The organism is Pseudomonas fluorescens NCIMB 11764, assembly GCF_000293885.2.
GTDB classification, from domain to species: Bacteria; Pseudomonadota; Gammaproteobacteria; order Pseudomonadales; family Pseudomonadaceae; genus Aquipseudomonas; species Aquipseudomonas fluorescens_B.
In genome coordinates, this window is sequence record NZ_CP010945.1 from 3,322,162 (window position 1) to 3,378,922 (window position 56,761).

The window sequence follows — 56,761 nt, forward strand, 5'->3', positions numbered from 1 at the left end:
CCGACAACCGGTCCGGTTGCAGGTTGATCACTTCTTCGACGGTGCGGGCGAAATTGTCGGGGGTCTGTCTGGGCAGGCCATAGATCAGGTCAATGTTGATCGAACGGAATTGCAGGGTCCGTGCGGCATCGATCACCGCCCGTGTTTCTTCCAGGCTTTGCAGACGATTCACCGCTCGTTGCACGGCCGGGTCGAGATCCTGCAAACCGATGCTGACGCGATTGAAACCCAGTTCACGGAGCAGGCCCATGGTCGACCAGTCGGCTTCGCGCGGGTCAATCTCGATGCCGTAGTCGCCGGTGTCGTCGTCCAGCAGATTGAAGCTTTTGCGCAACTGGGCCATCAGCTGGCGCAATTCGTCATGGCTGAGAAAGGTCGGCGTGCCGCCGCCGAAGTGCAGTTGTTCGACCTTTTGCGCCGGGTCGAGGTGGCAGGCGATCAGCTGGATTTCCTGCTCCAGGCGTTGCAGGTAGGGCAGGGCTCGGCCGCGATCCTTGGTGATGACTTTGTTGCAGGCGCAGTAGTAACAAATGTTCGCGCAGAACGGCACGTGCACATACAGCGACAACGGGCGCAGGGCCTTGCGGCTTTCCCGCAACGCATGGAGCAGGTCGAAGGAGCCGATATGACCATCGAACTGCGCGGCGGTCGGGTAGGAGGTGTAGCGCGGTCCCGCCAGGTCATAGCGGCGGATCAGATCGGTATCCCAACGAATGGCGTCGAGCATCATGCGGGCATTCCCCCGGATAGGCTGGCAGTGTCGGCAAGTCTATGGGAGGCGGCGTTGGGGCATCTTGATTTGCATCAACGGCGATGGGGGGCGGTGGTTGGTTTTTGTGGCGAGGGAGCTTGCTCCCGCTGGACTGCGCAGCAGTCCTTTTTTTTTGGGGCCGCTTCGCGCCCCAGCGGGAGCAAGCTCCCTCGCCACGGTTCAGTGCCCCATGAGCCAATGTTGATGCGGCCCAGGCAAGGTCCAGATGCCGAACAGCATGACCAGCAGTCCTCCGGTCATGCGCACGCTGCGTTTGCGCAACAGCGCCGTAACGCGCTCGGCCGCCAGCCCCGTCGCGAGCAACACCGGCCAGGTGCCAAGGCCGAACGCGAGCATCAGCAATGCACTGTCCAGCGCATTACCCTGGCTCGCTGACCACAGCAACGTACTGTAAACCAGCCCGCAGGGCAGCCAGCCCCAGAGCGCGCCGAGCAACAAGGCGCGGGGCACGCTCGACACCGGCAGTAGTTTGTTCGCGACAGGCTGGATATGCCGCCACAGACCGCGCCCGAGGCTTTCGATGCGGGTCAGTCCGCTCCACCAGCCGGCAAGATAAAGCCCCATCGCAATCAGCAGCAATCCGGCGAGGATGCGCATGAACATCGCTGCCGGGCTGTTCGCCACCGCCCAACCCGCCAGGCCGATCAGCAGGCCGGCAGTGGCGTAGCTGAGAATTCGCCCGAGGTTGTAGGCCAGCAGCAATCGAAAGCGTCGGCTGCGTTGTTCCTTGGGAATCGCCAGGGTCAACGCGCCCATCAAGCCGCCGCACATACCCAGGCAATGGCCGCCGCCGAGCAGGCCGAGGATCACCGCAGACACCAGCAGTGGCGCCAACTCAAACATGCGGGGGCGCCTTGTCGTCCGGTTTGACCGGGTGGCCGCTGGCCTCATCGACCGCCGCGGTGTGATTCGGGTCCTGGTCGTCGAACAGGATGCTGTGGGCGGGGCCGTCGAGGTCATCGTACTGACCGCTGTCGACCGCCCAGAAGAAAATGTAGACCGCGATGGCCACGATCAGCAGCGCGGCCGGGATCATCACGTAGAGAGCTGGCATGGGAAGGCTCCATGCCCGCGCGGCTCAGGCCGGCAGCGGGCGGGTTTCTGGCGTGGCGCTGGCGGCCGGCGTGCTCGGCAGGCGAGTCAGGCGCAGGGCGTTCAGCACCACGGTCAACGAACTGATCGACATGCCGACCGCGGCCCACACCGGCGTGATCCAGCCGAGGGCGGCGAACGGCAACATGAGGCCATTGTACAGGCCGGCCCACAGCAGGTTCTCGATGATAACCCGACGGGTACGCCGGGCGAGGCTGAAGGCCTGCACCAGCGCGTCGAGGCGGTTGGACAACAGCACGGCGTCGGCACTGGTTTTCGCCAGATCGGTGGCCGAACCCATGGCGACGCTGATGTCGGCGGCGGCCAGTACCGGCACATCGTTGACCCCGTCACCGAGCATCAACACCTTGCGACCTTCCTTGTGCAGCTGCTGCAGGACCTGCAATTTGTCGTCCGGGCGCAAACCGCCGCGGGCCTCGTCGATGCCCAGTTCCGCGGCGACGCTGGCGACCATGGGCGAGGTGTCGCCCGACAGCAGCAGTGTCCGCCAGCCGCGCGCCTTGCAGGCGTCCAGTAACGCCGGCGCATCGGCGCGCAAACGGTCATCGAGGACGAACCACGCCAGTGGTCCCTGACCGTCGCCGAGCAGCAGCCACTGACCGGCCTCATCGGGCATCAGCGGTACGGCGGCGTTGCTGAGTGCACAGACAAAACCCGGTTGGCCGATGCGCAGGCGCTGCTCGCCGACCACGCCTTCCAGGCCCAGCCCCGGTGTGCTGTGGACTTCCTCGGCGGCCAGCGGCGCGCGGCCGAATGCCCGGGCGATCGGGTGCTCGGATCGGTTCTCGAGGGCGGCGGCCAGGCTCAGGCATCGATCGCTGTCGAGTGCACCGAGGGGGCGGATCGAACGCAGCGTCAGGCGCCCTTCGGTGAGTGTGCCGGTCTTGTCGAAAATCACCGTGTCGATCTGGTTCAGGCCTTCGAGCACATGGCCGCGCGTCAACAAAAGCCCCAGCTTGTGCAGCGTGCCGGTGGCGGCGGTGAGGGCGGTCGGCGTGGCGAGGGACAAGGCGCACGGGCAGGTCGCGACGAGCATCGCCAGGACAATCCAGAAGGCTCGCGAGGAATCCAGTTCCCACCAAAGCAGGCCAATGCAGGCAGATGCGATGAGCGTCAGCAGCAGGAACCATTGCGCGGCGCGGTCGGCGATCTCTGCCAGGCGAGGTTTCTCGGCCTGAGCGCGGTCCAGCAGGCGGACGATGGCGGACAGCCGGGTGTCCTGGCCAAGGGCGAGGACTTCTACGGTCAGCGCGCCTTCGACGTTCAGGGTGCCAGCGGTAACGGCATCGCCGAGGGTTCTCGGTTGCGGCAGGTATTCGCCGGTCAACAGCGACTCGTCGATGCTTGACTGGCCGTCGAGGATCTTGCCGTCGGCCGGGAGGATCGCCCCGGGATGCACCAGCACGTGGTCGCCGACATGCAGTTCGCTGAGCAGGATGCGCTCGCTCTGGCCGTCGGCACTTAGCCGCAGGCATGAGGCGGGCAGCAGATTGACGAGTTGTGCCGTGGCGGCGGCGGTGCGCTCCCGGGCGCGCCGCTCCAGATAACGCCCGGCGAGCAGGAACAGCGCAAACATGCCGACGGCATCGAAATACAGCTCGCCGACCCCGGTGATCGACGTCCAGATCCCGGCGACATAGGCGCTGCCAATCGCCAGCGACACCGAGACGTCCATGGTCAGGTGGCGGGTGCGTAAATCGCGCATCGCGCCTTTGAAGAACGGCGCACAGCTGTAGAACACGATCGGCGTGGTGAGGAACAGTGCGACCCAGCGCAGGATCGTGTGCAGCTCGGGGCTGAGGTCGATGTTGAATTCCGGCCAGGTGGCCATGGTCGCCATCATCGCCTGGAACCACAGCAGCCCGGCGACCCCGAGTTGGCGCAGGGCCAGACGGTTTTCGCTGGCCAGTTGTTCGCTGGCGCGGTCGGCCTGATAGGGGTGTGCGGCGTAGCCGATGTGCCGCAGTTCGCTGAGCACCTGGCTCAGGGGCAATTGCGCATCGGCCCAGCGCACGTGCAGGCGATGGTTGGACAGGTTCAGCCGCGCTTCCGCCACCGCCGGCAAGCCGCGCAGGTGCTTCTCGATCAGCCAGCCGCATGCCGCGCAGCTGATGCCTTCCATCAACAGGGTGGTTTCGGCGAGCTCGCCGTCGTGGCGCACGAACGGCTTTTGCACGTCGGCGCGGTCGTACAGCGCCAGCTCGTCCACCAACTGTACCGGCAACGCTTCGGGGTTGGCCGAGGCTTCGCTGCGATGCTGGTAATAGCTTTCCAGCCCACCCGCGACAATCGCTTCGGCCACGGCCTGGCAACCCGGGCAGCAGAATTCGCGGGTTTCTCCGAGGACGACAGCGGTGAAGCGGCTGCCGGCCGGGACGGGCAGGGCGCAGTGGTAGCAGGGGAGTGGCGTGGTCATGTGTGTTGCCATGAAAACCATTGTGGCGAGGGAGCTTGCTCCCGCTCGGCTGCGTAGCAGTCGCAAGTCGGCGCACTCGCTAAGACTGAAAGGACCGGTTTGCAGGTTTTGGGGGCGCTTCGCCCCCCAGCGGGAGCAAGCTCCCTCGCCACATTTGATCGCATTCGCACATTTATTTCTTCAGGTCTTCAGCGCCTTGCAGCGGTTCGTCGCCCAGCAGCAGTTCCTTGTCATGGCTGACCAGTTCTTCTTCGAACATACGCCAGATGTGGTCGTCCTGAGTGCCCAGCAGTTCCACGAAGCGGCGGCCATCGACCTTGTCGCTCAACTGGCCGATGTAGCGGCCCTGTCCGGTTTCACTGCGGGTGAGGGTGATCTTGCGATCCTTCTCCGGCTGGGTCGGCGAGATCAGGTTCAGCTCCAGGGTTTTCGGCTGGCTGTTGCCGCTCAGGCGCAGATCGACTTCGCCGGTCACGTCATCCAGGTGCACGCTCGCGCGCAGGAGCAGGGTCTGTGCCAGCAGCTCGCGGTCGAGGGAGCGGTTGATGCCTTTGCCGGCCTCGTAGTAGTTGTCGTTGACCAGGTTGTCCGGGTTGTTCACCGCGATCGTTACCATGGACAAGGTCAGCGTCACCGAACAGGCGAGGATGGCGATGATGATCCACGGCCAAAGGTGCTTGTACCAGGGACTTGCGGCGTTTGCTGCGGGCATGATCACTTCTCTCAACGAATTTGTGGGCCGATGAAACGGCTCTTGGCTTCAACGTGGATACTTTCGTCATCGGCGTCCTTGAGGATGAATTTCACCTCGTTGGTACTCGATGGCAGTTTTTCCGGGGCAATGGACAGTTCGACCGGCTGGCTGAAAATCTCGCCGGCGGCGACCTTGATCTCGCGTTTGCCTTGCAGCTTCAGGTCCGGCAGGCCGGCGGCTTCCAGCACGTAAGTGTGGTCGCGCTGATCCTTGTTCATGATTTTCAGGCTGTAGACGTTTTCGATCCGTCCTTCGGCGTTCTCGCGGTACAGCACGCGGTCTTTGCTGACGTCGAAACCCACCAGCGAACGCATGAAAAACGCGCCCGCCAGCAATCCCATCATGGCCAGCAACACCAGGGCATAGCCGATCAGGCGCGGGCGCAGTTTATGGGTTTTCTGTCCGGACAGGTTGTGCTCGGTGGTGTAGCTGATCAGGCCGCGCGGGTAATCCATCTTGTCCATGATGCTGTCGCAGGCATCGATGCACGCCGCACAGCCGATGCATTCGATTTGCAGGCCGTCACGGATGTCGATGCCGGTCGGGCAGACCTGGACGCACATGGTGCAATCGATGCAGTCACCCAGGCCCAGGGCCTTGTAGTCGACACCTTTCTTGCGCGGGCCACGGGCTTCACCGCGACGCGGATCGTAGGAGACGATCAGCGTGTCCTTGTCGAACATCACGCTCTGGAAGCGCGCATACGGGCACATGTAGATGCACACCTGCTCGCGCAACCAGCCGGCGTTACCGTAAGTGGCGAGGGTGAAGAAACCGACCCAGAAATATGACCAGCCATCGGCCGCGCCGGTGAAAAAGTCGATGGTCAGCTCGCGGATCGGCGAGAAATAACCGACGAAGGTCATGCCGGTGGCGAAGCCGATCAAAAGCCACATCGAGTGTTTGCTGAGTTTGCGCAGGAACTTGTTGGCGCTCATCGGCGCCTTGTCGAGCTTGATGCGCTGGTTGCGGTCGCCTTCGGTGACCTTTTCGCACCACATGAAAATCCACGTCCACACGCTCTGCGGGCAGGTATAGCCGCACCAGACGCGACCGGCGTACACGGTAATGAAAAACAGGCCGAAGGCGCTGACGATCAGAATGCCCGAGAGCAGGATGAAGTCCTGGGGCCAGAAAGTGGCGCCAAAAATAAAGAATTTGCGTTCTGGCAGGTTCCACCAGACGGCTTGATGGCCGCCCCAGTTCAACCACACCGTGCCGAAATACAACAGAAACAAAAAGGCTCCGCCCATCATCCGCAGGTTGCGGAACAGGCCGGTGAAGGCTCGGGTGTAGATCTTTTCTCGAGAGGCGTAGAGGTCGACGCTGTTGTTCGCGTTTTTGGCAGGCGGGGTAACGTCGTGTACCGGAATCTGATTGCTCATCGGTTGCATCCCACGGCAGTGGAAAAATGCCCCGGTCAGTGCATGCCGACCGCGGTCAAAAAGAGGTGTTGCAGTGGCGCAATGATACGCCTGTCGCTCTAGCTCAAGGGTGCGACCTTTGGTCGCGTTGGGGAAAATTTACGAATGGTGTAGCAAATGTAACAAAGCATGATGCAGGTCAATTGACTATAGACGAATCGTACTCTGCCTCGGTGAACACTACACACCCTGATGGATTGCAGCGCCGGCGCTGCAATCCATCAGCAAAACTCAGTCCTCTTCTAAAAGGAGATTGCCGCCCCCCAGCTTGTCCAGCCCGGTTCCGTGGGTTTTGGTCGATCAGCGCTGTTCGCGGTGTCTGCCGACCTTGCACGGCGCTTCAGTACAGTTGTTTCGCTAACAACTTCAGTCAGTGGCGGATCTTCACTCGGTCCGGCAGGGTTAACATTGCAGGAGTTTTGGGTGGTTGTTTTAGTGTTCATGTAATGACTTCCTTGTGTTGAATTAACTATAGCGTTTGCTCGTGTTGGTGTTTAAGCCAATCATCAAGTTGCAAGAAATTTATACTCTATTGAAGGGTGTTTTCCATTAAGTAAAGAATTCAAGATATAAGCGTGTCGTGGGTGGCGAGTTTTGTTGTGGGAAATGCTTTGTGTTTGTTTTGGTAGTTGCTTTTGTTTTGTATTTGATCGAAATTTTATGTGCTTTATTTAAATTCAATAGTGTTTAAGTGGAAATGGAATTCTATGAACATAAAAAAGTGTGCAAGATTACTTGCGTGCATGTGGACCCTGTCGCTGGCATCGCTCGCGCATTCATTTGAAGGTGCGCCGCGTCATATGGTCTTCGCTTCTGATCCACAGTATCCGTGGACGGATAAAACGGACAGAGGTGAAGCCGAATCAGCTACAGCGTTGGAGCAGCGCGCGAAATGGCTGGTGGAAACACAGTACGACAGTATTGCCGAGTTCAGGCGGCACGAGGGCGGGAGCACGGCGGTGCCCGTGATGATCAATGGCGATATGACCGCCTTCGGTCATGCAGGTGAGCGTTCCTATGTCCAGCAGACGCTGGATACCAAACTTCAAGGGGCTTATGACTACGGGCTGGGTAATCATGATTATCAAAATAACGTCAATGATTGTTTTCTGAATAATTGCGCCGCTGGAAGCATTGAGGATCTGAAGAAGCGCTATTGGGGAAAGGCCGGAAGTATGGATCTGGCGGCACGGGCTTCATGGCCGAGCACTATTTATTACGGCAGCCTTGCGTACTCCAAGGATTATGGCGATGTGCACCTGGTGCAGTTACATAACGAGCCGACGTACTCGGTGAAATTCTCTTCAGGCACTTTTGTCCGCCCGACGGTTTTTGAAATTACCCCGGCACTTGATTGGCTTGAGCGCGACCTTCAGCAGGCACGCGCGCAGGGGAAAATCATTCTCCTGAACATGCATAAACCCAATGATTTCATGGGCGACTGGAGTCAAGAAAAACGGTTCAGGGAGATGATCGATAAATATGAAGTGACTGCAATGTTCGCCGGTCATCTTCATGGGAGTGGCGGCTCCATGTGGTACACGGGCAGTGTGCCGGGTTTCATCAGCGGCAGTGCATCCCAGCAGACTTATCTGATCGCCAGTTTTTCCGGGGATCGTAAAAACCTGCACGTCTATGCGGTCGACAACAACCAGTGGCAGAAACGTGAGCTGATAGCGACAGTGCCGGTGGCATCAACGTAGGCCAGTCGCCCATAAAAAAGGCCCCGCCAGATCACTGGCGGGGCCTTTTTTGCATCAGGCGTTTGCCTTACTGAGCATCTTCCGCCGGAGCTTTCTCACCGTGAGACAAGCTGTAGACGTAAGCGGCCAGCAGGTGAACCTTGTCATTGCCTTGCAGCTGTTCCTGCGCAGGCATCTGGCCCTGACGGCCGTAACGGATGGTCTGCTGCAGTTGAGCGAAGCTCGAACCGTAGATGAACGCCGCCGGGTGGGTCAGGTCAGGTGCGCCCATTGCTGGCGTACCTTTGCCGGCCGGACCGTGGCACGCCACGCAGTTGGCAGCGAACAGTTTCTGACCGGCAACCGGGTCGGCCTTGGTGCCTTCCGGCAGCTTGCGGCCATCGAGGTTGGTCAGGACGAACGCAGCAACGTCCGCCACGCCTTGCTCGCCGATCACTTCAGCCCACGCCGGCATGACCGCATGACGGCCACCCATGATGGTGGTCTTGATGGTTTCCGCTTCACCGCCCCAGCGCCAGTCGGCGTCGGTCAGGTTCGGGAAGCCGTAGGCGCCCTTGGCGTCGGAGCCGTGGCAGACCGAGCAGTTGGAGGCGAACAAACGGCCACCCATCTTCAGGGCTTGCGGGTCCTTGGCGACTTCCTCGATTGGCATGGAAGCGAATTTGGCGAAGATCGGACCGAACTTGGCGTCCGACTTGGCCATTTCCTTTTCCCACTCGTGAACGCCGGTCCAGCCGGTCTGGCCATTGGCGAACGCGGTCTGCTTCTCGTTATCGAGGTAGTTGTAACCTGGCAGCAGGCCTTTCCAGTTGCCCAGGCCCGGGTACAGCACCAGGTAGCCCAGGGCGAAAATGATGGTGCCCACGAACAGCATGAACCACCATTTCGGCAGCGGGTTGTCGTACTCCTCGATCCCGTCGAAGGAGTGGCCAACCGTTTCTTCTGTTTGCTCGGCGCGCTGGCCCTTGCGGGTGGACAGCAGCAGCCAGGTCAAGGCGAAGATGGTGCCGAGACTGAGGACTGTGACGTACAGACTCCAGAACGTAGTCATTCTTTGTTACTCCTAGAAGCTTGCTCGACGTGCTTGATGGCTTCGGGATCATCCGCGAAAGGCAGCAAGGTCGCGTCTTCAAACTCCGACTTGCGCTTGGGGCTGAACACCCACAACGCCAGACCGATGAAGGCCACCATCACGACAACGGTGCCCAGGCCACGAATCATCCCGATATCCATCTAAATCACCGTTTGCTTTTGATGATGGTGCCCAGGCCTTGCAGATAGGCCACCAGCGCGTCCATTTCGGTTTTGCCCTTCACAGCATCCTGAGCGCCGGCGATGTCTTCGTCGGTGTAAGGGACGCCGAGCGTGCGCAAGACTTCCATTTTCTTGGCGGTGTCTTTGCCGTCGAGCTTGTTTTCCACGAGGAACGGGTAGGCCGGCATTTTCGACTCAGGCACCACGTTGCGCGGGTTATACAAATGCGCACGCTGCCAGTCGTCGGAGTAACGACCGCCGACACGGGCCAGGTCCGGACCGGTACGTTTGGAACCCCACAGGAACGGGTGGTCCCAGACGCTTTCACCGGCGACGGAGTAATGGCCGTAACGTTCGGTTTCAGCACGGAACGGGCGGATCATCTGCGAGTGGCAGCCGACACAACCGTTGGCGATGTAGATGTCGCGGCCTTCCAGCTCAAGGGCGGTACGGGGCTTCATGCCTTCGACCGGCTTGTTGGTGACGTCCTGGAAAAACAGCGGAACGATCTGGGTCAGGCCGCCGATGCTGACGGCGATAACCATGAAGAAGGCCAGCAGGCCAATGTTCTTCTCGACTGCTTCATGCTTCATCAGTGAGCTCCAACTACAGCAATCTGAGCGGCGGCTTCGGCTTCAGCCGGGTTCGAGGCACGTACGGTACGCCATACGTTGTAGGCCATGAACAGCATGCCGCTGGCAAAGAACGCACCGCCCAGGGCGCGAACGATGAAACCGGGGTGGCTGGCTTGCAGCGCTTCAACGAACGAGTAGGTGAGGGTGCCGTCGTCGTTGATTGCACGCCACATCAGACCCTGGGTGATGCCGTTGACCCACATCGAAGCGATGTACAGGACGGTACCGATGGTCGCGAGCCAGAAGTGCGCGTTGATCAGGCCGACGCTGTGCATCTGCGCACGACCGAACAGTTTCGGGATCATGTGGTAGATCGCGCCGATCGAGATCATCGCTACCCAGCCCAAGGCACCGGCGTGTACGTGGCCGATGGTCCAGTCGGTGTAGTGCGAGAGCGAGTTGACGGTCTTGATGGCCATCATCGGGCCTTCGAAGGTCGACATCCCGTAGAACGCGAGGGACACGACCAGGAAGCGCAGGATCGGGTCGGTGCGCAGCTTATGCCAGGCGCCCGACAGGGTCATCATGCCGTTGATCATGCCGCCCCAGCTCGGAGCCAGCAGGATGATCGACATCGCCATGCCCAGGGACTGCGCCCAGTCTGGCAGTGCGGTGTAGTGCAAGTGGTGCGGACCGGCCCAGATGTACAGGGTGATCAGCGCCCAGAAGTGCACGATCGACAGGCGATAGGAGTAGATCGGACGCTCGGCCTGCTTCGGAACGAAGTAGTACATCATCCCCAGGAAGCCGGTGGTCAGGAAGAAGCCCACCGCGTTGTGCCCGTACCACCACTGGATCATCGCATCCGTCGCACCGGCGTAGGCCGAGTAGGACTTGAAGAAGCTGACCGGCAGGGACGCGTGGTTGACGATGTGCAGCATCGCCGTCACGACGATGAAGGCACCGTAGAACCAGTTACCCACATAAATGTGCTTGGTCTTGCGCTTGGTGATGGTGCCGAAGAACACCAGACCGTAGGTGACCCAGACGATGGCCAGCAGAATAGCCAAAGGCCATTCCAGCTCAGCGTATTCCTTGGTGGTGGTGTAACCCAGCGGCAAGGTAACGATGGCGCCGACGATCACCGCTTGCCAACCCCAGAAGGTGAAGGCAGCGAGGCTGTCGGAAATCAGTCGCGTTTGGCAGGTTCGCTGCACGACGTAATAAGAAGTGGCAAACAGTGCACAACCACCGAAGGCGAAAATCACCAGGTTGGTGTGCAGCGGGCGTAAGCGTCCAAAAGTCGTCCACGGCAGACCGAAGTTCAATTCCGGCCATACAAGCTGTGAGGCGATGAAGACACCGAGCCCCATGCCAAGGATCCCCCAGACCACCGTCATGATGGCGAACTGGCGGACTACCTTATAGTTATAAGCAGTCGGACTGATTGCTGTGCTCATTCTAAGGTTCCACGGTTTGGGTGTTTTATTAGGAGTAAAAATCGGCCGCAAGTATGGAGAAAGCAGGGGGTCATTGCAACGCGCCATGACCTGGGTCAATGCTTTCAAAAGCTGATTCTGCGGCCTTTCCATGCGCCGCGTAAGGACAAAATCGCCCTCGGACAAAATGTCGCAGCGAACGAAAGTGGTGAGGGGGTCAGGTCAGTTGTAACGGGGTGTGTTCAAACACAACGATCGAGTGACCGACGGCAATTGGCACGACAGCCGGTATCTACCAGCCTTTGCGGCCTGTCATCGAGCAGATTCGTCGAACACATCGGGTTGGGTCGACCTGGAACCGGCTCATGCCAGTCCGCATCGGGGGAAGCTTAGACCCGATTCCGGTGAACCGAAAGGAGGACTAACGGAGGGTGCGACAATGGGTCGCAAAGGGGCAGGGAACTGCCGCATCCGGGGAGAATGCGGCAGTAGAGCTGTGAAGAATTATTCGCTTTTGCCTTCGGCCTGCAAACGCTCTGTATTCAGACCGTGGGACAGGCTGTACACATAAGCGGCCAGCAGTTGCACCTTATCGTTGCCGAGCAGTTCGTTCTGCGCCGGCATATGGCCCTGACGGCCATGGCGAATGGTTTGTTGCAGTTGCGCCAGGCTTGTCCCGTAGATGAACCCGGCCGGTTGCGTCAGATTCGGCGCGCCCATGGCTTCAGTGCCTTTGCCGTTTGCACCATGACAGGCTACGCACATCGTGCTGAACGCTTGCTGTCCGGCCTGCAGATCGGCGCCGCTGTCAGCCGGCAATGGCAGGGCGGCCAGGTCATGACGTACATAGGCAGCAACGTTTTTCACGCCGGCATCCCCAAGGATTTCACCCCAGGCCGGCATCGCGGCCATGCGCCCACCCATGATCGTGGTCTTGATCATCTCGGCGTTGCCGCCCCAGCGCCAATTGCTGTCGGTCAGGTTCGGGAAGCCAAAAGCGCCCTTGGCATCCGAGCCGTGGCACACCGAGCAGTTCGACGCAAACAGGCGGCCGCCCATTTTCAGCGCTTGCGGGTCCTTGGCCACTTCTTCCACCGGCATGGCGGCGAATTTGGCGAAGATCGGTCCGAACTTCGCATCGGCCTTGTTCATCTCCTTTTCCCATTCGTGGACGCCGGTCCAGCCGTCCTCGTAACCCGGCAGGACGCCTTTCCAGTTGCCCAGGCCCGGATACAAGACCAGATAACCTACGGCGAACACCAGCGTGCCGGCGAACAGCATGAACCACCACTGCGGCAGCGGGTTGTCGTACTCCTCGATGCCGTCGAAGCTGTGGCCCATGGTCTGGTCGACGCTGCCCTTGGTTTCGCCCTTGCGGGTGCCGATCAGCAGCCAGGTCAGGCCGATCAGGCTGCCGATGGTCAGTACGCAGATCCACGTACTCCAGAAAGTGGTCATGACCGGGTACTCCTTGTTTCAGGTTCTTGGGTGGCGTCGTCGGCCAGGGGTTCATCGGCGAACGGCAGCAAACGCGCTTCGGCGAATTCCGGGTTGCGCTTGCTGTTGAACACCCACAGCGTCAGGCCGACGAAGGCCACGAACACCACGACCGTGCCCAGGCCGCGGATCATTCCACTGCTCATTTCAAAGATCATGGGGCTCACCTCTTGCTCTTGATGGCAGTGCCGAGCACTTGCAGGTAGGCGACCAATGCGTCCATTTCGGTCTTGCCCTTGAGCGATTCGACGCTACCGGCGATGTCGTCGTCGGTGTACGGCACGCCAAGGGTGCGCATTGCCTTGATCTTGGTTTCGGTGTGGCTGCTGTCGAGCTGATTGGCCACCAGCCATGGATAGGCAGGCATCTTCGATTCCGGCACCACGTTGCGCGGGTTGTACAAATGCGCGCGGTGCCAGTCTTCGGAGTAGCGGCCGCCGACACGGGCCAGGTCCGGACCGGTACGCTTGGAGCCCCACAGGAACGGGTGATCCCAGACGCTTTCGCCGGCGACCGAGTAGTGACCGTAGCGTTCAGTCTCGGCGCGGAACGGCCGGATCATCTGCGAGTGACAGCCGACGCAGCCTTCGCGGATGTAAATGTCGCGACCTTCCAGTTGCAACGCGGTGTAGGGCTTCATGCCTTCCACCGGTTTATTGGTCACGTCCTGGAAGAACAGCGGGACGATCTGGGTCAGGCCGCCGATGCTCACGGCGAACACCATCAGCAACATCAGCAGGCCGACGTTTTTCTCGATTGTTTCGTGTTTCATGGCGGACTCCTCAGGCGATCTGCGCGGCAGCGGCGGCTTCGGCAGGCTGCGAGGCCCGCACGGTGCGCCAGGTGTTGTAAGCCATCAGGAACATGCCACTGAGGAAGATCGCGCCGCCCACCAGTCGCACGACGAAGCCTGGGTGGCTGGCCACCAGGGTTTCGACGAAGGAGTAGGTCAGCGTGCCGTCTTCGTTGACGGCGCGCCACATGAGGCCCTGGGCGATGCCGTTGACCCACATCGATGCGATGTACAGAACGGTGCCGATGGTCGCGAGCCAGAAGTGCGCGTTGATCAGGCCGATGCTGTGCATCTGCGCGCGACCGAAGATTTTCGGGATCATGTGGTACAGCGCGCCGATGGAAATCATCGCCACCCAGCCAAGCGCACCGGCGTGAACGTGGCCGATGGTCCAGTCGGTGTAGTGGGAGAGGGCGTTGACGGTCTTGATCGCCATCATCGGACCTTCGAAGGTCGACATGCCGTAGAACGCCAGCGATACCACCAGGAAGCGCAGGATCGGGTCGCTGCGCAACTTATGCCAGGCGCCCGAGAGCGTCATCATCCCGTTGATCATCCCGCCCCAGCTCGGCGCCAGCAGGATCAGCGACATCACCATGCCCAGCGACTGTGCCCAGTCCGGCAGCGCGGTGTAGTGCAAGTGGTGCGGACCGGCCCAGATGTACAGGGTGATCAGCGCCCAGAAGTGCACGATGGACAAGCGATAGGAATACACCGGACGCTCGGCCTGTTTCGGCACGAAGTAGTACATCATTCCGAGAAAACCGGCGGTGAGGAAAAAGCCTACCGCGTTGTGCCCGTACCACCACTGCACCATGGCATCGGTCGCGCCGGCGTACACCGAGTAGGACTTGGTGAAACTCACTGGCAACTCAAGGTTGTTGACGATGTGCAGGATGGCGACGGTGATGATGAACGCACCGAAGAACCAGTTGCCGACGTAGATGTGCTTGGTTTTGCGCTGGGCCAGTGTGCCGAAGAACACGATGGCGTAGGCGACCCAGACGATGGTGATCAGGATATCGATCGGCCATTCCAGCTCGGCGTATTCCTTGGAGCTGGTGTAACCCAACGGCAGGCTGATGGCCGCCAGGAGAATCACAAGCTGCCAGCCCCAGAAGCAGAACGCAGCGATTTTCGGCGCAAACAGCTGTGTCTGGCAGGTGCGTTGCACCGAATAGAACGAACTGGCGAACAGGGCGCAACCGCCGAAGGCAAAGATCACCGCGTTGGTGTGCAGCGGGCGCAACCGGCCGAAACTGGTCCACGGCAAATTAAAGTTGAGTTCAGGCCAGACCAATTGAGCCGCGAGAAAAACCCCGAGCCCCATGCCGACGATGCCCCACACCACCGTCATAATGGCGAATTGGCGGACCACCTTGTAGTTGTAGGCGGTACTGATAGAAGTGTTCATGGTTCCCCATCCACGGTTCAGCCGAAGTGAAGGCCTGTCTTTGCGAGCAAGTCGCAAGGCAGACGCTTCCTTCGCCTGGAGTTATAGGCAGACTAAAAGCGAGGCAAGCATGGACAAAGAGCACAAGGCCAGTATTGACGGGGATCAATGGGCGCAGTGTGTAGCCGAACATGGCTGGCTGTGGAGCGCCGCCGCGGCGCCGTCATCGACGACGCTGATTCTCGCCCATGGCGCCGGTGCGCCCATGGACAGCGCCTGGATGAACGACATGGCTGCGCGCCTTGCTGCGCTTGGCGTCAACGTGCTGCGCTTTGAGTTTCCGTACATGGCGCAACGGCGTGTCGAGGGGGGTAAGCGCCCGCCGAACCCGGCGCCGAAACTGCTGGAATGCTGGCGAGAGGTATATGCGGTGGTGCGACGCCATGTCACTGGGCGTGTGGCGATTGGCGGCAAGTCCATGGGGGGGCGGATGGCGAGCCTGTTAGCCGATGAGCTTGAGGTGGATGCGTTGGTGTGCCTGGGGTATCCATTTTATGCGGTGGGTAAACCGGAGAAGCCTCGGGTCGAGCATTTGGCTGGGCTGAAGACGCCGGCATTGTTTGTTCAGGGTGAGCGGGATGCGTTGGGCAATCGCGAGGCGGTCGAGGCTTACACGTTGTCACCGAGTATCGAAGTGTTCTGGCTGGTAGCGGGGGATCATGATTTGAAACCGTTGAAGGCTTCGGGGTTTACCCATGAGCAGCATTTGGCGGCTGCGGCGGGCAAGGTTGCCGAATTCCTGCGGCGAGATGCATAACCCTGTGGGTGGGGTTTGTCCGCGATGAGGCCCAGACAGGCAACATCACTTTCAGAGTGACGATAAAAAACCCGGAAGCTTTCGCCGTCCGGGTTTTTGTCTTTCCAGCATCAATCAGCGGTTAAACCGCTCCACCAGCGAATACTGAGTATTCGCCGTCTTCGTCAGCTCTTCACTCAACAACGCCGAGTGCTGCGCCTGTTCCGACGTCTGGTCAGCCAGTTGCGAGATGTTGCTGATGTTGCGGCTGATTTCTTCGGCCACCGAGCTTTGCTCTTCGGTCGCGGCTGCGATCTGGGTGGTCATGTCGGTAATGTGCGCCACCGCTTCGCTGATCCCGACCAGCGCCTGATCCGCTTCCAGTACCCGCGCCACACCTTCTTCCGCCTGGCGATGCCCGGCTTCCATGGTTTGCACCGCTGAGCTCGCGGTTTGCTGGAGCTTGGCGATCAGGGCGTGAATCTGCCCGGTGGATTCGCTGGTGCGTTGCGCCAGTTGACGAACTTCGTCAGCCACCACCGCAAACCCACGGCCCATCTCACCGGCCCGGGCCGCTTCGATTGCCGCGTTCAACGCCAGCAGGTTGGTCTGGTCGGCGATGCCTTTGATCACGTCGACCACGCCGCCGATTTCATCGCTGTCCTTGGCCAGTTGGGTCACGGTCAGGCCGGTTTCGCCGACCACTTCCGACAGGCGCTGAATGGCTTCGCGGGTTTCCCCGGCGATGTCGCGGCCGCGACCGGTCAGGCGATTGGCTTCCTGAGTCGCGTCCGCGGTGCGTTGCACGTGGCTGGCGACTTCCTGCGTGGTGGCGGCCATCTGGTTGACGGCGGTGGCCACTTGTTCGGTTTCGACGCGCTGACGTTCCAGGCCGGTGGAGCTGCTGTGCGCCAGGGTGTCGGACTGTTTCGCCTGGTCGCTCAGGTGCTCGGCAGTGTCCTGCAGACGGGTCAGGCAGGTTTTCAGGCGCGCTTCCTGACTGAGGATCGACATCTCCAGGCGCGCCTGGGCGCCACGGCTGTCGGTGTACATCTGCGCGATCAGCGGGTCGGATGTAGTCTGTTCGGCCAGGCGCAGCAAGCGCTTGAGACCGCGCTGTTGCCAGCTCAAACCCAGCAGGCCCAACGGCACCGAAAGGCCCGCAGCCAGGGCGAAGCCCCACTGGGAGTTGAGTGTGGCGCCGATCATGAAGCTCAGCTGGCTGACCAGAATGAACGGCAGCCAGTCCTGAAGCACCGGCAGCCATTTATCGGTGGAAGGAATCGCTGACTTGCCCTGGTTGATGCGTTGGTAGAGCGCTTCGGCACGCTGGATCTGTTCGGCGGTGGGCTTGACCCGCACCGACTCGTAACCGATCACCTGGTTGCCTTCGAAAACCGGTGTGACGTAGGCGTTGACCCAATAGTGGTCGCCGGTCTTGCAGCGATTCTTGACAATGCCCATCCATGGCAAGCCTTGTTTCAACGTACCCCACATGTGCGCGAATACCGCAGACGGTACGTCGGGGTGACGAACCAGGTTATGCGGCGCACGGATCAGTTCCTCGCGGGAAAACCCACTGATTTCGACGAACGCGTCGTTGCAGTAGGTGATCACGCCCTTGGCATCGGTGGTGGAAATCAACCGTTGCTGAGCCGGGAAGGTCCGTTCGCGTTGTGTGATGGGCTGGTTGTTACGCATGGCTTTTTTCAATCCGCAAGGCTTTGAGAGGTTGTCGGCATGGTCAGGGGTTTATTGAATTTTTATTTCAATAATCAGCGGCGCGTCGCAAAACGACCGTTGCGTCAGCCGGCCAGCATCGGATAGGTGAACAGGCCGAAATGCAGCAGGTTCAAGCCGAAATGCGTGGCGATGGCTGCCGCCAATCCGCCGAAACGGTAGGCCAGACCATAGCCGACACCTGCCAGGGTCGCCAGTAACACCCATTGCCAGCCGGCAGCCAGATGCGCCAGACCAAACAACAGCGAGGCGAGCAGCAGTGCGAGATTTTCGCCATAAGGCAGGTGTTTGAGGTGTCGGCTCAGACCGCCCTGGATGTAGCCGCGAAACAGCGCTTCCTCTACCAGCGTGACCAGCAGCAGATTGTTGAACAGCCACAACCAAGCCTGATCGGGCCATTTGGGGGCCCAACTGATCACGCCCAGCAACAGCGCGCCGCCGAGCGCCAGCAGGGCACTCAGTGTCAGTCCCATCGCGGTGGCAAAAATGCCAAGCCGCAGCGAACGCTGGCCGACAATCCACGGGCAGACCAGCAACAGCCAGAAACCAATCAGCGGTTTGTCCAGGTTCAGGTACATGGAAAAACGCACAGCATCGTCGGTGAAGCGTTGCGGATTGATACCGCGGCCGTTGTAGAAACCGGGAAGCCAATGCATGGCCAGTGCCAGCGCCATGAAAATGAACAGCGCGTGGCCGAGGTAGCGGCCTATGCGCACGTGTTGTTGGCGTGCGGCGAAACCGGCGGTCAGCAATAGCGCAACGGAGATTCCGGCGAGCCAACCGAGGTGGCCATAAGTCAGGGCCAGGCCGTAGCCAAAGGAGAGCAGGGCCAGATGAATCCATGGCAGGGCGAGCATGTGAAGTCCTTAATGTGACGCAAAACAAATGTGGTGAGGGGATTTATCCCCGTTGGGGCGCGAAGCGGCCCTAAATCTGAGTGCATGGTATTTCAGGCACACCGCATCACAAAGTTTGCGACTGCTTCGCAGTCGAGCGGGGATAAATCCCCTCGCCACAGGGCAGGTGATGGTTTGAGGAGGGTGATTATATGGACGTACCCCAACAAACAAAAACACCGCCCGAAGGCGGTGTCTTTTGTCAGCAGGCAGTCAAGACGCAATCAACTGCCGCAACACGTAATGCAAAATTCCTCCCGCTTTGAAGTACTCCACTTCATTGAGCGTATCGATCCGGCACAGCACCTCGACTTTCTCGCGGCTGCCGTCCTCGCGGGTGATGATGAGCGTCAGGTTCATCCGCGGCGTCAACGCCACTCCCGTCAGACCAATGATATCCAGCGTTTCCTTGCCCGTGAGGTTCAGGCTCTTGCGGTTCTGATCCAGTTTGAACTGCAGCGGCAACACGCCCATGCCCACCAGGTTGGAACGGTGAATCCGCTCGAAGCTTTCGGCGATGACTGCTTTTACACCCAGCAGATTAGTGCCCTTGGCCGCCCAGTCCCGGCTTGACCCGGTGCCGTATTCTTGCCCAGCGATGACCACCAGCGGGGTGCCCGAGGCCTGATAACGCATGGCCGCATCGTAGATCGCCATTCGTTCCCCGGTGGGAATGTAAATCGTGTTGCCGCCTTCCTCTCCTCCGAGCATTTCGTTGCGTATGCGGATGTTGGCGAAGGTGCCGCGCATCATCACTTCATGGTTGCCGCGGCGGGAACCGTAGGAGTTGAAGTCCCGCGGTTCCACGCCTTTCTCGCGCAGGTAGTTGCCCGCCGGGCTGTCGGACTTGATGTTGCCGGCCGGGGAGATGTGGTCGGTGGTCACCGAATCGCCAAGCAGCGCGAGGATTCGGGCACCTGCGACGTCCTTGACCACGGGCGGCGGGCCACCGATATCGTCGAAGAACGGCGGGTGCTGGATGTAAGTCGAATCATCCTGCCAGACATACGTCGCCGCCTGCGGCACTTCAATTGCCTGCCATTGCTCATCGCCGGCAAACACCTCGGCGTATTCCTTGTGGAACATCGCGGTGTTGACCTGATTCACCGCGTCGGCGATTTCCTGGGTGCTTGGCCAGATGTCCCGCAGGTAAACAGGGTTGCCGTCCTTGTCGTTACCCAGCGGTTCGCTGCTGATATCAATGCGCACCGTTCCGGCCAATGCATAAGCGACCACCAGCGGTGGAGAGGCCAGCCAGTTGGTTTTCACCAGTGGATGTACCCGGCCTTCGAAGTTGCGGTTGCCCGAGAGCACCGAGGCGACGGTCAGGTCGGCTTTCTGGATGGCTTTTTCGATCGGCTCCGGCAACGGGCCCGAGTTGCCGATGCAGGTGGTGCAGCCATATCCGACAAGGTCGAAACCGAGTTGATCCAGATACTGAGTCAAACCGGCGGCCTTGTAGTAGTCGGTGACCACTTTCGAGCCTGGGGCCAGCGAACTCTTGACCCACGGTTTACGCGTGAGGCCTTTCTCCACGGCTTTTTTTGCCACCAGCCCTGCTGCCATCATCACGCTGGGGTTGGAGGTGTTGGTGCACGAGGTGATCGCGGCGATGACCACCGCGCCGTTTTTCAAGCGATAGGTCTGGCCGTCGTACTCATAGTCCGTTTCACCGACCAAATCCGCGTTACCTACCGCGACGCCGCCACCGCCCTCACTTTCCAGGCGGCCTTCTTCCTTGCTGGTGGGCTTGAACTGCAGACCGAGGAAATCACTGAACGCTTGCGCGACATTGGGCAGCGACACCCGGTCCTGTGGGCGTTTCGGCCCGGCGAGGCTGGCCTCGACGCTGCTCATGTCCAGCGCCAGGCTGTCGGTGAACACCGGCTCCTTGCCGGGCAGGCGCCACAGACCTTGTGCCTTGCTGTAAGCCTCGACCAGTTTCACGGTTTCCAGCGGCCGGCCGGACAGGCGCAGGTATTCCAGCGTCACGTCATCCACCGGGAAGAAACCGCAGGTGGCGCCATATTCCGGGGCCATGTTGGCGATGGTCGCTCGGTCGGCCAGCGGCAGGTCGGCAAGACCGTCGCCGTAGAACTCGACGAATTTGCCGACCACGCCTTTCTTGCGCAGCATCTGGGTGACGGTCAGCACCAGGTCGGTGGCGGTGATGCCTTCCTTTAACTTGCCCGTGAGTTTGAAACCGATCACCTCCGGAATCAGCATCGACACCGGTTGGCCGAGCATCGCGGCTTCCGCTTCGATCCCGCCGACGCCCCAGCCGAGCACGCCGAGGCCGTTGATCATGGTGGTGTGGGAGTCGGTGCCGACCAGCGTGTCGGGGAACGCATAGGTGCGACCGTCCTCATCCTTGGTCCAGACGGTGCGGCCGAGGTATTCGAGGTTGACCTGGTGGCAAATCCCCGTGCCGGGCGGCACCACGCTGAAGTTGTCGAAGGCGCTCTGGCCCCAGCGCAGAAAGGCATAACGCTCGCCGTTGCGCTGCATTTCGATGTCGACGTTCTGTCCGAAGGCGCTTGCGCTGCCGAACTTGTCGACCATCACCGAGTGATCGATCACCAGATCCACCGGCGACAGCGGATTGATGCGCTGCGGGTCACCGCCGGCCTTGGCCATGGCGGCGCGCATGGCGGCCAGGTCGACCACGGCGGGCACGCCAGTAAAGTCTTGCATCAATACCCGGGCAGGGCGGTACTGGATTTCGCGATCGGAGCGACGTTCCTTGAGCCAGGCGGCGATCGCCCGGAGGTCGGCGCCGGTGACGGTTTTTTCGTCTTCCCAGCGCAGCAGGTTTTCCAGCAACACTTTCAACGACATTGGCAGTTTGTCGAGATCACCGAGGCTCTTGGCTGCATCGGGCAGACTGAAGTAATGGTAGATCTTGTCGTCGACTTGCAGGGTTTTAAGGGTTTTCAGGCTATCGAGGGACGGCATTGAAATGACTCCTTTGGGTCCGCACGGCTACGGACTGACGGGACGAACAGAGCTTTAACCTAGCCCTGTTTAGGCGTTAAGGCTAATAACTGGACTCTATGGACAAGTCCGAGGTTCCGAACTCGGCTATCATGCGCCGGTTTTCGTGACAGGCTTTGCTTCAACGCAAGCCTGGGCATCGTGCAGTGGCTGAATTCTTCGCCAACTGCCCAGGAGTAAGAATGAACACCCTCTTTATGCATTGCCGGCCGGGCTTCGAAGGCGAAGTCTGTTCCGAGATTTCCGAACACGCTGCGCGGCTGAACGTCGCCGGTTATGCCAAGGCCAAGACCGCCAGCGCCTGCGCCGAATTCATTTGCACCGAAGAAGACGGCGCCGAGCGCCTGATGCGCGGTCAGCGTTTTGCCGATCTGATTTTTCCGCGCCAGTGGGCACGCGGGATTTTCATCGACCTGCCCGAAACCGACCGTATCAGCGTGATCCTCGCGCACATGGCAGACTTCCCGCTGTGCGGCAGCCTGTGGCTGGAAATGGTCGATACCAACGATGGCAAGGAGCTGTCGAACTTCTGCAAGAAGTTCGAAGTGCACCTGCGCAAGGCGCTGATGGCGGCCGGCAAACTGGTGGAAGATGCGAACAAGCCGCGCCTGCTGCTGACGTTCAAAAGCGGTCGCGAAGTGTTCATGGGGCTGGCCGAGTCGAACAACTCGGCGATGTGGCCGATGGGCATTCCGCGCCTGAAGTTTCCCCGCGAGGCACCGAGCCGCTCGACCTTGAAGCTGGAAGAGGCGTGGCACCACTTTATCCCGCGCGACCAGTGGGACGAGCGCCTGCACAGCGACATGACCGGCGTCGACCTCGGCGCAGCGCCGGGCGGCTGGACCTGGCAACTGGTCAACCGCGGCATGCTGGTGACCGCCATCGACAACGGCCCAATGGCGCAAAGCCTGATGGACACTGGTCTGGTGCAACATTTGATGGCCGACGGCTTCACCTACAAGCCCCGCCAGCCGGTGGACTGGATGGTCTGCGACATCGTCGAGAAACCGGCGCGCAACGCCGCAATGCTGGAGGAGTGGATCGGCGAGGGCCATTGCCGCGAAGCGGTGGTCAACCTCAAGTTACCGATGAAACAGCGTTACGCTGAAGTGAAACGCTTGCTGGAGCGCATCGCCGACGGGTTCAAGGAGCGCGGAATCCGGGTCGAAATTGGCTGCAAGCAGCTGTATCACGACCGGGAAGAAGTGACATGTCATTTGCGTCGGCTTGACGTGAAGAAACCCAAGTCCCGTTAAAAGGCTGTACGCGGTCCCTACACAGGTATGGCGTCATGCCACAGATGACCGAACACCCGGCAATGCGCGACAATGCCGGCCAGTTACAGGAGTGAATCATGAGTGAAATGCTTGATACGCCGGTAGACGGCACCCTCGACGCCACCGGCCTCAACTGCCCGGAGCCGGTGATGATGCTGCACCAGCACATCCGTGACCTCGCGCCCGGCGGCCTGCTCAAGGTGGTTGCCACCGATCCGTCGACCCGTCGTGACATTCCCAAGTTCTGTGTGTTCCTTGACCACGAACTGGTCGCGCAACACGAAGAGGCTGGCACCTACCTGTACTGGATCCGCAAGAAGTCTGATTGACCCACAAAAAACTACGGTGGGAGCCAGCCTGCTGGCGATGGCTGATTCAAACTCAACATCATTGTTGACTGAATCACCGCAATCGCCAGCAGGCTGGCTCCCACAGGGTCAACTCAGCCCTTAGCGGATCCGCTTGCGTGCACTGCGCGTCAGGCGGATCGACAGCATCAGCGCGGCGCAGCTCAGGCCGACGATCAAACCTTGCCACAGCCCGCTCGGGCCACTCGGTGTGCCGAACCAGTCGGTCAGCCCCAGCGCGTAACCCACCGGCAAACCAATGCCCCAGTACGCGAAGAGCGTCAGGATCATCGTCACCCGTGTGTCCTGATAGCCACGCAACGCACCGGCCGCCGTGACCTGGATCGCATCGGAAAACTGGAACAGCGCCGAGTAAACGATCAGCATCGCCGCCACGCGAATCACCGTTGGGTCAGCCGTGTAGATGGCCGCGATGTGCTCGCGCAGCAACAGCATTATGCTCGCCGAAATACACGCGTAAGCCAGCGCCGTGCCCATGCCGACACCGGCGGCGAAACGGGCTTCGCGCGGTTCCTGACGACCGAGCGCCTGACCCACTCGTACGGTCACGGCCATGCCGATCGAGTAGGGAATCATGAACACCAGCGAACTGAAGTTCAGCGCGATCTGATGCCCGGCGACTACGGTGGCGCCCAGGCTGCCGATCAGCAGGGCTATCACCGCGAAGATGCTCGATTCGGCGAACACCGCGATGCCGATCGGCAGGCCGATGCCCAGTAGGCGTTTGATCACTGACCACTGCGGCCAGTCGAAACGGCTGAACAACTGGCTCGATTGATACGCCGGCGCCCAGCGCTCCCAGCCGGCCATGCCCAGCGCCATCACCCACATCACAATCGCCGTAGCCCAGCCGCAACCGACGCCGCCCATGGCCGGCACACCGAAGTGGCCATAAATGAAGATGTAGTTCAGCGGAATGTTCAGCGCGAGCCCGCACAAACCCAGGACCATCGCCGGGCGCGTGCGTCCCAGGCCGTCACTGAAACAGCGCAGCACATGGTAGAACGCGACGGCGGGCAAACCGCTGGCGATGCCGTGCAGGTATTGCATGCACGGGCCGATCAGTTCGGGATCGACCTTCATCAGGTGCAAGATCGGTTCGGCGCTGAACAGCATGCCGGTCGCCATCAAGCCCACCACCAACGCCAGCCACAACGCCTGCCGCACGATCGGGCCGATCTCGCTGTGCGTGCCGGCGCCAAAGCGCTGGGCGACTTTAGGTGTGGTGGCCAGCAGAGTGCCGGTCATCAGCAGAAACACCGGGACCCAGATTGAGTTGCCCAGCGCCACCGCCGCCAGATCCCGCGGTCCGACGCGACCGGCCATCACCGCATCAACGAAGCCCATCGCGGTGGTGGCCAGCTGCGCGATCATGATCGGCAACGCCAGGCTCAGCAGATTCTTCAGCTCGAGGCGAACCCGGGCCGGGCGGTTTATGGAAATGGCGGCGGGGCGGTCAGTTACGGAATTCAAGGGCGAAACGTCCAGAGATATTGAGGCGCGAGCCGGCGCATTCTACGCCTTGACGCAATGGTCAGGAAAAGTCCTGTGTTAGCCATTTGTAATCATTTTTCGAACATTGCGACTCTCCCCCCTGTGGCGAGGGAGCTTGCTCCCGCTGGGCAGCGAAGCGGCCCCAAGTCAAACACCTCGGTTTCAACAGACTCACCACATAGGACTGCTTCGCAGTCCGGCGGGAGCAAGCTCCCTCGCCACAGGGGATTAATGCCTGCTGGCCCATCACGTCCTTCTCCGCCTACACTGCCGATCCGCCAAAGGAGCCTGCCATGCTGATTGTTGCCGACGAAAATATTCCGCTGCTCGATGCCTTCTTCGAAGGTTTCGGTGAAATCCGCCGGGTGCCGGGACGTTCAATCGACCGCACTACCGTCGAACAGGCCGATGTGTTGCTGGTGCGCTCGGTGACCAACGTCAATCGCGCGTTGCTCGAAGGCAGCAAGGTGCGCTTTGTCGGCACGTGCACCATCGGCACTGATCACCTCGACCTCGATTACTTCCAGCAGGCCGGCATCACCTGGTCCAGCGCCCCCGGCTGCAATGCCCGTGGCGTGGTCGATTATGTGCTGGGCAGTTTGCTCACCCTCGCCGAAATTGAAGGCGCCGACCTCACCCGGCGCACTTACGGCGTGGTGGGGGCCGGGGAAGTGGGCGGTCGACTGGTCAAGGTTCTGCAAGGGCTGGGCTGGAACGTGCTGGTCTGCGATCCGCCACGGCAAGCGGCTGAAGGGGGTGATTTTGTCAGTCTTGAGCAAATCATCGAGCAGTGCGATGTCATCAGTCTGCACACACCGTTGAAAAAACACGGTGCCGGATCGACCTGGCATCTGTTCGACAAAAACCGTTTGAACCAGCTCAACCCCGGCACCTGGCTGATCAATGCCAGCCGCGGCCCGGTGGTGGACAACTCAGCCCTGTGCGACGTTCTGCTGCACCGCGAAGACCTGCAAGCGGTGCTGGATGTCTGGGAGGGCGAGCCTGAGGTCGATGTGGCGCTGGCCGACCTCTGCGTGCTGGCCACGCCGCACATTGCCGGTTACAGCCTCGACGGCAAACAACGCGGGACAGCGCAGATCTATCAGGCGTATTGCGATTTTCTCGGGCAGCCGGCGCGGGTCAGCTTGAGCGATTTGCTGCCGGCTCCGTGGTTGTCTCAGGTGACCTTGAACGCTGAGAGCGATCCTGCCTGGGCGCTGGCGATGTTGTGCCGTGGCGTGTACGACCCGCGCCGCGACGACGCGGATTTCCGACGCAGTCTTGTAGGCAGTGTGAGCGAGCAGCGTGCGGCGTTTGACGGACTGCGCAAGAACTATCCATCACGGCGGGAAATTGATGGGCTGCAGGTGCGGATCGAGGGGGATTCGCCGCAGTTGCGCAAGATTGTGGCGGCGTTGGGGGCTGTGGCTGTCTGAAGACCGCGTTGGCTCAATCGCGGGTTTGCCCGCGATTGGGTGCGCAAAACCTGCAAAAAACGCCCACAAAAAACCCGGCCATCAGGGCCGGGTCAAGAAGACGGTGGCTATATCAATCTTGTTTGGCAGGCTTGACCAATCGCTTCTCCAGTTCGCGGCAGGCGTCCTGGATCATGTTTTCAGTGATCGGTACTTCACGGCCTTTTTCGTCAATGATTGAGCAACCCAGAGACTGATCTGGCTGTGTGCGGATCACTTGAATCTTGTCATCGCTGCTGTGTTGCAAGGACATGGCCTGTCTCCTCTTCAGGTTGTGTGCTTACTGTAGAACCGCCAGGTGACCGGGCTGTGACAACTCCCTGCGATCTCTTCTGAGCGGCAATGCCAGTCCACCAGAAATACCGTAACGTTGCCACCCGGACTTTAGACCAATAGCGTCTAGGGGCTGGTCTTTGCGGTCATAATTAACCTGACTCATTGTGATTTACAGAGTTCCCCCCCATTGAGCGGTATAGCCGACCCCTAAACGTGTGAACTGGAACCCCCCCGATGCTATCTGCCCGTCACCGCCGCGCGATTCGCCTGGCCAGCCGTTTCCTTGTGCCCTATCGCTGGCAGGCGTTGGGTGCGTTGCTCGCACTGATTGTCACGGCGGGCATTACCTTGTCCATGGGGCAGGGGATTCGGCTGTTGGTGGATCAGGGATTCATGACCCAGTCACCGCATTTGCTCAACCAGACCATCGGTCTGTTCATGCTGTTGGTGTTGGGTCTGGCGCTCGGCACGTTTGCGCGTTTTTACCTGGTGTCGTGGATTGGCGAGCGGGTGGTGGCCGACATCCGGCGTCAGGTGTTCAACCATCTGGTTTACCTGCATCCGGGGTTTTATGAAGACAATCGCAGCTCCGAGATCCAGTCGCGGCTGACCGCCGACACTACGTTGCTGCAATCGGTGATCGGCTCTTCGCTGTCGCTGTTTCTGCGCAATCTGCTGATGGTGATCGGCGGGATTGTGTTGCTGTTTATCACCAACCCCAAACTCACCAGCATCGTCGTTGTGGCGTTGCCACTGGTGATCGCGCCGATCCTGATCTTCGGCCGACGGGTGCGCAGCCTGTCGCGCCTGAGCCAGGACCGGATTGCCGACATTGGCAGCTACGTGTCTGAAACCCTTGGCCAGATCAAAACCGTGCAGGCCTATAACCATCAGGTCCAGGACGAACAGCGGTTTGCCGCGACCGTGGAGGAGGCGTTCAACACCGCCCGTAAACGGATTTTCCAGCGTGCCTGGCTGATTACCTTGGTGATCGTGCTGGTGCTGGGCGCGGTCGGCGTCATGCTGTGGGTCGGCGGCATGGATGTGATGGCCGGGCGGATTTCCGCAGGTGAACTGGCGGCGTTCGTGTTCTACAGCCTGATCGTCGGCAGCGCGTTCGGCACGTTGAGTGAAGTCATTGGTGAGCTGCAGCGCGCTGCCGGCGCCGCCGAGCGGATTGCCGAATTGCTGCGCTCGGAAAACATCATCCAGCCACCGACGACGGGGCTGGTGACATTGCCGGAGCGAGTGACGGGTAACCTGGAACTGCAAAACGTGCGTTTTTCCTACCCGTCGCGTCCTGAAAGCTACGCCGTCGATGGCTTGAGTCTGACCGTCAAGGCTGGCGAAACCCTGGCGCTGGTCGGACCTTCCGGCGCGGGCAAGTCGACGGTGTATGACTTGTTGCTGCGTTTCTACGACCCGGCCGAAGGCCGCATTCTGCTCGACGGCGTGCCGCTGACTCAGCTCGATCCGCTCGACTTGCGCCGTTGCTTTGCGCTGGTCTCGCAAAACCCTGCGCTGTTCTTCGGCAGCATTGAAGAGAACATCCGCTACGGCAACCCGACAGCGACCCTGGAACAGGTCCGGGAGGCGGCAAAGATTGCCTATGCCCATGATTTTATCGAGGCAATGCCCAACGGCTACCAGACTCATCTCGGCGACGGTGGCCTCGGTTTGTCAGGCGGCCAGCGCCAACGCCTGGCCATCGCTCGAGCGCTGCTGGTGGACGCGCCCATCCTGCTGCTCGACGAAGCCACCAGCGCCCTCGATGCCCAAAGCGAGCACCTGATCCAGCAAGCCCTGCCCAGCTTGATGAAAAACCGCACCACCCTGGTTATCGCCCATCGCCTGGCCACGGTGAAAAACGCCGACCGGATCGCGGTGATGGATCAGGGCAAACTGGTGGCAGTGGGCACCCATCAGGAGCTGATCGCGAGCAATGCGCTGTATGCGCGGCTGGCGGCGTTGCAGTTCAATGATGGAAAGACCGAACTCGATCTCCACCTGTAGGAGCCGCCGCAGGCGGCGATCTTTTAATCTTGCTTAAAAAAATGCCCGCATCAATCGATGCGGGCATTTTTGTTTGCGGCTCAAGGCGACGATCAAAAGATCGCCGCCTGCGGCAGCTCCTGCATGACCGGCTCCCGGTTATTGATCGTCAAAATACCGCTCATGCCAGTCCACCAACGGCTGTGGCGAGTTGAGCTTCTGGCCGTAGATCACCGAGTACGACAATACGTTCTGCACGTACTGGCGGGTTTCGTCGAACGGGATGCTTTCTACCCAGACGTCGAAGCTCAGGTGATCCGCGCCGCGCAGCCACTGGCGCACGCGACCCGGGCCGGCGTTGTAGGCGGCGGAGGCGAGGACGCGGTTGCCGTTGAACTGGCTGTGCACCTGGCTCAGGTAGGCGGCGCCGAGCTGGATGTTCTTGTCGGGATCGAACACATGCTGTGGCGAGGCCAGGGGAATGCTGAACTTGCGCGCGGTTTCCTTGGCGGTACCGGGCATCAGTTGCATCAGGCCGCTGGCGCCGACGCCGGAGCGGGCGTCGTCCATGAAGGCGCTTTCCTGTCGCGTGATGGCGAATACCCAGCTCGAATGCAGGCCACGGACCTTGGCTTCGCGCACCAGGGTTTCGCGGTGGGCCATCGGGAAGCGGATGTCCAGGTCGTCCCAGTACTGCGCCTGACTGATGGTGCGGATCGCCGGGAAGTACCATTTCAGGTCATAGGCCAGTTTCGCCTGGGCGACCATTTCGTCACGGTTGAAGTGGCGGCTGACGTAATACCACTCGCGACGACCGTCAACGATCTGCCCGCGTGCGTGGAATTCAAGGGCGCGACGTACACCTGGCGTGTTGCGCACTTTGTTGATCAGCGCCTGGCTAAGCACCAGCGGCTTGTTGTTCAGCGAGTACGGCAGCTGGGAGCGGTCGGCGGCGAGGAAGCCGTAGAAATCACGCTCACGGGCGAGGCCTTTGTAAAGCGTCTGCGCTTGCGGGTTCTGCGGCTGCGCCAGTTCCAGGCTGCGGGCCTGCCAGTAGCGCCAGCGGTTGGTGGTCGCCAGGTCTTGTGGCAAGCGGCGAGTCAACTGATAGGCATCGTCCCAGCGGGCCAGGCGCAATAGCAGGCGCAGGCGCCATTCGGATACGGTGTTGTCGCGCAATTCCGGGTCGTACTTGGTCATCACGTCCAGCGCCCGGCTATCAAAGCGACGAGCGAGGGTCAGGCCGATTTCCCGGGCGATCGCGACTTTTTCATCACGGGAGAAATGCATGCTGCTGGCATAGCCGTCGAGCAAGGCCATCGCCTTGTCCGGGTCTTGCTTGGCCAGGCGGCGCAAGCCGAGGCTGACGATGTCAGACATCGGTTCATCGGCCGGGGTGAAGCGCGACGGCTGATTAAGCAGTTCAGGTTTCTGCGCCACATCCACCAACAAGCGACCGCGCGGGGCGAGGGTGGTCAGGCCGTTGACCAGGCTGTTGGCCAGCGGATAGTTGCGCGCCTGGGCGGCAAGCTTCGTGCGCTCCCAGCGTTTCTGTTCGGTCAGTTGGCCTTCGGCGGCCCAGATCCCGAACAAGCCATCACACGCCCCAGGCAGCGATTTACCGGTTAGCCAGAGTTTTTCGGCGTTGGCATAACCTTCGGTCTTCTGGTTGCGCGCGATCTGATTCTGCGCGTTCAGGCAGTCCAGTTCGGTGAAATTGAGCTTGGGGTCGTAGTACTTGACGAAAGTTGCCCAGTCTCCGCGATCGGCCAGCCAGCGCAACCAGCGAAGTTTCATCCAGTTGGCTTGCGGCAGATCGCCGTGTTCGGCGAGGAATTTCTCGATTTCGGCATTGCTCGCGGTTTTCAGACGCGCGGTCAGTTCGTCATACGCAAGATAAGGCTCCAACGGGTAATCACTGAGAGCCTGGCTGTAACGGAAGTACGGACCTGTATCACCCTTGGCCAGGGCACGCTTGGCTTCATCGTAGTATTGGCGTTGGGTAGACAGGTCCACCGCCTGTGCTGTTTGGATGGCTGTGGCAGAAAGAAGAAAACTGGATAAAAGACCAAAAAGGCGGCTGCGCATGAGACGTCCGAACAGAGAAATCATGACAAGCGTTGACGATGCCAACACTGAATTAACTGTAGCTTAGCCTTTTGCCAGCAGCAGGCGAAAGCTTTGCGGGCCCGCCAGCATCAGTTCGCAACATTTGTCATGCAGAGTGCCCCGAAGGTGAAATTGCCGGCCTTCTGAAGCCTCAAGTCAGGTAGAATGCGCGCCCGGTTTTTGGAGAAGCTCATGACCCTGCTCAAATTCAGCGATGTGTCCCTTGCTTTCGGCGCTATGCCGTTGTTGGACAAGGTGTCCTGGCAGATCGCCCGTGGTGAGCGGGTGTGCATCATCGGCCGCAACGGCACTGGCAAGTCCAGCATGATGAAGCTCGTCAAGGGCGACCAGAAGCCCGATGAGGGCTCCGTCTGGCGCGCCCCCGGCCTCAAGATCGGCGAATTGCCGCAAGAATTGCCGGTAGCCGACGAGCGGACCGTGTTCGACGTGGTGGCTGAAGGCCTGGACGGTGTCGGCGAGCTGCTCGCGCAGTATCACCACCTGAGCCAGAACATCGTCACCGACGCCGACCTGGACAAACTGATGCACGTCCAGCACGACCTCGAAGCCCGTGACGGCTGGCGCTTGCAGCAACTGGTCGACAGCACGTTGAGCCGCCTGCAGTTGCCGGCCGACAAGACCCTGTCCCAGTTGTCCGGCGGCTGGCGTCGCCGCGTCCTGCTGGCGCAGGCGCTGGTGTCCGAACCGGATCTGCTGCTGCTCGACGAACCGACCAACCACCTGGACATCGGTGCAATTGCCTGGCTCGAAGAAGCGCTGAAGGATTTCCAGGGCGCCGTGCTGTTCATCACGCACGACCGTTCCTTCCTGCAGAACCTCGCGACCCGCATCCTCGAACTGGATCGCGGCGGCCTGATCGACTGGAACGGCGACTACGCCAGTTTCCTTGTGCACAAAGAAGCCTCGCTGGCCGCTGAAGAAACCGCCAACGCGCTGTTCGACAAAAAGCTGGCCCAGGAAGAAGTCTGGATCCGTCAGGGCATCAAGGCCCGTCGCACCCGTAACGAGGGCCGCGTTCGTGCCCTGAAAGCATTGCGCGTCGAGCGCAGCGAGCGTCGTGAGCGCACTGGCAAGGCCAACATTCAGCTGGACACCGCTGACAAGTCCGGCAAGCAGGTGATGGTCCTCGAGAACGTGAGCTTCGCTCACCCGGGCGGCCCGTTCCTGATCAAGGATTTCTCGATGGTCCTGACGCGCGGCGACCGTATCGGTCTGCTCGGCGCCAACGGTACCGGCAAGACCACGCTGTTGAAACTGATGCTCAGCGGCCTGCAACCGACCAGCGGCACAGTGGAAGAGGGCACGCGCATCGACGTGGCGTACTTCGATCAGTTGCGTCATCAGCTGGACCTGGAAAAGACCGTTATCGACAACGTGGCCGAAGGTCGCGACTTCATCGACATCGATGGTCAAAGCCGTCACGTGCTGAGCTACCTCGGCGACTTCCTGTTCAGCCCGCAGCGTGCCCGCACGCCGGTCAAGGCGCTGTCGGGTGGTGAGCGCGCTCGTCTGTTGCTGGCGAAACTGTTCAGCAAGCCAGCGAACCTGCTGGTCCTCGACGAACCGACCAACGACCTCGACGTGGAAACCCTCGAACTGCTGGAAGAGGTCTTGCTGACCTTCAACGGCACCGTGCTGATGGTCAGCCACGACCGGGCATTCCTCGACAACGTGGTGACCAGTACCCTGGTCTTCGAAGGTGAAGGCAAGGTTCGCGAATACGTCGGTGGTTACCAGGACTGGCTGCGCCAGGGCGGTTCGCCGCGGCTGCTGGGCGTGACCGAGAGCAAGTCCGGCAAGGCCGACCTGACGTCGGCGGTCGTTACGGCTGAGGCTGCACCCGTGGCGGCAGTGACCGAAGCGCCGGTGGCGAAGAAAAAGCTCAGCTACAAGTTGCAGCGTGAGCTGGAAATGTTGCCGGCTCAGATCGAGGCCATGGAGCAGCAGATTGCAATCGTTGAGGCCCAGATGGCCGATGCCGGTTTTTATCAGCGTCCTGCTGCCGAGACCGCCGCGGTGATCGCGCAATTGGAGCAGTTGCAGGCTGAGCTCGACGTCATGGTCGAGCGTTGGGCGGAGCTGGATGCCTGATTGATCCTGCGATAAAAAAGCCCGGCTTCACTGACGTGAATGCCGGGCTTTTTGTAGGAGGGGGTCAGCTTTTGTTTTGCAGGCGCACCGCAAGCACATCGCAAGGCGCACCGTGCAGCACGTCGTTGGCGGTTGAACCCAGCAATAGCGCCAGACCGTGCCGGCCATGACTACCCACCACGATCAGGTCACAGGTCTGTTCCTTGGCCAGGTGATGAATCTCCTGGCGCGGCTGGCCGTAGGTCAGGTGACTGTATTCCTTGGAGAGCTCCGGGTACTTCTCGATCAATCGGTCCAGTCGCTCCTTGGCCTGATCGAACTGCTGCTGTTGCAGTTGCGACAGGTCCATCGGCACGTCGCCGCCGAACGCCATGGCCATGGGCTCGACAATGTGCACCAGGGACAACTTCGCGCCATTGCTCACTGACAACTCGCGAGCACGGTGGATGACAGGGTCGCACTCTTCGGTCAGGTCTACAGCGACCAGAATGTGGTGGTAGGGCATGAGGTGCTCCTCCTGAGGATGCAATATTGATAAGTATGGCTGGTTTCAAGCGCGTTGTTTTCAAAGTGACTCAAAGCGCTCATCAAGAATCGGGAGTACAGATATGACGGTCTGGATAGTGGTGTCAATCCTGTTGGTGGTGCTGAGCCCGCTGGCATGGCTGCGACCGTCCCGTGGTCAGAGCGGGCGCATGGCCCTGCGCATGGAGGCGCGGCGCATCGGGCTGGCCATGCAACTGGCGCCTCAGGAGTGGCCGCACTGGCTCAGTCAGGAACCGCCGAGCCCCTGCGCGCAGTACCATCGACCGCGTCGCGGCAATCAGCCAGCGTGCTGGAGTTATTGGCAGAAGTCGCCGGGTGTGTGGGTGAATCAGTGGCAGGAGGTCTGCGAGGATCAGACGCTGCTCAATCATTTCGAAAAATTGCCAGCCAACGTCTACAAGGTCGAAGCGGACAAGCAGATGATCACGTTGTATTGGGGCGAGAAGGGCGAAGCGACGGTTTTGCAACAAATCGATGCCACCCTCAAGGCATTGGCCTGAAACGCGATCCTGCGTATCACGCGGAACACATCATCAGGCAATAAAAAGCCCGACATTCATCATCGGGCTGGAGTTGGCCAGGCAGGCCGGTAATTCGTTGTGGGCTGATCTTACGCCGGGCATTCGCCGACGCGTTCAATTTTTTTCCTCAATCTCACGCCCAGCGTAGCCCTTTAAACAAAGGCTGCCGCGAATTAGGGCGACTTTTCTAACTATTGATTCTATGAATGGCCTTACATGCATCCGTGTGTTGCTGGTGCTCGTGGTACGGAAATGACCGGAAAGTCGCGTTTCAACCCGTATTTTGGGCGATTGACAATTGCCGGAAATTCCGTGAAGGTGGCGTACCCAAATCAAACGGGCGTATGAATCGGGCGTTTGCATTGCAGACCGCTCCTACAGAATCCCGACTATCGCGTTGGCGGGTGTGCCGGGTGGATTGGCGTAGCATCGACGATAAACGTCCCTGCCGAGCCATTCGCCTGCGTCCGACGTGTACTGTTCAGCTTCCATATCGTGGAGATCAGTTGATGATTTACGAAGGTAAAGCCATCACGGTTAAGGCTCTTGAAAGTGGCATCGTCGAATTGAAATTCGACCTCAAGGGTGAGTCCGTCAACAAGTTCAACCGTCTAACCCTGAACGAACTGCGTCAGGCCGTAGACGCCATCAAGGCAGATGCTTCGATCAAGGGTGTGATCGTCAGCAGCGGCAAGGACGTGTTCATCGTCGGCGCCGACATCACCGAATTCGTCGAGAACTTCAAGCTGCCTGATGCAGAGCTTGTTGCAGGCAACCTCGAAGCCAACAGGATTTTCAGCGATTTCGAAGACCTCAACGTCCCGACTGTCGCCGCCATCAACGGCATCGCCCTGGGTGGCGGTCTGGAAATGTGCCTGGCGGCGGACTACCGCGTCATGTCCGCTACCGCGAAAATCGGCCTGCCGGAAGTCAAGCTGGGTATCTACCCGGGCTTCGGCGGTACCGTGCGCCTGCCGCGCATCATCGGTGCCGACAACGCCATCGAGTGGATTGCCGCGGGTAAGGAAAACCGTGCTGAAGATGCGCTGAAAGTCGGCGCTGTCGACGCAGTGGTTGCTCCCGAGAAACTGGCAGAAGCGGCTCTGAACCTGATCAAAGGCGCCATCTCCGGCGAATTTGATTACAAGGCCAAGCGTCAGCCAAAACTGGAAAAACTCAAGCTCAACGCCATCGAACAGATGATGTCGTTCGAAACCGCCAAAGGTTTCGTGGCCGGTCAGGCTGGCCCGAACTACCCGGCACCGGTCGAAGCGATCAAGACCATCCAGAAAGCCGCGAACTTCGGTCGCGACAAAGCGCTGGAAGTCGAAGCTGCAGGTTTCGTCAAACTGGCCAAGACCTCTGCCGCGCAGAGCTTGATCGGTCTGTTCCTGAACGATCAGGAACTGAAGAAAAAGGCCAAGGCCTACGACGAAATCGCCAGGGACGTGAAGCAGGCTGCCGTATTGGGCGCCGGCATCATGGGTGGCGGTATCGCCTATCAGTCGGCCTCCAAAGGTACGCCGATCCTGATGAAGGACATCAACGAGCATGGCATCGAGCAAGGCCTGGCTGAAGCCGCCAAGCTGCTGGTGAGCCGCGTTGATAAAGGTCGCATGACGGCGGCGAAAATGGCAGAAGTCCTCAACGGCATTCGTCCAACCCTGTCCTACGGTGACTTCGGTCACGTGGACCTGGTGGTCGAAGCGGTCGTCGAGAACCCGAAGGTCAAGCAAGCCGTTCTGGCCGAAGTCGAAGACAAGGTCAAAGAGGACACCATCCTCGCGTCCAACACCTCGACCATTTCCATCACCTTGCTGGCCAAGGCCCTCAAGCGTCCGGAAAACTTCGTCGGCATGCACTTCTTCAACCCGGTGCACATGATGCCGCTGGTGGAAGTGATTCGTGGCGAGAAGTCCAGCGAGCTGGCCGTTGCCACCACCGTTGCCTACGCCAAGAAAATGGGCAAGAACCCGATCGTCGTCAATGACTGCCCGGGCTTCCTGGTCAACCGCGTATTGTTCCCGTACTTCGGCGGTTTCGCCAAGCTGGTCAGCGCCGGTGTGGACTTCGTCCGTATCGACAAGGTCATGGAAAAATTCGGCTGGCCGATGGGCCCGGCGTACCTGATGGACGTGGTCGGCATCGACACCGGCCACCACGGTCGTGATGTGATGGCTGAAGGCTTCCCGGACCGCATGAAAGACGACCGTCGTTCGGCTGTCGACGTGCTTTACGAAGCCAAGCGCCTGGGCCAGAAGAATGGCAAGGGCTTCTACGCCTACGAAACCGACAAGAAGGGCAAGCAGAAGAAAGTCGCCGATCCGTCGGTGCTGGAAGTGCTCAAGCCGATCGTTTTCGAACAGCGCGACGTCACTGACGAAGACATCATCAACTGGATGATGATTCCGCTGTGCCTGGAAACCGTGCGTTGCCTGGAAGACGGCATCGTCGAAACCGCTGCCGAAGCCGACATGGGCCTGGTCTACGGTATTGGTTTCCCTCCATTCCGTGGCGGTGCGCTGCGTTACATCGATTCGATCGGTGTGGCAGAGTTCGTTGCCCTGGCTGACCAGTACGCTGATTTGGGCGCGCTGTACCACCCGACCGCGAAGCTGCGCGAAATGGCCAAAAACGGCCAGAGCTTCTTCGGTTAAGCGCCCCCAACTAGAGTGAGAGTGAATATATGAGCTTGAATCCTAGAGACGTCGTGATTGTCGACTTCGGTCGTACTCCGATGGGCCGCTCCAAGGGCGGCATGCACCGCAACACCCGCGCTGAAGACATGTCGGCGCACCTGATCAGCAAATTGCTGGAACGCAACGTCAAGGTCGACCCGAACGAAGTCGAAGACGTGATCTGGGGCTGTGTGAACCAGACCCTGGAGCAGGGCTGGAACATCGCCCGCATGGCGTCCCTGATGACTCAGATCCCGCACACCGCTGCCGGCCAGACCGTCAGCCGCCTGTGCGGTTCGTCGATGAGCGCACTGCACACGGCTGCGCAAGCGATCATGACCGGCAACGGTGACGTGTTCGTGGTTGGCGGCGTCGAGCACATGGGCCACGTGAGCATGATGCACGGTGTCGATCCGAACCCGCACATGTCCCTGTACGCGGCGAAAGCCTCGGGCATGATGGGCCTGACCGCTGAAATGCTGGGCAAAATGCACGGCATCACTCGCGAACAACAGGACGCTTTCGGCGTGCGCTCCCACCAACTCGCTTACAAGGCGACCTTGGAAGGCAAGTTCAAAGACGAAATCATCCCGATGCAGGGCTACGACGAGAACGGTTTCCTGAAACTGTTCGACTACGACGAAACCATTCGTCCGGAAACCACCCTGGAAAGCCTGGCGGCATTGAAGCCAGCGTTCAACCCGAAGGGCGGCACCGTGACAGCCGGTACTTCGTCGCAGATCACCGACGGTGCTTCGTGCATGATCGTGATGTCGGCGCAGCGTGCACAGGACCTGGGCATCCAGCCTCTGGCGGTGATTCGCTCGATGGCCGTGGCAGGTGTGGATCCGGCGATCATGGGCTATGGTCCAGTACCGGCGACACAGAAAGCACTGAAGCGCGCGGGCCTTGGCATCAACGATATCGACTTCTTCGAGCTCAACGAAGCTTTCGCCGCGCAGGCCCTGCCAGTGCTGAAAGATCTGAAAGTGCTCGACAAGATGAACGAGAAGGTTAACCTGCACGGCGGCGCGATCGCCCTGGGTCATCCGTTCGGCTGCTCCGGTGCGCGTATCTCCGGCACTTTGCTGAACGTGATGAAGCAAAATGGCGGCACCTTCGGGGTAGCCACCATGTGCATTGGTCTCGGCCAAGGCATCTCCACCGTCTTCGAACGCGTTTAAGCGTTCCGTTGACGGAAGCCGGGGCCAAGTGCCCCGGTTTTTGTTTTTCCGGATTTATTTTTGTTTTTATTTTGAAAAGATTTGAGTGAGGGCCAAACCATGCCGATACAACCTGGGCTCTACCAACATTACAAAGGTCCGCAGTACCGCGTATTCAGCATTGCGCGGCATTCGGAAACCGAAGAAGAAGTGGTCTTCTACCAAGCCCTGTATGGCGATTACGGCTTTTGGGTGCGTCCCTTGAGCATGTTCCTGGAGTCGGTCGAGGTTGACGGCGAACAGGTGCCACGCTTTGCTTTGGTGCAAGCCGAACCGAGCCTTTTTTCGAAGGCATAAGCTGAGATCGCGCACAACCCTGCGCTTGACCTCACCTTGTAGCCACTATATATAGCGGTGCCGCGTCAGGCGCCAACCGCCTTTCACTTCTAGAATTCAGGAATTTTCTGATCCATGGGCAAATCGCTGGTCATTGTGGAATCCCCGGCTAAGGCCAAGACCATCAACAAGTATCTGGGTAACCAATACGTGGTGAAGTCGAGTATCGGCCATATCCGAGACCTGCCCACCAGCGGTTCGGCTAGCGCCAGCAAAGAGCCAGCCGCCAAGCGCGGCAAGGCCGCCGCGGGTGAAGGTCCGGTGCTCACGCCGAAAGAGAAAGCGCGCAAGCAGCTGGTCTCGCGCATGGGTGTCGATCCCGATCATGGCTGGAAAGCCAAGTACGAGATCCTCCCGGGCAAGGAAAAGGTTATCGAAGAGCTGCGCCGGCTCGCCAAGGATGCTGACACCATCTATCTCGCAACCGACTTGGATCGCGAGGGGGAAGCCATTGCCTGGCACCTGCGCGAAGCCATCGGGGGTGACGACAGCCGCTACAAGCGCGTGGTGTTCAACGAAATTACCAAGAAGGCGATTCAGGAAGCCTTCTCCAAGCCGGGCGAGCTGGACATCGATCGTGTAAATGCCCAGCAGGCGCGTCGTTTCCTCGACCGCGTGGTGGGTTACATGGTTTCGCCGCTGCTGTGGGCAAAGATCGCCCGTGGCTTGTCCGCCGGTCGTGTGCAATCGGTTGCCGTGAAGCTGGTGGTCGAGCGTGAACGCGAAATACGTGCGTTCAACCCGGAAGAGTACTGGGAAGTCCACGCTGACCTCGGCACCGCGAAGGGCGCCACCGTGCGCTTCGACGTGGCTCGTGAGAAAGGCGAGGCGTTCAAACCGTTGAACGAAGCCCAGGCCATGGCCGCGCTGGAGAAGCTCAAGGCCTCCAGCTACAGCATCGTCAAACGCGAAGACAAGCCGACCAGTAGCAAGCCGTCGGCGCCGTTCATCACATCCACCCTGCAACAGGCCGCGAGCAACCGCCTGGGCTTCGGTGTGAAGAAAACCATGATGATGGCCCAGCGTTTGTACGAAGCCGGCTACATCACGTATATGCGTACCGACTCCACCAACCTCTCGGCCGATGCCGTGACGATGGCGCGTACCTATATTGAAGGCGAGTTTGGCAAGAAGTACCTGCCGGAAACCCCGAACGTCTACAGCAGCAAGGAAGGCGCACAAGAGGCTCACGAAGCGATTCGTCCGTCCGACGCCAACACCGAGCCAAGCAAGCTGTCGGGCATGGAGCGCGATGCAGAGCGGCTCTACGAGCTGATCTGGCGCCAGTTCCTCGCCTGCCAGATGTTGCCGGCCCAATACTTGTCGACCACGGTCACTGTCGGTGCCGGGGATTTCGAGCTGCGCGCCAAGGGCCGCATCCTCAAGTTCGACGGTTACACCCGCGTCATGCCGCAAATCGCCAAGCCTGGCGATGACGACGTGCTGCCGGACATGGCCCAGGGCGACGTGATGAAGCTGATCAAGCTTGATCCGACCCAGCACTTCACCAAGCCGCCGGCGCGTTACTCGGAAGCGAGCCTGGTGAAAGAAATGGAAAAACGCGGCATCGGTCGTCCTTCGACCTATGCTGCGATCATTTCGACCATCCAGGACCGCGGGTATGTAGCGCTGCACAACCGTCGTTTCTATTCGGAAAAGATGGGTGACATCGTCACCGAGCGTCTGTCCGAGAGCTTCTCCAATCTCATGGACTACGGCTTCACCGCCGGCATGGAAGAGAACCTCGATGACGTGGCCCAGGGCGAACGCGACTGGAAAAACGTGCTGGACGAGTTCTACGGCGACTTCAAGAAAAAACTCGAAGTAGCCGAAAGCGCCGAAAACGGCATGCGTGCCAACCAGCCGGTGATGACTGACATTCCGTGCCTGACCTGTGGCCGACCGATGCAGATTCGTACCGCATCGACTGGCGTATTCCTCGGTTGCTCGGGTTACAGCCTGCCGCCGAAAGAACGCTGCAAGGCCACCGTCAACCTGGTGCCGGGCGACGAGATCGCGGCGGACGACGAGGGTGAATCGGAGTCGCTGGTTCTGCGCGGCAAGCATCGTTGCCCTATCTGCAGCACCGCGATGGACGCTTACTTGCTCGACGAGAAGCGCAAGTTGCACATCTGCGGCAACAACCCGGATTGCGACGGCTACGAAATCGAAGAGGGCACCTATCGCATCAAGGGCTATGAAGGTCCGAGCCTGGAATGCGACAAGTGTGGCAGCGAGATGCAACTCAAGACTGGCCGTTTCGGCAAGTTCTTCGGTTGCACCAACCCGACGTGCAAGAACACCCGCAAACTGCTGAAAAGCGGTGACGCGGCGCCGCCGAAGATGGACCCGGTGAAGATGCCTGAGCTGAAATGCGAAAAGGTCAACGACACCTACATCCTGCGCGACGGTGCTTCCGGGCTGTTCCTGGCGGCGAGCCAGTTCCCGAAAAACCGCGAGACCCGTGCTCCGCTGGTCATGGAAATCGTGCCGCACAAGGATGAGATCGATCCGAAGTATCATTTCCTCTGTGAAGCGCCGAAGAAAGACCCGGACGGCCTCCCGGCAGTAATCCGTTACAGCCGCAAAACCAAAGAGCAGTACGTTCAGACCGAAGTCGACGGTAAGCCGACCGGGTGGAAGGCGTACTACGACGGCGGCAAGTGGACAGTTGAAGACAAGCGTCCAGCAGCCAAAGCATAAAAGCCACAGGCACAAAAAGGCCGCATGACAACCCTCGGGTTTTCAAGCGGCCTTTTTGTTTTGGGCTTGCGGTGAGCTTGGGTGATCCACGACACTGTCTGACCTGCGTGAAGCAATTATTTCGTTGTGGAGGCTGCCGTCATGGCCCACGAACTCTATACCCGTACCAACCAGAAGATTTATTTCGCCGGCCTGTCGCTTGAGGCGCTCGCGAAGGCCGAAGAGGGGCGGGCGATGAATTCCCTGGCGCTGATTCAGGCCGGGCGCGAATCGGCATTGTTTCACTTGTACGGCGCATTGCTGGGGCTGTGCCATGAAATCGCTGGTTTCTATCGCTTGCCGCAGGCCAATGCGCCTCGGGCGGAAATGCTGCTGACCCGGGAAGTGCTTGAGGCCATCGCCATTCCTGAAATGGCCGAGATGGTCGAGTTGGCGCAGAACCCCGAAACCTGGCTGGCCAAGCTACTGTCAGCGCATGCGGCGCTGTTTCAGCCGCCTCGCGCTCCGCACAAACCCAAAGGCGACGTGACACAGCCGTTGATCCTGGCCGTTAATCTTGATGAAGAGGACGCGCCCGAAGAGTTGAGCCGGGAAGAACTGGAGGGTTGGCGTCAGAACCTCAAAGGTCTGGCGATCCGGTTTCGCGAAGGCTTGAACGAGTGCTGAGGGATTGAGTGTTCGATGGACGGATGCGAGAGACTGTCCGTTCAGGGATGAGCGTGCTGTCAGAAATTTCTCTTCCTGGTGGCATCTGGTCAAGATCCCGAGCGAAGCCTGGCCGATGCCTATATAATCCTCGCCTTTCGTGGAGAACAGACCTTTATGCCAACGTCCTTTCTAGAAATTGTCGAGTTACCAGACGGCCGAATCGAGCTGCGCAGGGCTGAGGACGAGGGTTCTCTGGTTACTTTGGATTTCTCCGAGGATGCCAAGGCGTTCCTGCAAGGCCAGCACGTGGAAGTCGCCAAGGCGATGTTGAGCGTGGGTGTTCAGATGGCTGGTCGCCTGGTTGAAGGCGATTTCAATACCAATGAGGGGGCTCGGGTTCTTCATTGATCCCCGTTCGTCGCATTTAACTGATACCGCTATTGATCGGCTTCTCTGTCCCTGGAGAAGCCCCGCATTGCTCAGCTCACTCTTCGTTCAGCCCAGTCGAATATTCAGGCTTTGTGCGTCCCCGGTCCGGGCGGCGCTGATCAACTGTTGCCGTGACGTGGTGCTCAACGGGTTGAGCCAACTGACGACGGTGTGGCTGCGACCCAGGCGCAAGGCTTCGCAGGTCAGCTGTTGTGCGCTTTGGGTGCCGCGCGGTTGCAGCAGCAAAATACGTTCACGATTCAGGCCGGCTTCTCGCAGCCAGGTTTGTGTCAGGCTGGCGGGCGGGGCGATCAGTGTCAGCCAGCGCGCATCCTGATCCTCGCTCAACTCCCTGAGGATCGGTGCCAGAAGGCTCAGGCAGTTCCCGGCCGCACCACGCAGTGACAGCTCACTGAAAACTTCGGGTTCGGCGCTCCAGGGCGACTCGACCACGTCTTTCAGAATCGGTGCCATCGGCTGCACCATGAAAGCCTCGAACAACGGCAGTTGGGCTTGCTGTGATGTGTGTGGGAACTGCATAAAGCCTCCTTTAGCGGCGAATGACGCCGACACTCAAGCCTTCGATCACCAGCTCCTGATCTTTCAGGTTCACTTCGATAGGGGCGAATTCAGGGTTCTCGGCAATCAGCCAGACTTTGCTGCCGTCACGCTTGAAGCGTTTGACTGTCACTTCGTCACCGATACGCGCCACCACGATCTGGCCGTTGCGGGCTTCGCGGGTGGTATGGACGGCCAACAGGTCGCCATCGAAAATTCCCACATCCTTCATGCTCATGCCATGAACGCGCAGTAAATAGTCAGCACGAGGATGGAAGAACGCAGGATTGATGTTGCAGGACTCTTCGATGTGCTGCTGGGCAAGGATCGGCGCACCGGCAGCGACCCGGCCAATGATTGGCAGGGTGGACTCGTCTGCCTTGGCTTCGAAGCCGGGGATGCGGATGCCGCGGGAGGCGCCTGGCGTCATCTCGATGGCGCCTTTGCGAGCCAGTGCCTTGAGGTGTTCTTCTGCCGCATTGGGCGACTTGAAACCCAGTTCCTGAGCGATTTCCGCGCGGGTCGGCGGGTAGCCGTTGTCTTCAAGGCAGCGTTTGATGAAGGCCAGAATCTCGGCTTGGCGTGGCGTCAGCTTTAGCATATTGATCGCTCTGTCTTTTTATACAGTGACTGGGATTATATACAGTGAAAGCATCTTGGCAATGCCCCATTTTTTTCCGGCCGCCGGACGGTCATTCAGCGTGCTGATTAACACGGCGCAGATGTATGGTTAAATAGCTGACCGAGCATTCCCGAAACGAACCGGCAGGCTTGACAAGGCCAGGGTTGAAACGTATGTTTCAAACAAGTGTTTGTCAGGCGGAGTAGCCATGGCCCAGTCGGAAACCGTTGAACGCATTCTCGATGCTGCGGAGCAGTTGTTCGCGGAAAAAGGTTTTGCTGAAACCTCACTGCGTTTAATCACCAGCAAGGCCGGGGTCAATCTGGCGGCTGTGAATTATCACTTCGGCTCGAAGAAGGCGCTGATTCAAGCCGTATTCTCGCGTTTTCTCGGACCGTTCTGCCTGAGCCTCGATAAAGAGCTGGAGCGGCGCCAGGCCAAGCCCGAGAACAAGCCGACACTTGAAGAACTGCTGGAAATCCTCGTCGAGCAAGCCCTGGTGGTGCAGCCACGCAGCGGCAACGATCTCTCCATCTTCATGCGATTGCTGGGACTGGCATTCAGCCAGAGCCAGGGTCACTTGCGTCGGTATCTCGAAGACATGTACGGCAAGGTATTCCGCCGCTACATGACGCTGGTCAACGAAGCCGCACCGCGCATTCCGCCGATCGAACTGTTCTGGCGTGTGCACTTCATGCTGGGTGCTGCGGCGTTCAGCATGTCCGGTATCAAGGCCTTGCGTGCGATTGCCGAAACCGATTTCGGCGTCAACACCTCCATCGAGCAAGTGATGCGCCTGATGGTGCCGTTCCTGGCGGCCGGCATGCGTGCTGAAACCGGGGTGACCGACACGGCCATGGCCACTGCGCAGTTGCGTCCGCGCAGCAAATCGACACAGGTTGCCGCCAAGGTTTAACCGCACACGGGTGGGCGCGGCAGCTGACATCCGCTAAGCTAGCCGCCCATGCCGACTCTCGTTCTGAACCCGCTCCCCATTTTTATCGCCGACCTGCAGGGCACAGCCCAGGGCGGCGAATGCGTGCGAGCCAGGTTTATCGTTATCAAGGAATCTCTATGACTGCTGGCCTGCAAGGCTCGTTGATGGTGGACGTCGCCGGTACCTGGCTGACGGCCGAGGATCGCCAATTGTTGCGCCAGCCCGAAGTGGGTGGCCTGATCATTTTTGCCCGCAACATCGAGCACCCGCGTCAGGTGCGCGAACTGAGCGCCTCGATTCGTGCCATTCGCCCCGATCTGCTGCTGGCAGTGGATCAGGAGGGCGGTCGTGTGCAACGCCTGCGCCAGGGCTTCGTGCGACTGCCGGCCATGCGCGCCATTGCCGACAATCCGAACGCCGAATACCTGGCGGAACAGTGCGGCTGGATCATGGCTACCGAAGTGTTGGCCGTGGGCCTCGACCTGAGCTTTGCCCCGGTGCTGGATCTCGATTACCAGCGCAGCGCCGTGGTCGGCACCCGTTCGTTTGAAGGTGATCCGGAGCGCGCGGCGCTGCTGGCCGGTGCATTTATCCGTGGGATGAACAGCGCGGGAATGGCGGCCACCGGCAAGCACTTCCCCGGACACGGCTGGGCCGAGGCGGATTCCCACGTCGCGATCCCGAATGACGAACGCAGCCTCGACGAGATCCGCGCCAACGATCTGGTGCCGTTCGCCCGGTTGAGCAAGCAATTGGCCGCCGTCATGCCGGCCCATGTCATTTACCCGCAAGTCGATTCCCAACCCGCCGGCTTCTCCCGTCGCTGGTTGCAGGACATCCTGCGCGGCGAATTGCAGTTCGATGGCGTGATCTTCAGCGACGATCTGTCGATGGCCGGCGCCCATGTGGTCGGTGATGCTGCCAGCCGAATCGAAGCCGCATTGTCTGCCGGTTGTGACATGGGCCTGGTGTGCAACGACCGCGCCGCTGCGGAACTCGCCCTGAGCGCCGCCCAGCGTTTGAAGGTCAAGCCGTCCGAGCGCATCGCGCGCATGCGTGGCCAGTCGTACGCCAGCACTGAATACCGTCAGGATCCGCGATGGCTGACAGCCATTGGCGCGCTCAAAGACGCTCAACTGATTGAATAAGGACTTCACGTTATGACGGTTTACGCGATTATTGGTGGCACCGGCCTGACTCAACTCGAAGGCCTGAGCATTCGTCAGTCGTTGGCGGTGGACACTCCTTATGGCGCACCTTCGGCCGAAGTGCAGATCGGTGAGTATGCCGGCAAGGAAGTGTTGTTCCTCGCACGTCACGGGCACCCGCACCGTTTTCCACCGCATCAGGTGAACTACCGCGCCAACCTCTGGGCATTGAAGCAGGCCGGTGCCGAGGCGATCCTTGCAGTCAATGCAGTAGGGGGGATTCATGCCGCCATGGGCACCGGACATTTCTGCGTGCCGCACCAACTGATCGACTACACCAGCGGCCGCGAACACACCTATTTTGCCGATGACCTGGAGCAGGTCACCCATATCGACTTCAGCTATCCCTACAGCGAATCGCTGCGTCAGCAATTGATCGCGGCGCTGGCGGCTGAAGGCGTCGGCTACAGCAGCCATGGCGTGTATGCGTGCACCCAGGGCCCGCGTCTGGAAACAGTGGCGGAGATTGCGCGCCTGGAGCGTGACGGTTGCGACATCGTCGGCATGACCGGCATGCCGGAAGCAGCGTTGGCACGCGAGCTGGAACTGGATTACGCCTGTCTGGCATTGGTGGTGAACCCGGCAGCGGGCAAGTCGACAGCGGTGATCACCATGGCGGAGATCGAGCAGGCGCTGCATGACGGCATGGGCAAGGTCAAATCCACATTGGCGCGGGTATTGGCGGGTTGAGCTCAAGCGACCGGATGACCTCTCCGGTCGCCTCACGATTCACCGGGTTTCAAGCGGCGTTGATTCCATGACGAGAATAATTGAGCCGTATCCTCTGGAAGTCGATGACTGCGGGCACCCAGCTTGCCTCTCACCGCTTTCCCCCCCAGTCTGATTCCGGCTCAAGACACGAGCGGCTTGCCCATGACTGCCGCGACCCGGATTCGAACCGGCCGCAGTACTTTTCCCGACCTATACTGCTCGCCAGCAAGCAAAGACTTGCCCATCCAGACAACAAACACCGTGCCCCGAGGTTTTCATGCATCCCGCCATTCTCAACCTGAATCAGGTAGAACTTGAACCGCTGCCCGAAGCTCTTGCGCCGACCGGTGAAACGGCCGGGCGCTATCGGCAGCGGATGGCCCGCGTCGGTCAGCAACTGGGTGCGCAAAAGCTTGGCTATCGCTTGTACGTGCTGGAACCGGGGATGCGTGGCAGTCCGTTCCACAGTCATCGGGTCAATGAGGAAATGTTTTATGTGGTGGCCGGGGAAGGGGAGATCCGTCTCGGGGCCGAGCGTTTTCCCATCCGTGCGGGTGACGTGATCGCCTGCCCGCCGGGCGGTCCGGAAGCGGCACACCAGATCATCAATACCAGCACCGGCGAGCTGCGCTACCTGGCGGTCAGCACCCAGCAATCGCCGGAAATCTGCGAGTACCCTGATTCTGGCAAATACGCGGTGATGGACGACTTCAAGGTCGATGCCGAGGGCAATGCGTCGGGCTTCGTCGCCATTGCCCGGCCGTCTGACGGCGTGGATTACTGGGACGGCGAGTAGGTACGCCACTCGCCAAATGTGCCGTCGGTTTATTCGAGCCGTGCCAGCCGCTCTTCCAGCGCCGCAATGCGCGCCTCCAGCTCTTCGATCCGATCCACGGAAACACCGCTGCCGGCCCCACGCTCGACCGGATTTTGCCGCGCCGCGAGGATCGCTTCGATATCCGCCGGATCACCCAGCGCATGCATGTAGCGATCCTCCCGCTGCCCCGCCTGCCGCGGAATCAGCAACGCCAGACCGCGAGCAATCAACCGTTCAAGTTGATGCACGACCTGTTCGGCATCTTCGAACTCATGCATGCGGCCGCTGCGGGTCAGCAGTTCGTTGACCGTCTGCGGACCTCGCAGAAACAGCAGTCCCGTCAGAATCACCTGTGCCGGCACCAGCTCCAGGGCCTTGTCGACCTTGTGTTCCCAGCGGTCGGCCCGGCTGCCCATCACCAGTCTGGTAAACCCGCGACCTTCGAGGGCGCGCAGGCTCTGGCCGACCTGGCCCTGGGTGAGGTTCATCACCGGTTCGCGGCTGGTTTTCTGGTTGCAGGCAATCACCAGGGCATTGAGGGTCAGCGGATAGGTTTCCGGGCTGGTGGCCTGTTTCTCGATCAACGAACCGAGAATGCGGATTTCCGTGCTGTTCAGGCGTGGTTCGTCGAAAGTCGTTTCTTGCTCAGTGCTCATGATGCTGCGTCCTTACCCCGGTTCATAGTCTTCTCCTGCTGGCATGCACTTTAGATTGGCGCGCGCCAATGGCAAATGAATTCGTCGCGCCACCCGACAATGGTCATAAAAGCTACATCAATCCATAACGCTATTTTTACATTCCGGCGGGCACCGTATGCAGGGCCGCGAAATGACGGCTGCGCCTGACAGGCGCGGCGTCAGAACGTATCGACGACGTCACTGGCCTTACTGACTGCAACCTGGAGCAAGGCATGACGCTGACATTGGGAACGACCCGTAATAATGCGCTGATCAGCGCGTGCCTGCCATGACCGTGCTGGTCACCGGCGCCGCCGGTTTCATCGGTTTTCATACGGTCAAGCGCTTGTGTGAGCAAGGTCTTGAAGTGGTCGGCATCGATAATCTCAACGACTACTACAGCGTGGAACTCAAACACGCCCGGCTCAAGGAGCTGCGTGCCTTGTCGGGCTTTCAGTTCCAGACGCTGGATATCGTCGACAAGCCCGCGCTATTGGCATTGTTCCAGAAGCACGACTTCACAGAAGTGATCCACCTGGCCGCCCAGGCCGGCGTTCGCTATTCGCTGGACAACCCGGACGTGTATGCGCAATCGAACCTGACGGGGTTTCTGAATGTGCTGGAAGCCTGCCGACACCATCGCCCCGAGCATCTGATCTATGCCTCGAGCAGCTCGGTGTACGGCACCAACAGCAAAATGCCGTTCTGCGTCGAAGATGCCGTCGATCATCCGGTTTCGCTGTACGCCGCGACCAAGCGCGCCAATGAGCTGATGGCCCACAGCTACTGCCATCTGTATGGAATCAAGGCCAGCGGCCTGCGCTTCTTTACCGTATACGGACCTTGGGGTCGCCCTGACATGGCGCTGTTCAAGTTCACCGAAGCGATCCTCAACGACAGGCCGATCGAACTCTACAACCAGGGCTTGATGTCGCGGGATTTCACCTACATCGATGACATCGTCGAAAGCATCGCGCGCCTGCGTCCACGTCCGCCGTTGCCGGAGTCGGCTGGCGAGGGCATCAACCGGATTTTCAATATCGGACGCGGCATGCCTGTGGCACTGCTGGATTTCGTCGATTGTCTGGAGTCGGCCCTGGACCGGCAAGCCCGGCGCAATTTGCTGCCGATGCAGGCGGGCGATGTGCTCAAGACCTGGGCAGACGTGTCGGCATTGGCGCAATGGGTCGATTTTCTTCCGCAGGTGTCGGTCGAGACCGGCGTTGCGCAATTCGTGAAGTGGTATCGCCACTTTTATCAGATTTGAAACATTGGCCCTCGATCATGAAAAATCCAGGGAAACAGGGGCCTCTATGAGCCAAGACCTATTTGTATCGGTGCTGATTCCGGCCAAGAACGAAGCGAGCAATCTCACCACGCTGCTGGAAGAAATCCGCATCGCACTGGCGGATGAAGCGTACGAAGTCATCGTTGTCGACGATGGCAGCACTGACGCCACCTTGCAGGCATTGCGCAACACCCGGCACAGCGGCCTGAGCACGTTGCGCATTCTGCGGCATGAGCATTCGCTGGGGCAGAGCACTTCGCTCTACCATGCCGCGCTCGCCGCCCGGGGCCAATGGCTGGCCACCCTCGATGGTGACGGTCAAAACGACCCGGCGGACATCCCCGGCATGTTGGCACTGGTGCGCAGTGAGCGCGCAGGCGTCGACCTGCAATTGGTGGCCGGGCATCGGGTCAACCGCCGCGACACCGCGAGCAAGCGCTGGGCTTCGCGGTTTGCCAACGGCATACGCCGGCGCATGCTCAAGGACCAGACGCCGGACACTGGTTGCGGGCTGAAACTGATCCAGCGCGCGGCGTTTCTGCGTTTGCCGTATTTCGACCATATGCACCGCTACATTCCTGCGCTGATCCAGCGTCACAACGGCCGCATGATCACCCACCCGGTCAACCACCGATCGCGCACGGCCGGGGTTTCCAAGTACGGCAACATTGACCGTGCGCTGGTGGGTGTTCTCGACCTGATCGGTGTCTGGTGGCTGATCCGGCGCACGCGTCTGAATACCCAAGCGCAGGAGATCGACGGATGAACCTGTCCCGCGAAACCCTGTGGCTGGTGGTCGGTTTCAGTGGCCAGATCGCCTTCACCGGTCGCTTCGTCCTGCAGTGGCTGTACAGCGAATACAAAAAACGCAGCGTGATCCCGGTGAGCTTCTGGTACCTGAGCATCATCGGCAGCACGCTGTTGTTCGCCTACGCGATTTACCGGCAGGACCCGGTGTTCATCGCCGGCCAGGCGTTCGGCTCCATCGTTTACTTGCGCAACCTGCAATTGATTGCCCGCAGCAAAACCGTGAAGGACTGACCCATGCGCCGAACCCTGTCACCCGGCGTCGAATGCCTGGGCCTGATGCTGCTTGCTCTGTTGTTGGTTGGCGCGGGACTGGGATTGCGCCAGCCGCAGAATGTCGATGAAGAACGCTTCCTCGGTGTGGCGCTGGAGATGCTGCACAACGGTTCGTGGTTGATTCCCCATCGCGCCGCGGAGATTTACGGCGATAAACCCCCAATATTCATGTGGACCGTGGCGTTTTTCACCTGGATCACCGGGATGCCCGCCATTGCCCTGTATATTCCGGGGCTGCTGTCCGCTACTTCGGTCACGGCCATGCTCTACGACCTGGGCCGCCGACTCTGGAACCGGCGAGCCGGTCGAACGGCGGCGCTGTTGTACCTGGCGACCTATCAGACGTACAGCATTCTGCGCACCGGCCAGATCGACAGTTTTCTGATTCTGTTCACCTCGCTGGGCCTGTATGGCCTGGCCCGTCACCTGCTGCTCGGGCCTGCCTGGCGCTGGTTTTACGCCGGATGCGCCGCCATGGGGATCGGCGTGATCACTAAAGGGGTCGGCTTCGTGCCGGCCTTGATGCTGATTCCGTATGCCTACGCGGTGCGCAAAGGCTGGCCCGGTGTGGTGGCGATGCCGGGCAAGGCGCGCAAATGGTGTATGGGTGTTGTGGTGGTGCTGGGCGCGGTTGCCATCTGGCTGCTGCCCTTGGCGCTGTCCATCGCGCTCAATGGCGGCGCTGACGAGATCGCCTATGCGCGGGAAATCCTGCTGCGCCAGACGGCGGGGCGCTATGCCGCAGCCTGGGACCATCGCGAGCCGTTCTGGTATTTCTTCATCAGCGTTATTCCGCAATATTGGCTGCCGTTGGTGCTCGCGTTGCCATGGCTGATTCCCGCCTGGGGCCGGCAATTGCGCAAGCGCGACGGTCGAGTGCTGGTGCTGCTGGGGTGGGTGCTGCTGGTCGTGCTTTTTTTCTGCCTGAGCAGCGGCAAGCGCAAGTTGTACATCTACCCGGCATTACCGGGGCTGGTGCTGATTGCCGCGCCGCTGATGCCGTGGCTGTTCAAGCGCTGGTTCCGTCGACGCCTGCTCGGCTGGCGGATCTTTCAGGGGGTGGCCGTGACCTGGTTTGCGCTGTGGTTCGCCCGCGGTTTCATCGAGCCGGTCAAGGACGGTGCCAATCCCCACGAGGCGTTGATGGCGCAGGCGGCGGCCATGACCCAGGGCGCCGACCTGGTGTTGGTCAATTGGCGTGAGGGTCATTGGTTGTTCGCAAGGCAGCCGATCGTGCATTTCGGAATGGCGGGTTCAACGGTCGAGCAGGCGGCGCGGTGGCTGCGCGAACATCCGCAGGCGTACGCGTTGGTCCCGGATGATCAGCTCGCCCAGTGTTTCAATTCTCAGGCCGCCCGCGAGCTGGGTGAAACCTCCCGGGCGCAGTGGTCGATCGTCGGTGCCGACGCCGATAACGGCAATTGTCATCCTGGCCCGCCCGGCCATATCTATCGCTTCACCTGGGACCGTGCATCGCTATAATCGACCCCACGTTTTACATCTGTCACCACACGAGACTGTCATGACCATTTCCCTGTATGACGCTTCCGTTCCGGTTTTCAAACAAATGCTCACTGCCCTGAGCGATGTTCTGAACAAGGCCGAAGCCCACGCTACCGCCAAGAACATTGACCCAAATGCTTTCCTGCAAGCCCGTCTGTTCCCTGACATGTTCCCGCTGGTGCGTCAGGTGCAGATCGCGGTGGATTTCGCCAAGGGTGTTTCTTCGCGTCTGGCCGAGATCGAAGTGCCGAAGTACGACGACACTGAAACCACCTTTGCCGAGTTGCAAGCGCTGCTGGCCAAGGTTCTGGGTTACATCGGTGAGATCAAGCCTGAGCAGATCAACGGCAAGGAAGGCATCGAGATCGTTACTCGTCCAGGCACGCCGAAAGAGAAGCGCTTCAGCGGCCAGGCTTACTTGCTGAGCTACGGCTTGCCGCAGTTCTTCTTCCACGTCACCACCGCTTATGCACTGCTGCGCCACAACGGCGTGGAAGTGGGCAAGCGCGATTACATGGGCGCGTTCTAAACCGCCCGGGTACAAAAAAGCCCCCGCAGCCTCAGGTTGCGGGGGCTTTTTCATGTGTAGGCATTAGCGCATCACGCCAACTGCTGAACCTTCTCCTTCTCCTTCTCCCCCAAACAAGCCGCCGCCGTAAACAGCACATCAGTAGACGAATTCAACGCAGTCTCCGCCGAGTCCTGCAACACCCCGATAATGAAACCGACCGCCACCACCTGCATGGCGATTTCACTGGGAATACCAAACAGGCTGCACGCCAATGGAATCAGCAACAGCGAGCCCCCCGCCACACCCGACGCACCGCAGGCACAAATCGCCGAAACGACGCTCAACAGAATGGCAGTCGGAATATCCACAGCGATACCCAGCGTATGCACAGCCGCCAGCGTCAACACGGTGATGGTGATCGCAGCACCCGCCATGTTGATGGTGGCGCCCAGCGGAATGGAAACCGAATAAGTGTCCTCGTGCAGCCCCAGACGCTTGCTCAGTTCCAGGTTGACCGGAATGTTCGCCGCCGAGCTGCGGGTAAAAAACGCCGTGATGCCGCTTTCACGCAGGCACATGAGCACCAGTGGATACGGGTTGCGACGCAGCTTCCAGAACACGATTACCGGGTTCATCACCAGCGCCACAAACAGCATGCAGCCCAGCAACACCGCCAGCAGATGCGCGTAGCCGACCAAGGCACCAAAACCGGAAGTGGCAAGCGTCGATGCCACCAGGCCGAAAATCCCCAGCGGCGCGAAACGAATTACCAGACGCACGATCAGGGTCACGCCGTTAGACAAATCGCCGAGCACTTCACGGGTGGTGTCGCCGGCATGGCGAATGGCAATGCCCATGCCAATGGCCCACGCCAGAATGCCGATGAAATTGGCATTCATCAGCGCGCTGACCGGGTTGTCCACCACGCTCAGCAACAGACTTTTCAGCACTTCACTGATACCGCCCGGCGCCGTCACCGCGACGTCGTGAGTGGCCAGCACCAGGCTCGACGGGAACATCATACTGGCCACGACCGCGACCACTGCGGCGGCAAACGTGCCGAGCAGGTACAGAAACAGAATCGGCCGGATGTGGGTTTCCTGGCCGTGCTTGTGGTTGGCGATCGACGCCATGACCAGCACGAACACCAGAATCGGCGCGACGGCTTTCAGCGCCGAGACGAACACTTTGCCGATAAACGCGGTGGACTTCGCCACCTCGGGCGCAACCAGCGCCAGGGCAATCCCGGCGAGCAGGCCGATGATGATTTGCGAAACCAGGCTCAAGCGTTTCAAGCGTTGCAGTAACGAAGGGGATGAAGCGGTCATAACGGCATCTCTGATTTTATTAGGTGCGGGGTTGTCGCGACATCGGGGCCATTAAATGGGCGATGATCAGGGTGTACGAATCGCAGGGCGCGGACTTTATCACAGCGTCGTCGTCATCCTTCAGACCTGTGACGAACTGCCGCCCGCCGGTTAAACGCGAATTGCAGGTTCGTGCAACCCCCTTCGGAAACACTCTGTTAACATTGCGCATCCTCATTTTCATCTCTGCCAGTGGGCCTTCGGGCTATCGCTGGTGTCGCCGTTTTCTGGAGTTCTGCATGCTGTTGCCCATCCTTCTGTTGTCCGCTGCCGGTTTTACGGTGCTGACCACGGAATTCGTCATCGTCGGCCTGTTGCCGGCGATTGCCCGAGACCTCGAAGTCACCATCCCGCAAGCGGGTTTGCTGGTGACCTTGTTCGCCTTCACCGTCGCCGCATTCGGGCCATTCCTGACTGCGTACTTCGCCCGATTCGAACGGCGCAAGCTGTTCATCTCGGTGTTGATCATGTTCGGCCTGGCCAACACCCTCGCAGCATTTGCGCCGAACATTTGGGTGATGGCCGTTGCGCGGTTGATCCCCGCGCTCGGGCTGCCGGTGTTCTGGGCGCTGGCCAGTGAGACAGCGGTGGACATCGTCGGGCCGGATTACGCAGGACGCGCCATCGCCAAGATCGGTTTTGGCATCGTCTGCGCCACGGTGTTTGGGATTCCGGTCGGCACGCTGATTTCCGATGCATTCGGTTGGCGCAGTGCCTTCGGCATTCTGGCGGTCATCGCGTTTGCCAAGGCGTTGTTGCTGTTTATCTACTTGCCGAAAACCAGCCTGCACCAGCATCAGGTGAGTTTCCGTTCACAGTTCAAGATCCTGCGCAGTCCGCTGATGATTGGGCACGTGTTGCTGTCGATCCTGGTGTTCAGCGGCATGTTCACCGCTTACACCTACCTGGCTGACATCCTTGAGCGGTTGGCCGGTTTCAACGGCACGGTGGTGGGCTGGTGCCTGATGGGCTTCGGCGCAGTCGGCTTGATCGGCAACTCGTTGGGCGGTCGTGCGGTGGATCGTCATCCGCTGATCGCTTCCGTGACGTTCTGCGCCTTCATGATTGCCGGCATGGTGGCGCTGGTGCCGAACATACATTCGCCACTGGGGCTGGCGGCCGCGATGGGGATCTGGGGCGTGACGCAGGCTGCGTTGTTCCTGGTCAGTCATGTGCGTTTGATGAAGGCAGCGCCCGAGGCGCCGGCCTTTGCCGCGTCGCTGAACATTGCCGGGGCCAACCTCGGGATCGGTTTGGGTGCGATGGTCGGCGGGCGCGTGATCGACAGCGTTGGCTTGGGCGGGCTTGGCTTTGCGGCGGCGGCTTTCATCCTGGCTTCGATTCTGCTGGCCATGGCGCTGATGACCTTCAAGCCCCGCGAAATCTGCGCCTGACACCTTACATCGCGGTGAACAGTTCGCGCCGGGCACCTTCGGTAATCGCAACGATGCCGGGGTGCTTGACCTTGCGTTCCACCGAAATGGCGTAGAACGATTCGGTCACGGCGTCGGTCTGGCCAATCAGTTCCACGCTGCATTGGCGTTTCACTTCATCGGCAATCACGCTCGGGCCGATGAAAATCCCGCTGCCGGATTGGCCAAACGCCTGCATCAGGGCGCTGTCATCGAACTCGCCGACGATGCGCGGCTGGATCTGTTGCTCGGCAAACCAGCGCTGCAAGCGACTGCGCACCACGGTTTCCGGTCCCGGGATCAGCAGTGGCGCGCCGTGCAGGCTGCGGGGGAAATCCTGGCCGTACTGTGCCGCCAGTTCAGGGGTGGCGAAGAAGCTGATCCCGCATTCCCCGAGTTTCTGGCTGTAGCCCTTGATGTCCAGGTGCGACGGCATCGGGCTGTCGGAGATCACCAGGTCGAGGCGCTGAATCGCCAGGTCGGCGAGCAAGCGTTCGAGTTTGTCCTCGCGACAGGTGATACGCAGCGGCTCGCTCAACTCCATGGTTGGTGCAATCAGGCGATAAACGATGGATTTGGGCACAACGTCGGCCACTCCGACCCGAAACAGAATCTGCTGCTCGTTGGGTTGCGCCCGCAACATCAACTCCAGTTCGCCGCCGAGCTGAAACATCTGTTCGGCGTAGGGCAGGGCCTGACGCCCGGCTTCGGTGAGCTCCAACTGTCGGCCAACCCGGCGAAACAATTCGATGCCATACGTTTGTTCGAGCAAGGATATCTGCCCGCTGATGGTCTGCGGCGTCAGGTTCAGTTGCTCGCAGGCACGGACGATGCTGCCGGTCTTGGCCACCACCCAGAAATAATGCAGTTGTCGATAGTTGAGCATGGCGACCTACAGTTCGTTAAAACCGAAGTATAACCGCCAAAAATACGAATTTTCCTGAAGTGTTTGCCTCCCTAGAATACCTCGCTATCAACGGGCCATCGTTTCGGCCTGTTCGGTTCTATCGAGGAAAGCATCATGAAGCTTAAAACCACGGCACTGCTGATCGCGTCTTTACTGGTATTGGCCGGTTGCGACCAGGCTGAAAAAAGCGCTCAGCAACTGATGGGCAAGGCTGCCGAATCCGCCAAGCAGGCGATTGACGACACCCACAAGGCCGCCGAGCAAGCGATCAGCGATGCCACCGGCGGGCTGATCAGCAAGAAAGAACCATCGGGCGACGACAAAGAGAAATCCGAATCTTCGTCCCAGGAAATCTAAACCGTCTTAAACGAGTCAGGACTGACCCATGGAATACCTTTTAGAACTTGCTGCAAGCCCCACCGCCTGGGTTGCCCTGGCTACGTTGGTGGTGATGGAAATCGTGCTCGGCATCGACAACCTGATCTTCATCTCGATCCTGACCAATAAACTGCCGGAGCAGCATCGGCAGAAAGCGCGGCGCATTGGTATCGGCATGGCGCTGATCCTGCGACTGGCACTGCTGAGCACCATCGCGTTCATCGTCCAGTTGACTGAGCCTGTGATCGAGATCCTCGGCCACGCGTTCTCCTGGAAAGACATGATCCTGATCGCCGGTGGCCTGTTCCTGTTGTGGAAAGCGACCACCGAAATCCACCACAGCATGGACCCTGCGCCGGATGATCCGAAGTCGGCCACCTCGACCGTGACCCTGGGCTTTGCCGCAGCGATCGGTCAGATCCTGATGCTGGACATGGTGTTCTCCATCGACAGCATCATTACCGCTGTCGGCATGACCGAGCATTTGCCGATCATGATCATCGCGGTGGTGGTGTCGGTGCTGGTGATGTTGCTCGCGGCGGACCCGTTGGCCAAGTTCATCAACGACAACCCGACGGTGGTGATGCTGGCGCTGGGCTTCCTGATCATGATCGGCATGACGTTGATCGCCGAAGGCTTCGGCGCCCACGTACCGAAAGGCTATGTCTACGCGGCCATGGCGTTCTCGGCCACGATCGAGGGCTTGAACATGATGTCCCGGCGGGCCAAGCAGAAGCGCATCGCCGCTGAAGCGTAACCTGCGATAAACAAAAGGCCGCCTGCGCTCGCAAGAGCTCAGGCGGCCTTTTTTGTTCGGGCCGTTTGAATGCGCGGGTCAATGTGCCGTCGCGTGGCGGGGAGCCGGTTTATCGGTCTTCGCTACCTGAAGGGGGTGGGCAGGGTGATGGTGCCGGCGCGTAATTCGCAGGACGCCCCACAACATGGCGGCGGCAACGGCCAGCCAGCCGGAAATCAACATGATTATGGTCATTGTCAGGCTCATCGGTGCCTCCTCTTTGCCCTGCTGCGGGCACAC

General features: G+C 60.1%; 53 protein-coding genes (1 of these 53 cut by a window edge). 26 read left to right on the forward strand and 27 right to left on the reverse strand.

Translation table 11 applies throughout. From position 1 onward, the window contains the following. The 6 genes from hemN to ccoG form a co-directional block, all read right to left on the reverse strand. A protein-coding gene (gene hemN / locus B723_RS15245; RefSeq protein WP_031318621.1) for an oxygen-independent coproporphyrinogen III oxidase crosses the window boundary here: on the reverse strand, positions 1-727 show its 5' portion. Its footprint begins 656 nt before the window's first position; only the first 727 of its 1,383 coding nucleotides appear in the window; it begins with the start codon at positions 725-727; its stop codon lies off the left edge, out of view. Between the two features lie 204 nt (positions 728-931). Further along, positions 932-1,615 carry a sulfite exporter TauE/SafE family protein gene (locus tag B723_RS15250; RefSeq protein WP_017337528.1) on the reverse strand — a complete coding sequence of 228 codons (684 nt, stop codon included), beginning with the start codon at positions 1,613-1,615 and terminating at the stop codon, positions 932-934. Then, complete coding sequence (gene ccoS, locus B723_RS15255; protein WP_017337529.1) at positions 1,608-1,826, reverse strand: cbb3-type cytochrome oxidase assembly protein CcoS; 219 nt, start codon at positions 1,824-1,826, stop codon at positions 1,608-1,610. The genes B723_RS15250 and ccoS overlap by 8 nt, the downstream gene beginning before the upstream one ends. Before the next feature lie 24 nt (positions 1,827-1,850). Next, positions 1,851-4,301, reverse strand: a complete 2,451-nt coding sequence (locus B723_RS15260) for a heavy metal translocating P-type ATPase (protein ID WP_017337530.1) — start codon at positions 4,299-4,301, stop codon at positions 1,851-1,853. 172 nt (positions 4,302-4,473) lie between these two features. Beyond that, complete coding sequence (locus tag B723_RS15265; RefSeq protein ID WP_017337531.1) at positions 4,474-5,013, reverse strand: FixH family protein; 540 nt, start codon at positions 5,011-5,013, stop codon at positions 4,474-4,476. An 11-nt stretch (positions 5,014-5,024) separates the two neighbouring features. After that, the gene (gene ccoG, locus B723_RS15270) at positions 5,025-6,440 is read right to left on the reverse strand and encodes a cytochrome c oxidase accessory protein CcoG (protein ID WP_017337532.1); all 1,416 of its coding nucleotides are present in this window, start codon (positions 6,438-6,440) and stop codon (positions 5,025-5,027) included. A gap of 746 nt (positions 6,441-7,186) precedes the next feature. Here ccoG and B723_RS15275 point away from each other — a divergent pair. Beyond that, positions 7,187-8,182, forward strand: a complete 996-nt coding sequence (locus B723_RS15275) for a metallophosphoesterase family protein (protein ID WP_031318623.1) — start codon at positions 7,187-7,189, stop codon at positions 8,180-8,182. 67 nt (positions 8,183-8,249) lie between these two features. Here B723_RS15275 and ccoP (B723_RS15280) read toward each other — a convergent pair whose 3' ends face one another. The 8 genes from ccoP (B723_RS15280) to ccoN (B723_RS15315) form a co-directional block, all read right to left on the reverse strand. Further along, the gene (ccoP, locus tag B723_RS15280) at positions 8,250-9,233 is read right to left on the reverse strand and encodes a cytochrome-c oxidase, cbb3-type subunit III (protein WP_017337534.1); all 984 of its coding nucleotides are present in this window, start codon (positions 9,231-9,233) and stop codon (positions 8,250-8,252) included. Beyond that, positions 9,230-9,415 carry a CcoQ/FixQ family Cbb3-type cytochrome c oxidase assembly chaperone gene (locus B723_RS15285; RefSeq protein WP_003175465.1) on the reverse strand — a complete coding sequence of 62 codons (186 nt, stop codon included), beginning with the start codon at positions 9,413-9,415 and terminating at the stop codon, positions 9,230-9,232. The genes ccoP (B723_RS15280) and B723_RS15285 overlap by 4 nt, the downstream gene beginning before the upstream one ends. A gap of 5 nt (positions 9,416-9,420) precedes the next feature. Further along, positions 9,421-10,029, reverse strand: coding sequence for a cytochrome-c oxidase, cbb3-type subunit II (ccoO, locus tag B723_RS15290; protein ID WP_017337535.1), 609 nt, complete (start codon positions 10,027-10,029; stop codon positions 9,421-9,423). Then, positions 10,029-11,471, reverse strand: coding sequence for a cytochrome-c oxidase, cbb3-type subunit I (gene ccoN, locus B723_RS15295; protein WP_017337536.1), 1,443 nt, complete (start codon positions 11,469-11,471; stop codon positions 10,029-10,031). The genes ccoO (B723_RS15290) and ccoN (B723_RS15295) overlap by 1 nt, the downstream gene beginning before the upstream one ends. 483 nt (positions 11,472-11,954) lie before the next feature. Beyond that, positions 11,955-12,908 (reverse strand): cytochrome-c oxidase, cbb3-type subunit III, encoded by a 954-nt coding sequence (gene ccoP, locus B723_RS15300; protein ID WP_017337537.1) that lies wholly within the window; start codon positions 12,906-12,908, stop codon positions 11,955-11,957. After that, positions 12,905-13,105: a cbb3-type cytochrome oxidase subunit 3 gene (locus B723_RS15305; RefSeq protein WP_017337538.1), complete on the reverse strand. Its 201-nt coding sequence runs from the start codon at positions 13,103-13,105 to the stop codon at positions 12,905-12,907. Before B723_RS15305 ends, ccoP (B723_RS15300) begins: the two co-directional genes overlap by 4 nt. Positions 13,106-13,110: 5 nt before the next feature. Beyond that, positions 13,111-13,719 (reverse strand): cytochrome-c oxidase, cbb3-type subunit II, encoded by a 609-nt coding sequence (gene ccoO, locus B723_RS15310; RefSeq protein WP_017337539.1) that lies wholly within the window; start codon positions 13,717-13,719, stop codon positions 13,111-13,113. Positions 13,720-13,729: 10 nt separating this feature from the next. Continuing rightward, positions 13,730-15,154, reverse strand: a complete 1,425-nt coding sequence (gene ccoN, locus B723_RS15315; RefSeq protein ID WP_017337540.1) for a cytochrome-c oxidase, cbb3-type subunit I — start codon at positions 15,152-15,154, stop codon at positions 13,730-13,732. A gap of 109 nt (positions 15,155-15,263) precedes the next feature. Here ccoN (B723_RS15315) and B723_RS15320 point away from each other — a divergent pair, with 109 nt between their 5' ends. Further along, positions 15,264-15,950: an alpha/beta family hydrolase gene (locus B723_RS15320; protein WP_017337541.1), complete on the forward strand. Its 687-nt coding sequence runs from the start codon at positions 15,264-15,266 to the stop codon at positions 15,948-15,950. A gap of 114 nt (positions 15,951-16,064) precedes the next feature. On the opposite strand, the gene B723_RS15325 is transcribed toward B723_RS15320, so the two are convergent. The 3 genes from B723_RS15325 to acnA form a co-directional block, all read right to left on the reverse strand. Then, a complete protein-coding gene (locus B723_RS15325; protein WP_017337542.1) occupies positions 16,065-17,630 on the reverse strand; it encodes a methyl-accepting chemotaxis protein in 1,566 nt (521 codons plus the stop codon). A gap of 104 nt (positions 17,631-17,734) precedes the next feature. Further along, positions 17,735-18,526, reverse strand: coding sequence for a CPBP family intramembrane glutamic endopeptidase (locus B723_RS15330; protein ID WP_017337543.1), 792 nt, complete (start codon positions 18,524-18,526; stop codon positions 17,735-17,737). A gap of 252 nt (positions 18,527-18,778) precedes the next feature. Beyond that, positions 18,779-21,520: an aconitate hydratase AcnA gene (gene acnA, locus B723_RS15335; protein WP_052909693.1), complete on the reverse strand. Its 2,742-nt coding sequence runs from the start codon at positions 21,518-21,520 to the stop codon at positions 18,779-18,781. Positions 21,521-21,741: 221 nt separating this feature from the next. Between acnA and rlmM the strand changes: the two genes are divergently transcribed. Next, on the forward strand, positions 21,742-22,815 hold the full coding sequence (rlmM, locus tag B723_RS15340) for a 23S rRNA (cytidine(2498)-2'-O)-methyltransferase RlmM (RefSeq protein ID WP_017337545.1): 1,074 nt from the start codon (positions 21,742-21,744) through the stop codon (positions 22,813-22,815). 98 nt (positions 22,816-22,913) lie between these two features. Next, positions 22,914-23,165, forward strand: coding sequence for a sulfurtransferase TusA (tusA, locus tag B723_RS15345; protein ID WP_017337546.1), 252 nt, complete (start codon positions 22,914-22,916; stop codon positions 23,163-23,165). 120 nt (positions 23,166-23,285) lie between these two features. Here tusA and B723_RS15350 read toward each other — a convergent pair whose 3' ends face one another. After that, entirely contained in the window at positions 23,286-24,677 is a 1,392-nt protein-coding gene (locus tag B723_RS15350; protein ID WP_017337547.1) for an MATE family efflux transporter, read from the reverse strand. 314 nt (positions 24,678-24,991) lie between these two features. On the opposite strand from B723_RS15350, the gene pdxB reads away from it, so the two are divergent. Next, complete coding sequence (gene pdxB, locus B723_RS15355; protein ID WP_017337548.1) at positions 24,992-26,134, forward strand: 4-phosphoerythronate dehydrogenase PdxB; 1,143 nt, start codon at positions 24,992-24,994, stop codon at positions 26,132-26,134. Positions 26,135-26,246: 112 nt separating this feature from the next. Here pdxB and B723_RS15360 read toward each other — a convergent pair whose 3' ends face one another. Further along, positions 26,247-26,426, reverse strand: a complete 180-nt coding sequence (locus B723_RS15360; protein ID WP_017337549.1) for a PA1571 family protein — start codon at positions 26,424-26,426, stop codon at positions 26,247-26,249. Positions 26,427-26,683: 257 nt separating this feature from the next. Between B723_RS15360 and B723_RS15365 the strand changes: the two genes are divergently transcribed. After that, complete coding sequence (locus B723_RS15365; RefSeq protein WP_017337550.1) at positions 26,684-28,462, forward strand: ABC transporter transmembrane domain-containing protein; 1,779 nt, start codon at positions 26,684-26,686, stop codon at positions 28,460-28,462. 138 nt (positions 28,463-28,600) lie between these two features. Here the strand turns inward: B723_RS15365 and B723_RS15370 are convergent, their stop codons facing one another. Further along, entirely contained in the window at positions 28,601-30,529 is a 1,929-nt protein-coding gene (locus tag B723_RS15370) for a transglycosylase SLT domain-containing protein (protein ID WP_017337551.1), read from the reverse strand. A 213-nt stretch (positions 30,530-30,742) separates the two neighbouring features. Between B723_RS15370 and B723_RS15375 the strand changes: the two genes are divergently transcribed. Next, on the forward strand, positions 30,743-32,662 hold the full coding sequence (locus B723_RS15375) for an ATP-binding cassette domain-containing protein (RefSeq protein WP_017337553.1): 1,920 nt from the start codon (positions 30,743-30,745) through the stop codon (positions 32,660-32,662). A 64-nt stretch (positions 32,663-32,726) separates the two neighbouring features. Here B723_RS15375 and B723_RS15380 read toward each other — a convergent pair whose 3' ends face one another. Next, positions 32,727-33,167, reverse strand: a complete 441-nt coding sequence (locus tag B723_RS15380) for a universal stress protein (protein WP_017337554.1) — start codon at positions 33,165-33,167, stop codon at positions 32,727-32,729. Between the two features lie 103 nt (positions 33,168-33,270). Here B723_RS15380 and B723_RS15385 point away from each other — a divergent pair, with 103 nt between their 5' ends. From B723_RS15385 to B723_RS15415, 7 genes are all read left to right on the forward strand, one after another. Further along, positions 33,271-33,708: a hypothetical protein gene (locus B723_RS15385; RefSeq protein ID WP_017337555.1), complete on the forward strand. Its 438-nt coding sequence runs from the start codon at positions 33,271-33,273 to the stop codon at positions 33,706-33,708. 530 nt (positions 33,709-34,238) lie between these two features. Further along, complete coding sequence (gene fadB, locus B723_RS15390) at positions 34,239-36,386, forward strand: fatty acid oxidation complex subunit alpha FadB (RefSeq protein WP_017337556.1); 2,148 nt, start codon at positions 34,239-34,241, stop codon at positions 36,384-36,386. Positions 36,387-36,415: 29 nt separating this feature from the next. Continuing rightward, complete coding sequence (gene fadA / locus B723_RS15395; RefSeq protein WP_017337557.1) at positions 36,416-37,591, forward strand: acetyl-CoA C-acyltransferase FadA; 1,176 nt, start codon at positions 36,416-36,418, stop codon at positions 37,589-37,591. 99 nt (positions 37,592-37,690) lie between these two features. Next, on the forward strand, positions 37,691-37,927 hold the full coding sequence (locus B723_RS15400; protein WP_017337558.1) for a DUF1653 domain-containing protein: 237 nt from the start codon (positions 37,691-37,693) through the stop codon (positions 37,925-37,927). 114 nt (positions 37,928-38,041) lie between these two features. Continuing rightward, positions 38,042-40,669 (forward strand): type I DNA topoisomerase, encoded by a 2,628-nt coding sequence (gene topA, locus B723_RS15405; RefSeq protein WP_017337559.1) that lies wholly within the window; start codon positions 38,042-38,044, stop codon positions 40,667-40,669. Between the two features lie 141 nt (positions 40,670-40,810). Next, the gene (locus B723_RS15410; protein WP_017337560.1) at positions 40,811-41,335 is read left to right on the forward strand and encodes a DUF6586 family protein; all 525 of its coding nucleotides are present in this window, start codon (positions 40,811-40,813) and stop codon (positions 41,333-41,335) included. A 156-nt stretch (positions 41,336-41,491) separates the two neighbouring features. Further along, the gene (locus B723_RS15415; RefSeq protein WP_017337561.1) at positions 41,492-41,725 is read left to right on the forward strand and encodes a hypothetical protein; all 234 of its coding nucleotides are present in this window, start codon (positions 41,492-41,494) and stop codon (positions 41,723-41,725) included. Positions 41,726-41,812: 87 nt separating this feature from the next. Here B723_RS15415 and sulA read toward each other — a convergent pair whose 3' ends face one another. Then, a complete protein-coding gene (sulA, locus tag B723_RS15420; protein WP_017337562.1) occupies positions 41,813-42,286 on the reverse strand; it encodes an SOS-induced cell division inhibitor SulA in 474 nt (157 codons plus the stop codon). Positions 42,287-42,296: 10 nt separating this feature from the next. Next, positions 42,297-42,905 carry a transcriptional repressor LexA gene (gene lexA, locus B723_RS15425; protein ID WP_007944149.1) on the reverse strand — a complete coding sequence of 203 codons (609 nt, stop codon included), beginning with the start codon at positions 42,903-42,905 and terminating at the stop codon, positions 42,297-42,299. A 229-nt stretch (positions 42,906-43,134) separates the two neighbouring features. Here lexA and psrA point away from each other — a divergent pair, with 229 nt between their 5' ends. From psrA to B723_RS15445, 4 genes are all read left to right on the forward strand, one after another. Further along, the gene (gene psrA, locus B723_RS15430) at positions 43,135-43,842 is read left to right on the forward strand and encodes a transcriptional regulator PsrA (protein ID WP_017337563.1); all 708 of its coding nucleotides are present in this window, start codon (positions 43,135-43,137) and stop codon (positions 43,840-43,842) included. Positions 43,843-44,012: 170 nt separating this feature from the next. Then, positions 44,013-45,011: a beta-N-acetylhexosaminidase gene (nagZ, locus tag B723_RS15435; RefSeq protein WP_174602651.1), complete on the forward strand. Its 999-nt coding sequence runs from the start codon at positions 44,013-44,015 to the stop codon at positions 45,009-45,011. A gap of 12 nt (positions 45,012-45,023) precedes the next feature. Then, the gene (locus B723_RS15440) at positions 45,024-45,761 is read left to right on the forward strand and encodes an S-methyl-5'-thioinosine phosphorylase (protein WP_017337565.1); all 738 of its coding nucleotides are present in this window, start codon (positions 45,024-45,026) and stop codon (positions 45,759-45,761) included. Positions 45,762-46,059: 298 nt separating this feature from the next. Next, on the forward strand, positions 46,060-46,578 hold the full coding sequence (locus tag B723_RS15445; RefSeq protein ID WP_017337566.1) for a cupin domain-containing protein: 519 nt from the start codon (positions 46,060-46,062) through the stop codon (positions 46,576-46,578). Between the two features lie 29 nt (positions 46,579-46,607). Here the strand turns inward: B723_RS15445 and B723_RS15450 are convergent, their stop codons facing one another. Beyond that, positions 46,608-47,255, reverse strand: a complete 648-nt coding sequence (locus B723_RS15450) for a YceH family protein (RefSeq protein ID WP_017337567.1) — start codon at positions 47,253-47,255, stop codon at positions 46,608-46,610. A 310-nt stretch (positions 47,256-47,565) separates the two neighbouring features. On the opposite strand from B723_RS15450, the gene B723_RS15455 reads away from it, so the two are divergent. Genes B723_RS15455 through B723_RS15475 form a run of 5 tightly spaced genes read left to right on the forward strand, consistent with a single transcriptional unit; the run spans position 47,566 to position 51,679 of the window. Further along, entirely contained in the window at positions 47,566-48,543 is a 978-nt protein-coding gene (locus tag B723_RS15455) for an NAD-dependent epimerase (protein WP_017337568.1), read from the forward strand. A gap of 46 nt (positions 48,544-48,589) precedes the next feature. After that, a complete protein-coding gene (locus B723_RS15460) occupies positions 48,590-49,330 on the forward strand; it encodes a glycosyltransferase family 2 protein (protein WP_017337569.1) in 741 nt (246 codons plus the stop codon). Then, positions 49,327-49,605 carry a lipid-A-disaccharide synthase N-terminal domain-containing protein gene (locus B723_RS15465; protein WP_017337570.1) on the forward strand — a complete coding sequence of 93 codons (279 nt, stop codon included), beginning with the start codon at positions 49,327-49,329 and terminating at the stop codon, positions 49,603-49,605. Before B723_RS15460 ends, B723_RS15465 begins: the two co-directional genes overlap by 4 nt. Positions 49,606-49,608: 3 nt before the next feature. Beyond that, entirely contained in the window at positions 49,609-51,129 is a 1,521-nt protein-coding gene (locus B723_RS15470) for an ArnT family glycosyltransferase (RefSeq protein WP_017337571.1), read from the forward strand. Positions 51,130-51,169: 40 nt separating this feature from the next. Next, positions 51,170-51,679 (forward strand): DUF1993 domain-containing protein, encoded by a 510-nt coding sequence (locus B723_RS15475; protein ID WP_017337572.1) that lies wholly within the window; start codon positions 51,170-51,172, stop codon positions 51,677-51,679. Between the two features lie 71 nt (positions 51,680-51,750). Here the strand turns inward: B723_RS15475 and sstT are convergent, their stop codons facing one another. Then, positions 51,751-52,989: a serine/threonine transporter SstT gene (sstT, locus tag B723_RS15480; RefSeq protein WP_017337573.1), complete on the reverse strand. Its 1,239-nt coding sequence runs from the start codon at positions 52,987-52,989 to the stop codon at positions 51,751-51,753. 278 nt (positions 52,990-53,267) lie between these two features. On the opposite strand from sstT, the gene B723_RS15485 reads away from it, so the two are divergent. Then, positions 53,268-54,422 carry an MFS transporter gene (locus tag B723_RS15485; protein WP_017337574.1) on the forward strand — a complete coding sequence of 385 codons (1,155 nt, stop codon included), beginning with the start codon at positions 53,268-53,270 and terminating at the stop codon, positions 54,420-54,422. Between the two features lie 4 nt (positions 54,423-54,426). Here B723_RS15485 and nhaR read toward each other — a convergent pair whose 3' ends face one another. Further along, complete coding sequence (gene nhaR, locus B723_RS15490; RefSeq protein WP_017337575.1) at positions 54,427-55,326, reverse strand: transcriptional activator NhaR; 900 nt, start codon at positions 55,324-55,326, stop codon at positions 54,427-54,429. A 135-nt stretch (positions 55,327-55,461) separates the two neighbouring features. Here nhaR and B723_RS15495 point away from each other — a divergent pair, with 135 nt between their 5' ends. Next, the gene (locus B723_RS15495) at positions 55,462-55,704 is read left to right on the forward strand and encodes a hypothetical protein (RefSeq protein WP_017337576.1); all 243 of its coding nucleotides are present in this window, start codon (positions 55,462-55,464) and stop codon (positions 55,702-55,704) included. 28 nt (positions 55,705-55,732) lie between these two features. Next, a complete protein-coding gene (locus B723_RS15500; RefSeq protein ID WP_017337577.1) occupies positions 55,733-56,482 on the forward strand; it encodes a TerC family protein in 750 nt (249 codons plus the stop codon). Positions 56,483-56,560: 78 nt separating this feature from the next. On the opposite strand, the gene B723_RS33460 is transcribed toward B723_RS15500, so the two are convergent. Further along, positions 56,561-56,728: a hypothetical protein gene (locus B723_RS33460; protein ID WP_017337578.1), complete on the reverse strand. Its 168-nt coding sequence runs from the start codon at positions 56,726-56,728 to the stop codon at positions 56,561-56,563. Between the last annotated feature and the right edge of the window lie 33 nt (positions 56,729-56,761).

Excerpts from the sequence above, each read along its gene's own strand:
- fadB (WP_017337556.1), top strand. The coding sequence starts at position 34,239 with ATGATTTACGAAGGTAAAGCCATCACGGTTAAGGCTCTTGAAAGTGGC.
- nhaR (WP_017337575.1), bottom strand. The coding sequence starts at position 55,326 with ATGCTCAACTATCGACAACTGCATTATTTCTGGGTGGTGGCCAAGACC.
- B723_RS15485 (WP_017337574.1), top strand. The coding sequence starts at position 53,268 with ATGCTGTTGCCCATCCTTCTGTTGTCCGCTGCCGGTTTTACGGTGCTG.
- B723_RS15450 (WP_017337567.1), bottom strand. The coding sequence starts at position 47,255 with ATGAGCACTGAGCAAGAAACGACTTTCGACGAACCACGCCTGAACAGC.
- B723_RS15460 (WP_017337569.1), top strand. The coding sequence starts at position 48,590 with ATGAGCCAAGACCTATTTGTATCGGTGCTGATTCCGGCCAAGAACGAA.
- sstT (WP_017337573.1), bottom strand. The coding sequence starts at position 52,989 with ATGACCGCTTCATCCCCTTCGTTACTGCAACGCTTGAAACGCTTGAGC.
- B723_RS15475 (WP_017337572.1), top strand. The coding sequence starts at position 51,170 with ATGACCATTTCCCTGTATGACGCTTCCGTTCCGGTTTTCAAACAAATG.
- B723_RS15370 (WP_017337551.1), bottom strand. The coding sequence starts at position 30,529 with ATGCGCAGCCGCCTTTTTGGTCTTTTATCCAGTTTTCTTCTTTCTGCC.
- pdxB (WP_017337548.1), top strand. The coding sequence starts at position 24,992 with ATGCTGATTGTTGCCGACGAAAATATTCCGCTGCTCGATGCCTTCTTC.
- ccoS (WP_017337529.1), bottom strand. The coding sequence starts at position 1,826 with ATGCCAGCTCTCTACGTGATGATCCCGGCCGCGCTGCTGATCGTGGCC.
- ccoN (WP_017337540.1), bottom strand. The coding sequence starts at position 15,154 with ATGAACACTTCTATCAGTACCGCCTACAACTACAAGGTGGTCCGCCAA.
- rlmM (WP_017337545.1), top strand. The coding sequence starts at position 21,742 with ATGAACACCCTCTTTATGCATTGCCGGCCGGGCTTCGAAGGCGAAGTC.
- B723_RS15400 (WP_017337558.1), top strand. The coding sequence starts at position 37,691 with ATGCCGATACAACCTGGGCTCTACCAACATTACAAAGGTCCGCAGTAC.
- B723_RS15445 (WP_017337566.1), top strand. The coding sequence starts at position 46,060 with ATGCATCCCGCCATTCTCAACCTGAATCAGGTAGAACTTGAACCGCTG.
- B723_RS15325 (WP_017337542.1), bottom strand. The coding sequence starts at position 17,630 with ATGCGTAACAACCAGCCCATCACACAACGCGAACGGACCTTCCCGGCT.
- B723_RS15305 (WP_017337538.1), bottom strand. The coding sequence starts at position 13,105 with ATGATCTTTGAAATGAGCAGTGGAATGATCCGCGGCCTGGGCACGGTC.
- ccoN (WP_017337536.1), bottom strand. The coding sequence starts at position 11,471 with ATGAGCACAGCAATCAGTCCGACTGCTTATAACTATAAGGTAGTCCGC.
- B723_RS15365 (WP_017337550.1), top strand. The coding sequence starts at position 26,684 with ATGCTATCTGCCCGTCACCGCCGCGCGATTCGCCTGGCCAGCCGTTTC.
- B723_RS15275 (WP_031318623.1), top strand. The coding sequence starts at position 7,187 with ATGAACATAAAAAAGTGTGCAAGATTACTTGCGTGCATGTGGACCCTG.
- B723_RS15500 (WP_017337577.1), top strand. The coding sequence starts at position 55,733 with ATGGAATACCTTTTAGAACTTGCTGCAAGCCCCACCGCCTGGGTTGCC.
- B723_RS15330 (WP_017337543.1), bottom strand. The coding sequence starts at position 18,526 with ATGCTCGCCCTGCCATGGATTCATCTGGCCCTGCTCTCCTTTGGCTAC.
- lexA (WP_007944149.1), bottom strand. The coding sequence starts at position 42,905 with ATGCTAAAGCTGACGCCACGCCAAGCCGAGATTCTGGCCTTCATCAAA.
- B723_RS15265 (WP_017337531.1), bottom strand. The coding sequence starts at position 5,013 with ATGCCCGCAGCAAACGCCGCAAGTCCCTGGTACAAGCACCTTTGGCCG.
- B723_RS33460 (WP_017337578.1), bottom strand. The coding sequence starts at position 56,728 with ATGAGCCTGACAATGACCATAATCATGTTGATTTCCGGCTGGCTGGCC.
- B723_RS15360 (WP_017337549.1), bottom strand. The coding sequence starts at position 26,426 with ATGTCCTTGCAACACAGCAGCGATGACAAGATTCAAGTGATCCGCACA.
- acnA (WP_052909693.1), bottom strand. The coding sequence starts at position 21,520 with ATGCCGTCCCTCGATAGCCTGAAAACCCTTAAAACCCTGCAAGTCGAC.
- B723_RS15385 (WP_017337555.1), top strand. The coding sequence starts at position 33,271 with ATGACGGTCTGGATAGTGGTGTCAATCCTGTTGGTGGTGCTGAGCCCG.
- B723_RS15410 (WP_017337560.1), top strand. The coding sequence starts at position 40,811 with ATGGCCCACGAACTCTATACCCGTACCAACCAGAAGATTTATTTCGCC.
- B723_RS15415 (WP_017337561.1), top strand. The coding sequence starts at position 41,492 with ATGCCAACGTCCTTTCTAGAAATTGTCGAGTTACCAGACGGCCGAATC.
- B723_RS15455 (WP_017337568.1), top strand. The coding sequence starts at position 47,566 with ATGACCGTGCTGGTCACCGGCGCCGCCGGTTTCATCGGTTTTCATACG.
- B723_RS15250 (WP_017337528.1), bottom strand. The coding sequence starts at position 1,615 with ATGTTTGAGTTGGCGCCACTGCTGGTGTCTGCGGTGATCCTCGGCCTG.
- ccoG (WP_017337532.1), bottom strand. The coding sequence starts at position 6,440 with ATGAGCAATCAGATTCCGGTACACGACGTTACCCCGCCTGCCAAAAAC.
- psrA (WP_017337563.1), top strand. The coding sequence starts at position 43,135 with ATGGCCCAGTCGGAAACCGTTGAACGCATTCTCGATGCTGCGGAGCAG.
- B723_RS15375 (WP_017337553.1), top strand. The coding sequence starts at position 30,743 with ATGACCCTGCTCAAATTCAGCGATGTGTCCCTTGCTTTCGGCGCTATG.
- ccoP (WP_017337534.1), bottom strand. The coding sequence starts at position 9,233 with ATGACTACGTTCTGGAGTCTGTACGTCACAGTCCTCAGTCTCGGCACC.
- B723_RS15285 (WP_003175465.1), bottom strand. The coding sequence starts at position 9,415 with ATGGATATCGGGATGATTCGTGGCCTGGGCACCGTTGTCGTGATGGTG.
- B723_RS15320 (WP_017337541.1), top strand. The coding sequence starts at position 15,264 with ATGGACAAAGAGCACAAGGCCAGTATTGACGGGGATCAATGGGCGCAG.
- B723_RS15495 (WP_017337576.1), top strand. The coding sequence starts at position 55,462 with ATGAAGCTTAAAACCACGGCACTGCTGATCGCGTCTTTACTGGTATTG.
- B723_RS15380 (WP_017337554.1), bottom strand. The coding sequence starts at position 33,167 with ATGCCCTACCACCACATTCTGGTCGCTGTAGACCTGACCGAAGAGTGC.
- ccoP (WP_017337537.1), bottom strand. The coding sequence starts at position 12,908 with ATGACCACTTTCTGGAGTACGTGGATCTGCGTACTGACCATCGGCAGC.
- B723_RS15470 (WP_017337571.1), top strand. The coding sequence starts at position 49,609 with ATGCGCCGAACCCTGTCACCCGGCGTCGAATGCCTGGGCCTGATGCTG.
- fadA (WP_017337557.1), top strand. The coding sequence starts at position 36,416 with ATGAGCTTGAATCCTAGAGACGTCGTGATTGTCGACTTCGGTCGTACT.
- B723_RS15440 (WP_017337565.1), top strand. The coding sequence starts at position 45,024 with ATGACGGTTTACGCGATTATTGGTGGCACCGGCCTGACTCAACTCGAA.
- tusA (WP_017337546.1), top strand. The coding sequence starts at position 22,914 with ATGAGTGAAATGCTTGATACGCCGGTAGACGGCACCCTCGACGCCACC.
- topA (WP_017337559.1), top strand. The coding sequence starts at position 38,042 with ATGGGCAAATCGCTGGTCATTGTGGAATCCCCGGCTAAGGCCAAGACC.
- B723_RS15260 (WP_017337530.1), bottom strand. The coding sequence starts at position 4,301 with ATGACCACGCCACTCCCCTGCTACCACTGCGCCCTGCCCGTCCCGGCC.
- sulA (WP_017337562.1), bottom strand. The coding sequence starts at position 42,286 with ATGCAGTTCCCACACACATCACAGCAAGCCCAACTGCCGTTGTTCGAG.
- B723_RS15465 (WP_017337570.1), top strand. The coding sequence starts at position 49,327 with ATGAACCTGTCCCGCGAAACCCTGTGGCTGGTGGTCGGTTTCAGTGGC.
- ccoO (WP_017337539.1), bottom strand. The coding sequence starts at position 13,719 with ATGAAACACGAAACAATCGAGAAAAACGTCGGCCTGCTGATGTTGCTG.
- ccoO (WP_017337535.1), bottom strand. The coding sequence starts at position 10,029 with ATGAAGCATGAAGCAGTCGAGAAGAACATTGGCCTGCTGGCCTTCTTC.